We start from the raw sequence: 56,326 nt of genomic DNA, 5'->3' as shown, positions 1-56,326 counted from the left end.
AGCGAATTAACTCGGCAGCCGATGATGCGGCGGGTCTGGCGATTGCCGAGCGGTTTGCAGCCCAAATCCTTGGCAATAATCAGGCGGTACGCAATCTGAATGATGCGGTATCAGTGAGCCAAACTGCGGATGGCGCGCTCAGTAGCTTAAGCGACAACACCAGCCGCATTCGTGAGCTGACTGTCGCGGCTGGTAATAGCACACTGACGGCCAGCGATCGGCAAGCACTGCAGGCCGAAGTCGATCAGCTGCAGCAAAGCAATCAAGACATCATCCAAAACACCCAATTTAATGGCCAGCCACTGCTTCAAGGCAGTAGTTTTAATTTTCAGGCTGGGGCGAATGCCAACCAGAATCTGGGGCTGAATCTGGACAATTTGGGTAACAGCGCCAGCAATGTCGATTTGAGTAACGCCAGTAGCATCGGCGATGCGCTTGATCGCCTGGATAGCAGCTTGGCCAATATTAATGCTCAGCGCGGCAATCTGGGCGCGTTTCAAAGCCGGGTGGAGGCCAGTATTAATAATCTAACCACCAGCAGCATTAACCAAGCCGCCGCCAGAAGCCGCATTGCCGATACCGATTACGCCAGCGCCACAGCGCAACGCGCCCAGCAAGACATCCTCTCGCAAGCCAATCTGGCGATGCAGGCGCAGGCCAATGCCAGCGGTAAACAGGTGCTTAGCCTCTTGAAATAAACCAGCGCTGATCGGTAATTGAGCGCACTGTTGAAATCAAACCAAACCAATTAGCGACCGCCCAGCTCATACCCCCACCGGTATGGGCTGCTGCTTTTTGCTGCACATAAGTCGTAGGGCAATACCCCAGCCCAGCACAACAGGATTTCCGGCACTGCAAGTGCACGCCGTGGCTATGGCATAATGGCCGCTTGTTTAGGCATTTAATTTGGTATGCATAAATTCGCCGGCTGGCAAACTCCGTTGGTACTGGCGCCACGCGCCCTTCACCCCTGGCTGAATGAACGTGGCTCGCTCACGCAGCGTTTGAAAGCGCACTTTCCCGACTTTTCCGTCCAGGTTTTACGGCAAGATTTTGCGCGCCCGCACCGGGATGAACGCCGCCCGCTCGCTGCCGGAGTGGCCGAAGTGGCCACCCGCGAAGTGCTGCTGTGCAGTCGTGGGCAGGCCTTGGTCTTTGCCCATAGCGTGGTGAAACGCTCAGCCTTACGTAGTGGCTTTCATTTGCTTGGCCGCACCGGCAGTCGCCCACTGGGCGCCCTACTCTTTGCCGACCCCACAATCCGCCGTTCGGCGTTAAGCTTTGCCTGCCTTGATCGTCGCCACCCATTGTGGCAAAAAGCGAATCAGGCCTGCGGCCCTTTGCCTGCCCGCTTATGGGCCCGCCGCTCGTTTTTTTATGCCGGCCAAGATGCACTGCTAGTTACCGAAGTTTTTTTACCGCCTGCTTTTTAAAAACCACACCATGCCCACTGCCACAACCGTGAAGCAACGCCTTTCCGCCTATGCCCGCCTTGCTCGGCTGGATAAACCCATCGGTACCTTGCTGCTGTTGTGGCCGACGCTGTGGGGCTTGTGGCTGGCCGGTAACGGCCGGCCCGATTGGCACTTGGTGCTCATTTTTGGCCTGGGCACACTGCTGATGCGCTCGGCGGGCTGCGTGATCAATGATTGGGCGGATCGGGATTTTGATGGTCATGTCGAGCGCACCCAGGCCCGCCCACTGGCTGCGGGGGAAGTCGCCCCCCGTGAAGCATTGTGGCTTGCTGCCGGCTTGGCCCTTTTGGCGCTGTTGATTGCCTTGCCACTTAATCAGTTGGCTTTGCTGTTGTGTTTGCCGGCCGCTTTTTTGGCGGGCAGCTATCCATTCACCAAACGCTTCTTGGCCATCCCGCAGGCCTATTTGGGCATTGCTTTTAGTTTTGGCATCCCGATGGCTTTTGCCGCGCAAACCGGGCAAGTGCCACTGCTGGCGTGGGTGCTCATGTTCGCTAATTTACTATGGACGGTCGCCTACGACACCGAATACGCCATGGTAGACAAACCCGACGACTTAAAAATCGGTATCAAAACCTCGGCGATTACCTTTGGTCAGCATGACGTGACCGCGGTAATGCTCTGCCATGCTGGCTTTGTGCTTTTATTGGCTGTGTGCGGGCTATTAGCTGAAATGGGCTCGGTGTACTTCGCCGGCTTGCTGGCCGTAGCGCTACTCATTGCTCGGCAATATCCGCAAATTCGCGCGCGAGATCGGCAGCAGTGCTTTCAGGCGTTTTTAAGTAATAACCGGGTCGGTGCGCTGGTGTTTGCACTGATCATACTGGATTACGGACTACGCTAATGCGCGCTTGGGATCGCGGCGAAGCCGCCCAGCTCTTGCGGCAGCTTTCCGACCACGAAGCCGGCAACTGCCGCCAATGGTACTGGCTGGAAATTGCTGCGGCGCAAGGCAAGGCCAGCAGCAGCTGGCGCACGCGTTTAATGGGTATCTTACTCAAAGTATTGGGTATCAATGCCTGCGTAGCAATACTCCAGCAGGGTAATCTGCCAGGTTTGGCCCTTTATGCCCCCAATCTACAGCGCTGGCAGCAACACAGCCAGCAAATCATGCTGGATCAATTGCTGTTTCTGGGTTGCGCCCTCGGGCTAGGCTTTGGGCTGGGGCTCCTACCCGCCAGCTTGCAATTGCTGTGCTGGCTCTACCCGCTGATTTTCTTGCCGCTATATTGCTGGCGCCACTGGCCACGCGCCAAGGCAACAAATTCCACGCAGCCTGATGCGCCCAGCGACGAGGCCCTACCCGGCCCGGAAGCGGCGCTGGGCCTTCTCGGGATTGCCCTAGCGGCAGAAATCCAGCCAAGCCATGCCCAGCAGTTAATTCAGGGGCTCAAAGCCGGTAATGATGAATGCGGCCATCGACTTGGGGAGCTAATACCCGAGCTGCGCCCCGATGCGACGCTGGATCACTTCCAGCATGGCTGCACAGCCCTCGCTGCTGGCCTGATTCCCGCCGGCCTGGCGTGCTTGTGTTTGTCTGTGCTACCGAGTTACTGGGGCTTGCTGCTGACTGGTTTACTCTTTGCTGGCTGGATTTACTGGCAGCATTCGCGGCAAGTCTTACTCACCACCGCCGCCGCGTGGCTGGGCTGCGCCGCTTTGGGCAAGCTGCGCCATTGGCTGTGAAACAGCCACAGCTTGAGTCTAATTGGTGAGAATCGGATTGGTGATCGCTGGAATTAGTGTTGCGTTGCTGCTGGCGACTTGGGCAGGTAATAGACTTCGACTTCGTTGCCTAGGCCAATAAATTGTACCTTGAGCGACAGCGCACGCACCAGCGCAATGCCGCGGCCATGCGTGCCTGAGGGCAGACCACCTGTCGCTAATTTGGCATAAGAATTAGCCCAATCAAAACCATTCCCGCTGTCTTTAACCCGGATTTTGAGCACTTGCTGCTCTTTATAGCGCAAGCCTAATAGATCAATTTCGATCCGACCTTCCGGCAAAGCCGCTAGGCGCTCGGCGCGTTGCGATAGATATTGCTCCATCCCGTCAGGCTGGGTTTTCATCGACGATTCGAGCAACAGCAAGCCATGATCCACGGCATTGACAAACAGCTCAGTCAGGATCAGGAAAATATCCGACTGCACTTCGCTCAAGGCTTTGATTTCCTTCACAAACGACATCATGAAGGGAATGGTATTCAAATAGCGCAACTCTTCGGCACTAATCGCGAGCGAGTAGCGCCAGTTGCATTCGGCCAGCAGATTAAAATCGGCCGGAATCTCCTGCAAAGCCAACTCCGCCGCCCGCGGCACAGTATCGGCGGGCAGAGCGACTTCCATATTGTCTTGCCCAAAACTCGCAATCACTAAGGAAACATCATCATGGTGCTGTTCGCCGGCGAGAAAATCTGCCAGCGCGATTTTGGTTTGCGTCACCATCCGCGTTTGCTCGGCGGTTGTAGGCGGCAAGCCTGTTTCGTCGGCAGCAATCAAAGTCTGTAGCAGTGCGGGCAAACCAAACTCAGCCCCACTGGCGTTACGCGCTTCAACCAAGCCATCGGAATACGCCACAATAAAGCCAGGCTCTTTGAAGTAAATGCGCTCAGGGGAGAGATCCAGCGAATGCGAAGGGACAATCCCCAGTGGTAAATTACTAGAGCTACACACCCGCACCACTTGCTTATTGCGATCCAGAATTTGAATCGGAGGCATGCCGGCATTCCAGATTTCGACCGTGCCACCTACTTCATCGATAGAGATCAGCGATACACAGACGAAACGGCCAATCGGCAGCACCTGCCGCACTTTGGCGTTCATTTCAAACAGGATATCGGTAATCGAATAGCCCTTTTCAGTCATGCTGTAAAAGGGTTGCGTCAAAGGTAGGACATTGAGTGCGGCAGTCAACCCGTGGCCGATGCCATCAGCTAGCAAGATGTGCAGCGCCTGCCCCGGAGTGCGAGCGGCGGCGATAAGGTCACCAGACAGGCTTTCGGCTGCTGAGAGCCAATATTGAAACTGCGGATCGGCCAAACGTTCTGAGTTGACCATTTGATCCATCAAATGGCGCACAACGCGTTTTTCTTCTTCGGCGCGTTCGTAGTAATCAGCCAGGGTTTTGGATTGCTCGCGGACCTGACGATTCAGTTCCAGCGTGCGGCCTACGGCCTTGAGTTTGGCCTCCAGCACGCGGAAATTGACGGGCTTGTTGATATAGTCGTCGGCACCTCGCTCAATGGCATCAGCCAGCGCGTTCTCTTCCCCAACCCCGGTCACGAAGACGATGGGCACCCAAGTAGCGCCCGCTTCTGCCTTAATCACAACCGCGGCTTCTGGGCCCGACATGATGGGCATCATCACATCCATCAGCACCAGATCGGGGCGAGTTTGACGCCAGACTTCAATGGCCTCTTGGCCATTACGGGCCAGAATAGCCTGATGGCCTAGCGCTTCAACAAATCGGGAAATTAAAAGAAGAATAGCTTCGGTGTCGTCGACGACCAGAATTTTCATCTGCTTGGTCCGCAGTCTTTAGCGGATGGTAAAGATTTTACCAAAACATGCGATTTCGAGAACTTGCTTGACGGTATCGCGGCAGTTAACCAAGGCCAGCGTTTTGCTCGCAGCAGCAATTTTCTCTTTCAACAGCAAGAGCATCCCTAGCGCTGAACTATCCAGATAGTTGACGTTTTGAAAATCCACGAGGACTTCTTTGATGTCTGGATTGGCGATGATGGATTCACAGACCTGTCTAAATTCACGATGCGCACTGAAGTCGAATTGACCAGACAAGATCACACGACCGACATTGCCTTCAATTTGAACCGTAGGAGTCATTCTTACACCAACCTTTAGCAGATTTCATTCATCAAATCAGGCTACAGAATTACTATTCCGCAGTCATGCCTAATCAGTCTTGTTCTAACACATTAGTGCCGTCAGGCAATCGAGGCAAGCAAATCTTGAAGTTACTCCCCATTTTCGGGGCTGAGGTAACAGTCACTTCCCCACCATATGCCTTAACCATATTTCTTACAATCGCCAAGCCCAAACCCGTACCACCTTTCTTAGTCGTGAAAAAGGGCTCAAACAAGCGTGGTAAAACGTCAGCCGCGATCCCTTCCCCATAATCAACCACTTCCAACTGCCAGCTAGCATCAGAGCCTATCAAGCGACAAAGCACCTCGCCATCCACTACAGACGCCTGGCAGGCATTTTCCAAAAGATTCATGATTGCACCGCTTAGCTCTTTATGATTCGCCGCAACCATTGCAAATAATTGCGGCACATCTGTAGTCAAACGGACGCCCTTCGGCTCATAAATCGACCGAACTTCCGACACCGCCTCATGAATCACATCTACCAAATTGACTGTACTAATTTGCTGCGGCGTGCCCCTAACAAATTGCAGCATGTTTTGCACTAACACCTCAAGACGACCCAGCCGTTCATTGGTTTTGGCTGCAAATTTTAAGCGATCTTCGTCTCGCAGTTCTGGGCGTTGCAAATGGCCGGTATAGAGCAATGCCGCAGCCAATGGCGTTCTTAGTTGATGCGCAAGGCCTGCCGCCATTTGCCCCATGGCGGCTAAACGACCCTGACGCTCAAGCTCGACCCGCATCTGAATAGTGGTGGTGACATCATGCAACAGCACCAACTCAACGCCTTCCTCTGGCACCTGCACCTGCTCGATTCGCACATAGCCCGACTCACCGACCTCACCAAATTGCCAAACATCGGACTCAACCAATTTCAAGCGATCACTCAGTACGTTTTGCCATTTACTCCCAAGCGCCACTGCGCCCAACAGCTCGAATCCACGCTGATTGCAACTTACAATTTCACCAGCTGCATTCACTTCCAACACACCTGCCGGAAGCTTCTCTAGCAGCAAACTGAGCCTTCGTGACAACACTGCCTTTTCTTCATATTGTTTTTTTAGATGCCCATTCGCAACAGCTAACTGCTCAGTCAATGAAGCAACATCATGCTGGAGTTCAGCATAAGCATTTGATAATTGACGAGAAGCCTCAGTAAAAAGCGTGAAAGCTTCTTCCAGCTCCTTGGGATTCATTGTCTGTAGGCTTTGCTCCACCAGAAACCTTCCTTGTTGCTTTGGGATTTTTGCATTATAAATGGCTTAATTGCGACGGCCATGCTTACTGAGTTGATCAAATTCAGCATCGTGCAAAAGGGGTGAATTTAATCAGTTACCCTTCATTTTTTTGCCCATGCGCCGATACCTGCTAGCTAAATTCAACTTGCGAATTATGGAGCCTTGTCGTGTCAGACCTTCTCAAAAATATTGATGCCAGAACCAAGCTTGCCGGCACAAACAAACTGGAGATTCTGCTGTTCACACTGGGCTTAGATCAGCGATCAGGCCGGCGTGAAACCTTCGGGATCAATGTGTTCAAAGTACGCGAGGTGATGCGTACGCCTGATATCACTCAGGCCCCTGATATGCCATCTTCGGTTGAGGGCATGGTGAGCCTACGCGGCGCGCTCGTGCCCGTGATTGACCTGGCCCGTTACGCCGGCATCCAAACTGAAAGCCGCCCAGATATTATGATTGTGTCTGAATACAACGGCCACACGCAGGGTTTTTTGGTTGAAGCTGTGGACACTATTCTGCGGCTTGACTGGTCCGTGATGCGTGTACCCCCTGACATGCTTACCGTTCAAATGGGCGGGCTGGTTACAGCAGTAACCGAATTGGAAAGCGGCAAGCTCGTGATGATGTTGGATGTGGAAAAGGTGCTAGCTGAAACCACTCAAAACAGCAACCGCGTCGATACCACTACCGTTATCCAGAACCAAAAAATCGTGAATAAAACGGTCTTCTTCGCCGATGACTCACTGGTTGCTCGCAGCCAGATTGAGCAAACACTAGATGCCATGAACATTCACCACGCCCATGCCATCAACGGCAAGAGGGCTTGGGAAGAGTTGCTCCGGATTGCCCAAGCGGCAGAAATTCAGGGTGTTGCAGTGAAGGATCTGATCCACCTCGTACTCACTGACGTTGAAATGCCTGAAATGGATGGTTATATGTTAACCAAACAGATTAAGAGCGACCCACGTTTTGCAGGTATTCCAGTGCTAATGCACTCGTCACTATCGGGCCTTTCGAATCAAAAACTGGGGCAGTCAGTGGGTGTCGATGGTTATGTCGCCAAATTTGAACCACATAAACTGTCCCAAAGCATCGCCAACTTCCTGTTGCGTGATGTAGATAATTAAGCCGAATAACTGGAGCAAGCTATGAGCAAATCAGAACAAACCAATCTGCTTGAAACAGTTGACGCACGTACAAAATTAGCAGGCTCCAACAAAATGGAGATCCTCCTGTTTACTTTGGGTACGCGTGAAATATTCGGCATCAATGTATTCAAAGTACGTGAAGTATCACAAACCCCCAAAATCACCAAAACACCCAATATGCCCCATGGGGTTGAAGGCGTTCTTTCTCTGCGCGGAAATATCATTCCAGTCATTGCGCTGTCGCGGTTTGTTGCCACCCAAGAGAAACCAGTCGGCGATACCACTAGCACTATGATCGTGACTGAGTTCTCAAAACACACCCAGGCCTTCTTGGTTCATGATGTCGATCGCATTATTCGGGTCGACTGGGATAAGGTTCGAGCCCCTGAAAGCATGCTTGCGGGCAATCAGGCAATGATTACAGCTATTACTGAGCTTCCAGATGGCAAGCTGGTATCAATTTTGGACGTAGAGCAGATTCTCGCAACGGTAATCGGTGAACCGATTGTTCCCGATCTGCCTAAATCGCATATCAGCTCGGATACTTTCATGTTCTTTGTTGATGACTCACTGGTGGCTCGCAAAGAAATTGTTAGTGTCTTGGATAAGATTGGCGTTAAATATCACCAGGCTAATAACGGCAAAGAGGCATGGGACAAGCTGCAGAATTTAGCTAATCGTGCTGTTCACGATGGTGAGTATCTAAAAGACAAGCTGAAATTAATCCTTGTCGATGCAGAAATGCCCGAAATGGATGGCTATGTACTAACAAAACATATTAAATCAGATCACCGTTTCCAAGGCATTCCAGTAGTAATGCACTCATCACTTTCATCCAATGCCAATAGGGCAATGGGTGCCAGTGTAGGCGTTGATGCCTATGTGGCAAAATTTGACCCGATTATTCTGGCAGACACTTTGGTCCCATTGCTTGCCAGCTAAATAGAAATTCACCTCTCAGTTTTTTGAATGCGCCTACAACGCAGAATGGAGTAAGTTATGGCAGATCAGAACATGCGTTTTCTCGTGGTGGATGATTTTTCCACCATGCGTCGCATTGTGCGCAATCTCTTGAAAGAACTTGGTTTCACCAATGTGGATGAAGCTGAGGATGGTCAAGTTGCGTTACACAAACTGAAAAATGGCCAATTTGAATTTGTCGTAACTGATTGGAATATGCCCAATATGACTGGGATTGAATTGCTCAAAGCAATTCGTGCAGATGCACAGCTCAAGCATCTGCCAGTTTTAATGGTTACCGCAGAGGCAAAGAAAGAGAACATCATTGAAGCCGCAACAGCGGGAGCGAGTGGTTATGTTGTTAAGCCATTCACAGCAGCCACGCTGGATGAGAAGCTCAAGAAAATCTTTGCCAATATGGGCAAATAACATCCATCAGACAAAACAAATCGCAGGAGAACACTGTGAGTGATCCAGCAATCCAAGGCGGAGATTCCGCTGACCTTGAAGCGTTATTTGACAGCATTGTCTCAGCCAATCACACCGAGGCAGCACCTGTAAACGCTCCAGTCACAATCGCAGTAGCTGAAGAACAGCAGCAAACTGCATCAAACAATGCAGAAATGGTTGAGCCTGCGAAATCTATGTTTTCGCATATTGGTCACCTAACGCGCAAACTGCACGACACATTGCGCGAACTCGGCCTCGATAAATCCCTAGAAACTGCGGCGAGTTCGATTCCGGATGCACGTGACCGCTTGTCTTATGTCGCCACAATGACTGAACAAGCTGCAGAAAAAACACTCAACGCATTGGATGTGGCCAAACCGCTGCAAGATGCCATTCTTGAGCAGTCGCAACAATTGAGCCAAGAGTGGGATCGTTTTTTTGCTAAGCAACTCTCAGTTGATGAATTTAAGGCCTTGGTTGAAAAAACTCACCAGCACCTCAAAGACACCACACAAAAATCAGAGCAAGTCAGCAATCAGATGCTGGAAATTATGATGGCCCAAGACTTTCAGGATCTGACCGGCCAGGTGATTAAGAAAGTTCTGGTCATGGCCAAAGATATGGAGTCACAGCTGCTGGACTTCCTTTTAATGTTCAGCCCTAATGCAGGCAAACCCGATGAATCGAGCAGCCTACTCAACGGCCCGGTTGTGAAATCTGAAGGGCGAACCGACGTCGTTACCAACCAAGAACAGGTCGATGACCTGCTGGAAAGCCTCGGCTTCTAATTGAAGCATATAGAAGGAGAATATCATGAGTGATTTTGCCGGCATGGAAGACCTGCTACAGGATTTTCTGACTGAGTCGTCAGAACTCCTGTCCGAAGTGGATAATAAGCTTGTTGAACTGGAAAAACGTCCGGATGATCGAGCACTTTTGAATGATATTTTCCGAGGCTTTCACACCATCAAAGGTGGCGCAGGCTTTTTGAATGTCGATGCGATGGTCAGTCTTTGCCATCGTACGGAAAACCTGTTCGACAAACTCCGTAACGGTGAATTGCAGCTAACACCAGAAATCATGGATGAAATCCTGATGGCTACTGGTGCAGTACGTGACATGTTTGGTGCAATGGCGCAGTCACGTCTCCCAGCCCCGGTAGACCCATCCCTGCTAGAAAGATTGGATAATGTGCTTGAGGGCAAAGAGTTACATGCCACATCAGCAGCGGCGGCAACCCCAGCACCCTCAGTAGCGACACCCGCTTCGCAGGCCAGCAGCCCACAACCGAATGGTGAAGAGCATAATTGGCAGCAATTGTATGATGTACTGCTTGATCAAGTCCCTAGTACTTCAGCCAGTTCTGAACCACAAGTGATCGAATCAACCGCAACAGTAATTGAGACTAAGCCAGCAACACCTGTCGCCCAAGTTGCAGACCCAATGCTGAGTTTGAAACCTGCGGCAGCAGTGCCTGCTACGACGGCGCAGCGGGCACAATCCAATGCGGCATCACAGCAGCTTTCAACACAAGAGACAACCATCCGGATTGATACAGTTCGCCTTGACCAGGTGCTGAATCTGTCCGGTGAAATTGGATTAACCAAAAATCGCCTGACCACACTACGCTCTGACATCATGTCAGGAAAAATGGATACCGGTACACTAAAAGCCTTAGATGAGGCTATTGGCCAGCTCGATTTGCTGGTTGGCGATTTGCAAAACGCGGTAATGAAAACGCGCATGCAGCCAATCGGCCGCCTGTTCCAAAAATACCCTCGCCTTGCTCGTGATTTGGCACGGCAAATGGGCAAAGATGTAGAGCTCATTATCTCAGGTGAAGAAACCGAGCTTGATAAAACCATGCTGGAAGATCTGAATGATCCTCTGGTGCACTTGGTACGAAATGCGGTTGACCACGGTATCGAGACGACCGAAGAACGGATAGCTGCCGGCAAACCAGCCAAGGCTGTGGTTGAACTCTCTGCGACTCAGGTTGGGGATCATATTCGGATTGAAATTACCGATGATGGTCGCGGGATGCGGCCGGATGTTATTCGCCGCAAAGCCATTGAGAAAGGCCTAATTGATATCGAAACGGCAAACAGCCTTGATGACAAACAATCTCTGCAATTGATCTTCTTACCCGGGTTCTCTACCAAAGATCAGATTTCCAGTGTATCTGGCCGCGGCGTGGGTATGGATGTGGTGAAAACCAATATCCAAAAACTGAACGGTCGGGTGGATATTCAGTCCATCGTTGGTGATGGGTCACGTTTTACAATTTCCCTACCATTAACCTTGGCCATTTTGCCGGTGCTGGTGGTTAAAGTATGCGATCAACCATTCGCGGTGCCTTTGGCCATGGTGCGCGAGATCATCACTATTCGCCAAGAACAGGTGCAGGAAGTGTCAGGGCGCGCCACCATTGTCGTGCGTGATGAGATCCTCTCTGTACGTTCACTAGCGAACCTGATTGGTTGGGAAGAAGTTCAGGTGCCTCAGTTTGGCGTACTGATGCAATCAGCAGAGCACTCATTTATCTTGGCGGTAGATAGCTTCATTGGTCGTGATGACGTGGTGATTAAACCACTACAACATATCCGTCCAAAAGGTATCGCTGGCGCCACTTTATCCGGCGATGGTTCGATTGTCTTAGTGCTGGATATGGAAGATCTACTTGCATCGACCCATGCTGACCACTCAGCAATCAAAACATCACGTTTTGCACAGGATTTAGTCTAAGCAAGGCTTGTTGATTGCAAGCAAAAAAAACATTAGCATAGCCTAATAAACACAGGGGCATAGCCAGCAGGCTTTAACATGACGCAAGAACATGCATTTATTGGTCGCCAGCCGATCCTCAATCGTCAGCAGCAGATTATTGGCTACGAATTACTATTTCGTTTGAATCAGGATGCCCAAACGGCAGATTTTTCCAGTGATATGCAGGCGGGTACAAATGTATTGGTAAATACCATCTCCAATATGGGTACCGATTGGCTGGTAGGCGATAAGATTGCGTTTATCAATGTCGCGGAGTCGATGCTGGAAAGCAATTTCCTGGAGTTGCTGCAACCACAGCGCGTTGTCCTCGAAATTGTTGAAACCACACAGACCTCGCCTGAACTATTGAACCGGATTGCGGAGCTGCGTAACCAGGGTTTTGGCATCGCTCTTGATGATTTTGTGCTGACCCCACAAACAGCACCAATGATTGAGTTTGCAAACTACATCAAACTCGACATTCAGCAACTGGGGATGGCTCAGGTGCCTACCCTCTCGAAAGAGTTGCGCAAATATCCTCTACTGCAAGTGGCCGAGAAAGTAGAGACCAAAGAAGAATTTAAACAGTGCCTCGATATCGGTATGGATTGCTTCCAGGGTTACTACTTCGCTCATCCGGTGACCCTGTCGGCTAAGGTAATCAATCCGGGTTACGCCAATATTCTGAATTTGCTGAATATGCTGCGTAACAACGCAGAGATTCGCGATATTGAAAACGCCCTAAAACGCGACGTAGCGCTATCGTTTAAGCTGCTGCGTTATATTAATTCGGCGGGCTTTGGCTTGTCGTGTGAAATTCAGTCCTTCCGTCATGCCGTCACCATATTGGGCTATCAGAAGCTGTACCGCTGGCTCACGCTTTTATTGGTGACCGCCGGCGCAGAAACTGGCTCACCACCTGCATTGCTTAAAACTGCCGTCACTCGGGGGCGCTTGGTTGAGCTTCTCGGCTCGCACCTGCTTGATGGCCAGGACAAAGATAATCTCTTTATCGTGGGCATGTTCTCTTTGCTGGATGTCTTGCTAGACATGCCGATGGAAAACATTCTCGAAACCCTTATCTTGCCGGAAACAGTGAGCGACGCCTTGCTCACACGTACCGGCATTTACGGGCCATTCCTCGAACTGGCCGAGGCCTGTGAAGACCCATCCATGGCCGAAGTGCCGCGGCTATGCGAGCAGCTGCAAATTACGCCAGACATGCTTAATCGTGCACATGTGCAAGCGTTGCAATGGGTTGAAGAGCTCGGGGTTTAATTCACTTTTTGTTGATTTAAAAATAAAACCACGCTCCGCGTGGTTTTATTTTGCAGTGGAGAATGCACACATGTATGTCAGTCGCGATACAGAAGGGCGAATCATCTCGCTCCATCAGGAAGCCACTGCCGAAGCTCAAGAGGCTATCAGCCCCCGAGATCCCGAAGTAATGGCATTTATCGGCCAAGGCTCAGAGCTTGATCATTCCGACAGTTCCTTAATCCGGGTTATCGAAGACTTAGTCGATGTGTTAATTCAGAAAAATGTACTGCGGCTAACGGATCTGCCAAACGCGGCCCAGGCCAAGCTACTTTCACGCAAAAGCTTGCGCCAGCGGCTAAGTCACAGCCTTGATTTATTGAATGACAATGACAAAGGGCTGCTTTAAAGCAGCCCTTGCGTGATCCACTGGCTAAATCGCCTTACTTTTGTTGCGTTTCACGCAGAGTAAACCGATAACGTTCTTTCACAAGCGGCTCATTAATATCCGCTTCGCTGATTTTCAGGCCCAGCTTTTGCGCTCGCTCGGCCATGCCGGCGTAACACTTGCTCTTCACCTCATCAGGCGCAGCGTGCTCGCCAAACAGAAGCTTGCCGCAATCAGCGAGAATCTCATTAAACTGCGCAGGGTTGGCATTGAGCAAGGCGTTGGCATAACGCGGGTCATTAGCCTGTGCTTGGGCCGCAGGCTGAGCCGTGCCGCCTTGGTTTTCAGCCTGATCACCACAGGCCATCAACAAACACGATAAACCGGCAGCCAGTAAGTACTTCAGCATAAATCTCTCCTCCTATTCTTGTTGCTGAATGTACCGAAAAACCAGCCAAACTACAAAATTACTTGTGGATCGAAGGTATTACAGTGGTTTAGATCACCCGCTTGCATGCCGCGGCGAAACCAAGTCATCCGCTGCGCCGATGTCCCGTGGGTGAATGCATCTGGTACCACTGCCCGCCCAGCGCTGTGTTGCAGGGTATCGTCGCCAATCGCATTGGCGGCTTGTAGTGCTTCTTCTAAATCATTCGGGTCCAGCAAACCACGCTGTGCGGCTGAATAGCCCCATACCCCAGCCAAGCAATCAGCCTGTAACTCCAGGCGCACCGACAGTTGATTGGCGGCCGTTTTACTCAACTGCTGCTGCCGGGCGTGCACTTGCGCTGAAACGCCCAGCAGATTTTGCACATGGTGGCCCACCTCGTGGGCGATCACATAAGCTTGGGCGAAATCACCAGGTGCGGCATAGCGCTGGGATAGCTCTTGGAAAAAGGCGAGATCGATATACACCTTTTGATCAGCCGGGCAATAAAAAGGTCCCATCGCGGCACTGGCAGAGCCACACGCCGATTGCACCGCACCGCTGAAATACACCAGCTTTGGTTCTTGATATTGGCCACCGCGGGCCGCAAAGATCTGCTGCCAAGTGGCCTCGGTATCCCCCAGAATATGTCGCACCATCTGCTTGGCAGTGGGGTCTTGCGAGGCCGCATTAGGCGCTGCGGCTGGGGCGTGCACCTGCTGCTGCGCCACCATCCCCAAGATTTCGAGCGGGCTCTTGCCCAGCAGCAGCCCGATGACAACCACCACGGCTATCCCACCCAGACTCAGGCGCCCTAACCCGGCGCCAGAGCGCCCAGTTTGGTCTTCTACACTACTGCTTTCCCGCATTTGATCCCAGCGCATCAGCCCGCTCCTCTCGCCATCAGTTGCAACTTGTAAACCTTATGCCCAGCAGCTAGCTATAAGCATGCAGGCCATCCATCCACCACCCTCACGCTTGGCGCTACTAGCAAGCTATGCCGGGCTCATTTCGATTCCGCTCGGTATCAGTATTGCCCAATGGTCGGCACAGCTGCAGCCCGCCCGCTGGACTCTAGCCGCTCTAGTGTGTGCCATCGCTACCCTAATTTTTCGCCGGCGGCAACTGGGGCGCCTCTTGGCCATCATTATGCTGTTTTGCCTCGCCAGTGCCTACACACAATGGCGCGCACAACAGCGCTTGGCTTTAAATCTACCCACAGCGCTTTACAACCAAGTTGGCGAAGTCAAGCTGCAGATCAATAGCCTAGTGCAAACCTATGAATATGGCTGGCAAGTCAAAGCCAGCATGCTCGCCCCGCTCGCCAATCCGGCATGGCAGGCGCACACACTACAAATCAGTGGCTACCGCGGGCCACCACCACAAGCGAATCAATGCCTTCGGACCAAGCTGAAATTGCGACCGGTACATGCCAGTCTAAACCCAGGTGGGTTTGATCTGCTTGGCTGGTTTTTACAACAAGACATCAATGCACTAGCTATTTGGCAAGAAGCCGAAGTCATCACCTGCCCGCAACGCAGCTGGCTACTGGCCGGCCGCGCCCAATTGCAGCAACACATCCAGCATACGCTCGCCAATCACCCACTGCAGGGCATGGTGCAAGCGCTCACTATTGGCGAACAAAGCGCGATCAGCCGCGAACAATGGCTGCTGTTTCAACAAACAGGCATTGTGCATCTGGTTTCGATTTCGGGTCTGCACATCAGCATGCTCGCCATGCTGGCCGCCGCGCTCTGCCAAACAATCTGGCGCCAGGTTCCACGCGCCGTCAATCGCATACCTGCCCGTAAAGCCGCTTTAATTGCAGGGGTATTGGCCGCCGGGTCTTATTCTGCCTTGGCTGGATGGAGTATACCCACCCAGCGTACTTTTCTGATGTTGCTGTTTGTCGCCATAGGACTACTCAGTCGCCGACGCTGGCCGATTAGCATCATCTGGCTCTTGGCGCTGAATGCCGTGGTGCTGCTCGATCCTTTTGCGCCGCTGGCGATGGGTTTCTGGCTGTCCTTTCTCACAGTGGGCTTTTTGCTCTGGGCCGCCAGCCAAAGCCGCCCGGCGTGGTGGGTTGGCTTTTGGCATAGCCAATGGGCTGCCACCTTGGCTTCTTTACCCTTGTTACTGTTTATCTTTGGCCAGTTTCCACTGCTTTCTCCGCTGGCCAATGCGCTTGCGATTCCGATCGTGAGTGGCTTGATTACGCCGCTGGCCTTGCTGGGACTACTTGACCCCAGTGGCTTTTGCCTCAGGGCGGCAGCCGAATTAGCTCAATACCTGCTGCTGGTCTTAAGTTATGGTCAGCAACATTTACCAGCAGCGTGGTGGCGCAGCAGCCCCACTGCCCTGCAGATGCTACTGGCGGGGGCCGGGGTCTTACTTCTGCTATTGCCGCGCGGCTGGCCCGGCCGGCTGGTAGGTTGGGTCTTGCTACTCCCCGCTCTGCTAGCACGTCCGGCGATGCCAGCGCCTGGTGAGCTACGGCTGTGGGTGCTCGATGTCGGCCAAGGGCTGTCTGTCTTGGTACAAACCCAGCAGCACACGCTGCTGTTTGATACCGGTAAAGCCGCTAATGCCCAGCGTGCGCTACTGCCTGCCCTGCTCAGCGCGGGGGGCCCGGCCCTCGATACCCTCATTCTCTCGCACAACGATAATGACCACACCGGCGCGGCAGCAGCCTTGCTCGACCAATGGCCTGTTAAAGAAATTATCCACTCCTTGCCCAGCGACCATCCAGCCTTACGCCAAGCCCCTTTTGCCCTACAAACGCGCTGCAGCGCTGGCCACCACTGGCAATGGGATGGGGTGGAATTTAGCCTTGTTTGGCCCAGTGCCGACGCCGTGTTGCTCAATGACAACGCCCGCAGTTGCGTGCTCAGCATTCGCAGCGCACACCAACGTGTGCTGCTAACGGCCGACATCAGCCGCCAAGAAGAAGCGGCGCTAATGCGGCAAGACCTTGCCGCTCACGACATCCTGCTTGTGCCGCACCATGGCAGCAAATCGGCGTCCAGCGATGCATTTTTACAGCAGCAACGGCCCAGCATGGCACTCAACTCCGCCGGTAGGTTTAATCCATTTGGCCACCCCAAAGCTGAGGTGATTGCGCGTTATGAGGCTGTTGGTGCCACGTTCTGGAATACGGCCGAGCATGGCGCTTTACTGCTGAGCGTGGGGAAAACCATACAAATTCAAACCGAGCGCGAGCGGCGGCAACGCTATTGGTACAATGAGCCACCCCAATAAGCGGTTGTCATTGTGTTATCTCTAGCTGCGCTCTATCGCTACCCTCTCAAATCCGCCCAAGCTGAAGTCTTAACGCACTGCAGCATTGCGCCTATCGGGCTGCAATATGACCGCCACTGGATGCTCTGCACACCGGATGGGCAATTTCTTAGCGCCCGTACTCACCCGGCCTTGTTGCAATTGCGCTGTGAAACAACGGCCAGTGGCTTCGTGCTCCATGCTCCTGATCGGGCTAGCCAAGCCTTTCAGCTCAGTGATTTTTCAGCCGTAACGCAAGTCACGGTGTGGGAGAGCCAGTTTCCAGCCTGGCAAGCCAATGCTGTGCTTAATCAGTGGTGTAGCGATTATCTGGGTGAGCCCGTTTTACTGTGCTGGATTGGCCCTGAATCCGCGCGGCGCACCAAGCGCCGCCCCGAAGTGCCGGTGAGTTTCAGTGATGGCTATCCGCTACTGCTGATCGGTGAAGGCTCGTGGCATGAATTAAATGAACGCGCCGGGCAACAGTTCGACATTCTGCGTTTTCGGCCCAATCTACTGATCGCAGGCGCCGAGCCCTTCGCTGAAGATCGCTGGCAGCAAATTCGGATTGGCGAGGTGCTCATCGATCTGGTCAAACCCTGCGAGCGCTGCGTGATCACTACTCGCGATCCGGTGAGCGGGCAAATGCTGCCCAAGGGCGAGCCACTGCGCACCTTGGCCAAGTTTCGCCGCGCGGGCAGCGAGGTGTTGTTCGGGCAAAATGCCGTCCCGCTCAATCATGGCCAATTGCGGCTTGGCCAAAGTGTAGAAATTATTTCCTACAAGGAATAAGCCATGGATTTAGCCGTCTTCATCAAAGAAACCTTGCGCACCTTGCTGCTACCGCCGGGCAGTTTATTACTAATCATGGCGGTTTGCCTCGCCTTGCCTGCGCGCTGGGCCAGGCCCGCCCGGCTTGGCTTGATCAGCGCCGTGCTTGGGCTATATGCCTTGAGCACGCCCTTGGTCGCACAGAGTTTATTTCGCCTGGTTGAGCCGCCGGCACTAATCAAAAACCTAGCCGGCATGGATCAGGCGCAAGCGATTGTCATTCTGGGTGGGGGCAAACGCTTTGCCGCCCCCGACGTGGTGGAAGGCGAAACCATCAATAATGTCACGCTCGCCCGAGTACGCTATGGCGCCCGGATTGCGAAAGTCAGTGGTTTACCGGTGCTGGTGTCGGGTGGCGCGCCGCTTGGTGGCGCCAGCGAGGCGCACTATATGCGCCAAGCGCTGCATGAATATGGCGTGGATGTACGCTGGGTGGAAGGCGGCTCGGTCGATACCACGGAGAATGCTGCACTCAGTGCCCAATTACTCGGTCCGCAAATCCGGCAGATTATTCTGGTGACTTCCGCCGACCATATGCCACGTGCCGCGCGCAGCTTTCGGCAGCAGGGCTTTGAAGTGTTTACCGCCCCCACCGATTACCCGAATCGCGAACCCTTTAATCTGACGGCATTGCTCCCCAAAGCCAGCGCCTTGCAGCTCAGTAGCACCGCATTCCGGGAGCTATTAGGGCAACTGTGGTACGCACTGCGTGGGCAGTAAGGGTATACCCACAAATACATTGATTTAAAATGCCCCCGGAGGAATACCCTACCCGTGTATTTGTGCGGCACCCCATCGCTGCCCAGCTTAATCCAACGGAAAGTCAGGATTCCACGCCACTTCCCATAAATGCCCGTCCGGATCGGCAAAATAGCCCGCGTAGCCGCCCCAGCTGGTGGCTTGCCCGGGTTTGCTCAGCTGCCCACCGCCGGCGGCGGCTTGCGCCAGTAATGCATCCACTTCGGCTGGGCTGCGCACATTGTGAGCCAGCGCCACACCGCGAAACCCTTGCCCTGCCGCCGGCACGCCCGCATCGGCGGCCAAGAGCTCAGTTGGGTACAGCGCCAAACACACAGGGCCTAGCATAAAAAAAGCCACTTCAGGCAGTATGCGCTTGGGAGTCAAGCCCAAAGTATCGCGGTAAAAGGAAACCGCAATCGCCAAGTCGGCGACCCCCAGGGTGACAAAACTCAGCCTCGCTTCCATCAGCCGAATTTAGAAGCGGCCTGCCGGCGCGGCTGGCTTTTTGGCGAGTTCGTACACCGTTTTGCCCTGCAATTTGAAGAACTCGGCAGCGTGGTAGAGATTTTCCGAGTGCCCCACATACAGCAGACCTTCCGGTTTCAAGAGCGGCGCGAAGCGCTGCAGGATCTTAAACTGGGTGTCTTTGTCGAAATAAATCATCACATTCCGGCAGAAAATGGCATCCAATGGGCCGCGAATCGACCAATTGGGCTCGATCAGATTCAGGCGGCGGAAGGTGATCATTTCACGCAATTCCGGCTTGAGCTGAAAACGGCCATCGCTTAGCTGGGTAAAAAAGCGGCTAACGCGCGGCGCGCCCATTTTGCGCACTTCTTCCGCGGCATAAATACCCTGCCGCCCAACTTCCAGCACATTGGTATCCAGATCAGTGGCGAAAATTTTGACCGGTGGGCGCAAGCTATCGAAGGCTTCACAGGCAGTAATCGCCAGCGAATAGGGCTCTTCGCCGGTGCTGGAAGCAGAACACCAGATATTGAAGGTACCGCCGGGCTTTTGGCTTTTTAGGTAGCGATTCAAAATCTCAAAATGATGCGCCTCGCGGAAAAACGAGGTGAGATTGGTGGTCATGGAATTGGTAAACAGCTCCAATTCTTTCGGGTCACCCTTTTCCAGTACCTGCAGGTATTGCTGAAAGGTTTTCAGATTCAGCGCGCGCAACCGTTTGGCCAAGCGCCCATACACCATATCGTGCTTGGATTCGGAGAGCGCGATACCGGCATAGTTGTAAATTAATTTGCGCACCTTTTCGAAGTCGGCATGGGTAAATTCAAATTCTCGATGAAGTGGCAACATGGCAAGCCCTAGGTTCACGCAATGATTACAGAATAGACCAAACTCAAATGTCCAGCCCGCTTACAGCTTGAGATCACGCCAGATCGCATCAATCCGCGCCACGGCGGCCGGATCACGCTCAATCACCCGGCCCCACTCGCGACTGGTTTCACCCGGCAGCTTATTGGTCGCATCCAAGCCCATCTTGCCACCCAAGCCAGAAATGGGGCTGGCGAAATCCAGATAATCAATCGGTGTATGCTCCACTAGCGTAGTATCGCGCACCGGATCCATCCGCGTGGTAATCGCCCAGATCACTTCTTTCCAATCGCGGCAATCCACATCATCATCCACGATCACGATGTATTTGGTGTACATAAACTGGCGCAAGAACGACCACACACCAAACATCACCCGTTTGGCATGACCCGGATATTGTTTTTTGATCGACACAATCGCCATCCGATAGCTGCAACCTTCGGGCGGCAGATAAAAATCGACGATTTCGGGAAATTGCTTTTGCAAGATCGGCACAAACACTTCGTTCAGCGCCACGCCTAAAATCGCGGGCTCATCCGGTGGTTTGCCGGTGTAGGTGCTGTGGTAAATCGGATCGGGGCGGCTGGTGATGCGCTCCACCTCAAAGACCGGAAACCAATCCTGCTCGTTGTAGTAGCCGGTATGGTCGCCATACGGGCCTTCCAGCGCATGCAGAAAGCCATTCACTTCTTTTAGCGGCACGCCATGCTCAGACACACCGCTATAGCCTGTGTCGCAGGGTTTCAACATGCCTTCGAGCACAATTTCGGCCGTGGCTGGCACTTGCAGGTCTGAGCCAATACACTGCACCAACTCGGTCTTACTACCGCGCAACAAGCCGGCAAACTGATATTCACTGAGCGTATCGGGTACGGGCGTTACCGCGCCCAAGATCGTTGCTGGATCGCAGCCCAGCACTACGGCCACCGGATACGGCTTGCCCGGGTTTTGCTTGGCATGCTCGCGAAAATCCAGCGCACCGCCGCGATGCGCCAGCCAGCGCATAATCACTTGGTTTTTGGCTATCACCTGCTGGCGATAAATGCCCAGATTCTGCCGTTTTTTATTTGGCCCACGAGTGACCACCAAGCCCCAGGTAATCAGCGGCGCCACATCGCCCGGCCAGCAATGCTGGATCGGAATCTGCCCCAGATCGACATCGGGGCCTTCGATAATGACTTCTTGGCAAATGCCTTTGCGCACTTCTTTCGGCGCCATATTGAGCACTTGCTTCAACAGCGGCAGCTTCTCCCACGCATCTTTCAGACCTTTGGGTGGTTCAGGCTCTTTAAGATAAGCCAGCGTTTGGCCAATTTCGCGCAGCGCACTGGTGTCTTGCGCGCCCATGCCGAGTGCAACACGCCGTGGCGTGCCGAATAAATTGCCGAGCACCGGCATACGGTAGCCAGGTATATTCTCGAACAATAGCGCTGGCCCGCCTTGGCGCAAGATACGGTCACAAAGCTCGGTCATTTCTAATTTGGGCGAGACTGGCAGCTGCACCCGTTTCAATTCACCCTGCGCTTCCAGCTGCTGGATGAAATCACGTAAATCACGATATTTCATGAAATTTCCTGCAAAAAAAACGCCCGGACCAGCGGGCGTTGAGCGGCAAATGCGGCGGGTTTAGCGCACTTCGGCCAGCGTCATGGTACTGGTAAAGCGCGCGCCGGCAGCTATTTCAAGCGCATTATCAAAGACATCACCGCGTTCAACACAGACAAAGCCTTGCATATTGGCGCCCACATCGGCCATCTGCACCGCGTATTCACCCGGGTTCCACACCACGGCGCTATGCGCGCTGCTGGTAATTTGGATCGAACGGTCGCCATCAACAATCGTTTGCACCGCTGGCACATCCAGATACACCCGATCAGTACTACCACTCAGTTGCAAGACACCTTCTTGCTTAAGGCGGCGCACTTCACCAAGCGTATCGATGTAGGTCAGATTCTCCAGCCCATGAATCGGCGACTGGGTATAGTCCGCGACATTAAAGTAGGTATGGAAAGCGTAGGTAAACGGTGCCGGGGTATTGCTCAGGTTATCGACCCGCAAAGTCAGTGTGAGTTCAGTGCCTACATCCACTTGCAGCTCGAATTTAAATTCATGCGGCCATTGCTGCAGGGTTTCAGCAGTATGCGCCAGAGTCAGCACCACTCGGGTTGCACCGTTGGCCAGCTGTTCGGCACTGGCGAGAGTCCAATCCATGGTGCGGGCAAAGCCATGCGATGGCAAACCGGCCGGATGGCCACCAAACCAAGGCATACACAGCGGAATTCCCCCACGTACGGCTTTGTCGTCGGCGAATTTCGCCAGTGGCGACACCCACAGCAACTCTTTACCGCCAGCCGGGATAAACGACAGCAGATGCGCACCTTGCAGTGCCAAAGTAGCACGCCCCAGTTCGTTCTCAATGGTGACCAGCGGCAAACCATCGCCGTGATGATCAAATAGATCGGCAGAAGGGATAACGGCAACACCGGTTACATTGGCCAGCACAGCGGTGAAATCAGATGCATTCATGGGGCTACTTCCTCGTTAAGCTGGGCTTATTTTAAAGCAATCTAGGCTGGGCTTACAGCGGTTGCGGATAATTTACTGCGTCGGATCAAGGCTTAATGTGGCACCGGCAAATTGCGCGGCGGCACGCCCTCGATACTTCGTTCCGGATCAAACCAGCGCGAGAGCCATTTAAAGGTACGCCGCCAGGCATCGCTGGCCGCCTCAGGGTCGGCCAAGACATCTAGGGCTAAATGATTACGCGGCAGATTCAAGGCCTCACGGCTTGCCTGCTCGGGGTTAAGGTCAAAATCATGCCGCACGCCCGGGTAGGTCACCACGTGAAAGAGGCTTTGCCCTGAAGCTTGCGCCAGCTCGCTGCAATGGGCGCTCGGAGTAAGATTATCGTGTTCGCCGGCCAATAGCAGTGTTGGCGCCGCGACCCGATACTCCCTCCCCAGTAATGGCTTGCAGGCGGGATAAAATAAGGCGGCCGAGCGAATACCCGGCGATTTACGATTCAGCAGCGCCAGTGTCGCCGTGGCGCCCTGATCCCACGCCACCACGGCAATGCGCTTGGCATCGATCTGCGGACGTTTTTTTAGCCAGCTAATCGCGGCCGCCAACTCGTTAGCGCGCGCATTCATCGCCGCTTTCTGCCGGGCCAACTGCTGGGGCTGACAGCTAAGTTTGGCTTTTGCCTGCGGGATCAGCACCGCAAAATCCAGTTCCTGCAGCTGGCTCGCGATGCGCTCATAGCGCAGCCCAATATCACCTTCTTTATTCAGCAGACCACCACAGCCGTGCAAAATAATGACGGCCGGAGCACCATAGCGATTGGCAGCCTGAAATTCAGCTTTGAGTTTACCGTTACCATAAGGGATCGCTACGGACGCCGCTTGCGCAGCGCCACAGAGCAGGCCAAGGGCCAAACCAGCCAATTTCATCAGGAAATCAATCGCACAATAAAGGGAAAACGATGCTCAAGCCCTTTGCTGGCATTCATTGCCCCCAGCACGCAGCCCACCACGCCAAGCAGATAATAGGCGCCCACCGCCAGCCACAAGATCCCCATGAGCAGCCAGCCCAGAATCGGAATAAACAACAGCACGCCATTCAGCACCGAAATTGCCGCCGAGCCTAGCAGAAAACAAATCGACCAATTCAGTGTTTCACGCGCAGCACTCAGCACAAAACGATCATCTTTTTTCGCGATAAAACCCACCAAGCCGGGCAGTAAGGGGCAGAAAATGGTGAGGATATAAATCAACACAGCCAAATTACGTGAATCGCTGCTTGGCGCATCATGCGGGATGTACTCTTGCATGCAGAAGTCTCGGGAAGGAATGGCAAAGGCTTGCACAAGGGGCTCAATTCTACGCGCCTGAGCTGTCATGCTCAATCAGCCAGCGCTTTAATTTCACTTCATTCGCGCCAATCATCCGCAGCGCACTGGCAAAAACCAAGGATATGCACTAAACCGGCTATGCAAGCCATGGTTGCAATGCAACAAATGCCACAGATTACCAAGCGGGGATGGTCATGAGTGACACAATCGACTGTGCGATGGACGAATTCGGCGTAATTCGCCTGCAACTCAAACGGCCAGAAGTCTGTCATGCCATTAATGAAATTATGGTCGCCGAGCTCAGCGCCACCCTGACCGCGCTAGGGCAAAATGAACGAGCCCGGGTGCTGATCTTGAGCGGTGGCCCGCAGCATTTTTGCGCCGGAACCGATGAACACTGGATCGCCCAAGGGTGTAGCGCCAGTGCCGATCATAATTTTGAAGACGCCCTGAATATTGCCCGCCTGCTGCGCATCCTTGATCGCCTGCCCTTTCCGACTATAGCGCTGGTCGATGGGCCAGCCATTGGCCTCGGCTGCGGTCTGATCGCCTGTTGCGACCTGATCGTGGCCACAGCCCGCAGTCGTTTTGCGGTACCAGATGCCCGCCTAGGCTTAATCCCGGCCGTCTACGGGCCCTATCTGATCAACAAAATCGGCAGTAGCGCAGCACGACGGTTTTTTCTCACCGGTGAGCAGTTTGACGGCAAGGCAGCGCAGCGCATCGGATTAATCCATGAGGTACATCCTGATCATGCGACAGCACATCAGCAAGTAGAACAATGGTGTGCGCATATTTTGCGCAATAGTCCGCATGCCCTCACGGCTTGCAAGCGCTTGATAACGTCGGTGGAGCATCGCCCGATTGATGACGCCATGATTTCTGATACGGCACACCGTATGGCCCACATCCGCAGCCATGAAGAAGCGGTAGAGGGGATTCGCGCTTATCTTCAAGCCAGTACACCCGCTTGGGCAATAAAAAACCCGGCCTAGGCCGGGTTTTTTGTCAGCGGCCAATTACTCGGCGGCTTTGCTGAATTGCTTGCTGTATTTCACGCTGATTTCTTTCTTCAGCGCTTCCAAATACGCATTCATCTCAACCTGACCATACATACGGGCCAGATTTTCATCGAGCTGGAATTTGTTCTGCGGGCTGAGCTCAGGTGCAGCGATGGTTTTGCCCACTTTATACAGCACATAACCTTTACCCGGTACTGCCGCACCGACGAAGGCTGGCTTTTGATTGCCATCCACCTTAAAGATCGCCTTCAGATCAGCTTCCGCCACGCCAGGTGCTGCCAAGCGGCTAAACTGCTGCACCTCGCCCCAGGCCAGCGCCACCTCTTGGCCAGCTTGCAGCGCTTTGAGTTTGGCCTGACCATCAGCCGCCGCCAGTTTCAGCGCCTTTTCGTTTTTCAGTTGCGCAGCGATCTGGGCACTCACATCGGCCAAAGGCTGAGTTTGCGCAGGTTTGTGCTCGACCACCCGAGCCGAAATCAGCTTGCCATTGGCCAGTTCAATGGCTTCTGAATTGTGCTTTTTCTTCAGCACATCATCACTGAAAATCGCTTCCAGCAGTTTCGGGTTTTTCAAGCCTTCGTCTTTGCTCGCTTCACGGCTCAGCCAATCACTTTTCTCGATCTTGAGTTTGAGCTCATCGGCCACCGGCTCGAGGCTATCGGCTTGCTGGTAAACCAGTTCACCAAACTTCTCCGATTGCACTTGGAACGCGGCTTGGGCTTTGTCCATTTTCAGCTTGTTTTCGATCGTAGGCTTCAGATCAGCCAGCGTAGCGCCCTTGATATCATCCAGCTTCAAAATATGGAAGCCAAACTCGGTCTCAACCACGCCACTGAGTTGGCCCTTTTGCAGTTTGAAAGCCGCTTCTTCAAACGGTTTTACCATCGCACCGCGCGCAAAAAAGCCCAAATCACCACCATTCGCAGCCGAGCCTGGGTCTTGCGATTTGGCTTTGGCTAATTCAGCAAAGCGGGCTGGATTGGCTTTGAGTTCGGCCAAAATTTGTTCAGCCTGCTGGCGTACTTTGGCTTTTTCATCAGCCTTCATGTCCTTCGGGGCATTCAGCAGGATATGGCTGACTTTGCGCTCTTCTTTGGCCAATTCAGATTTGTGCGCCTCGAAGTATTTCTGGATTTCTTCTTCGCTCACGGCTTGCGTGGCCGCCAGATCACTCTGCGACAGAATCACGTACTCCAGCTTAACTTGCTCAGGGGCTTTAAACTTGGCCAGGTTGCTATCGTAGTATTGCTTGATCTCAGCGCCAGATGCTGTCGCCTGAGCCAGATATTGTGCGGGCGCCAAAACGACTTGGTTGACTTCACGCTTTTCGCCCATCAGCTGATTCAAGCGTTGCAGTTGGGCATTCGAGGCAAAGCCAGTCTGCATCAAGCCATCCATCAATTGGCGCAGTACCAGATCTTTTTTGACTTTCTCTTCAAACTGGGCTGGCGACATTTGCTGCGAGGCCAGCAATTCTTGATAGCGTTTGGCGTCAAACTTGCCATCGACCTGGAAAGCAGGAATTGCAGCAATCGCATCGCGCAATACCGCATCCGGCACAGTGAGGCGCAGCTTGTTGGCTTGCTCACTGAGCAAATGTTGGCGAACGAGTTGCTCAACGACCATAGGCTTCATTTCATTGGGAATCGCTTGATTACCAATGGCCTCGGCCAATTCACGCTGAGTAATCGGTGTTTTACCGACCTTCGCCAAGTAGTTATCGCCTTGGCTCATCGCTTCATAACCGCTAAAACCAATCCCAACCACCAAACCTACGGAGATCATCCCCAAGATCACCTGCACGGCGGTTTTATTATTGTGTACAAAATCAAACATGGAAGACCGACTCCTGCTTTACATGCGGCATATCATGCCAGATTGCTTGCAGCCTGTCTGTAAGAGAAGCAATGATTGGCAGGAAAACAAAAGGGCAAACACAGTGTGTTTGCCCTAAAGCTTTGGCGGAGTGGACGGGGCTCGAACCCGCGACCCCCGGCGTGACAGGCCGGTATTCTAACCAACTGAACTACCACTCCTTGGCGAGTCTGTCATTGTGACGACTGCAGACTACAAAATTACTGCACCGCGTCTTTCAGTGATTTACCAGCGCGGAATTTTGGCTGTTTCGCCGCAGCGATCTTGATTGATTCGCCAGTGCGTGGGTTACGACCAGTGCGCTCTTCGCGCTCTGATACATAGAAAGAACCAAAACCAACCAGCGTCACTTCTTGACCACTTTTGAGCGCGTTGGAGATCGCTTCTACGGTTGCATCCAGCGCTTTACCAGCTGCGGCTTTTGACAGGCCAGCTGATTCAGCGATTGCGTCGATGAGTTCCGATTTATTCACTTACATCCCCTTTCAATTTTGATTAGACCAATCCGGTTGGTAGATTGCTTAATGTTTATATCAAGACCGCAAAATCAGTGTCAATCAATGCTTGACGCTGTGTTGGTTTGTATCAACGCTTGCTACCGGCAAGGATTCTTCCCCGGCAGTACTGGCTGGCGCTGCTTCTGGCAGTCGCTCCAGCGCATAGCTGAGCACCTCATCAAACCACTTGACGGGGTGAATAGCAAGCCCTCGTTTCACGTTATCAGGGATTTCACTCAGGTCTTTGGCATTTCCATCCGGAATCAGCACGTGTTTGATGCCACCACGGTGCGCTGCCAGCAGTTTTTCCTTTAGGCCACCGATAGGCAATACCTCGCCGCGCAGCGTAATTTCACCGGTCATGGCCACATCACAACGCACGGGTATACCCGTCAACACCGATGTCAGCGCCGTCGCGATGGCTATACCCGCCGATGGGCCATCTTTTGGTGTAGCGCCTTCAGGCAAGTGGATATGCATATCATTTTTCTGGTAGAACTCGGGATCAATCCCCAAGCTTACCGCTCGTGAACGCACGACCGAGAGTGCAGCCTGGATCGATTCCTGCATCACATCACCGAGCTTACCGGTTTGGATCATCTTGCCTTTGCCCGGCAATTTCACCGTCTCGATCGTGAGCAATTCACCACCGACCTCAGTCCAGGCCAAGCCCGTCACCTGACCGATTTGGTTTTGCTGTTCGGCCATCCCAAAGTCAAAACGCCGCACGCCTAGGTATTTCTCCAGGTTTTTGGCATTCACCACGATCTTTTTGTCGCTTGGCTTCAGTAGCAAAGCCGTTACTACCTTACGACAAATCTTGGCTACTTCACGATCCAAGCTACGCACACCGGCTTCACGAGTGTAATAGCGGATAATGTCGCGCACGGCCGATTCACTAATCTGCAGTTCGCCCTCTTTCACGCCGTTATTCTTCATCTGCTTGGGCACCAGGTACTTCAGCGCGATGTTCACTTTTTCATCCTCGGTGTAACCCGAAAGACGGATGATTTCCATCCGATCCAGCAGCGGAGCCGGGATATTGAGCGAATTGGCGGTGGCAACAAACATCACATCCGAGAGGTCATAATCAACCTCGAGGTAGTGGTCGCTAAACGAATGGTTTTGCTCAGGGTCCAATACTTCCAATAGCGCCGCAGATGGGTCACCACGGAAATCACTACCCAGTTTGTCCACCTCATCCAGCAAGAACAGCGGGTTTTTCACGCCCACCTTGGTCATGCTTTGCAAAATTTTGCCGGGCATAGAGCCAATGTAAGTGCGACGATGCCCGCGGATTTCCGCTTCATCTCGTACCCCACCCAGCGCCATACGCACGAATTTACGGTTTGTCGAGCGCGCGATGCTCTCCCCCAGCGAGGTTTTCCCCACCCCTGGTGGCCCAACCAAGCACAGTATCGGACCTTTAAGCTTTTCAACGCGGGTCTGTACCGCCAGATACTCAACAATGCGCTCTTTTACTTTTTCCAGACCATAGTGATCTGCATCCAGCACGGTTTCAGCTTCGGTCAGGTCTTTGCTGATCTTGGTTTTTTTCTTCCAAGGCAATGCCAGAATGGTATCGATGTAATTGCGCACCACCGTCGCTTCAGCCGACATAGGCGACATCATGCGCAGTTTTTTCAACTCGCCTTCAGTCTTTTCGCGCGCTTCTTTGCTCATACCCGCGGCTTTGATGCGTTTTTCCAGCTCATCCAGATCCGCGCTCTCATCAAGCTCACCCAGCTCTTTCTGAATGGCCTTGACCTGCTCATTGAGGTAATACTCGCGCTGGCTTTTCTCCATCTGGCGTTTGACTCGCCCACGGATGCGTTTTTCCACCTGCAGAATATCCAGCTCAGCTTCGAGTTGCTTCAGCAGATGATCCATGCGTTCGGCAACATCTTCCATCTCCAGCACGGCTTGCTTTTGCTCCAGCCTAAGGGGCAAATGTGCAGCGACGGTATCGGCCAAACGGCCCGCGGTATCAATCCCAGCCAACGATGACAAAATCTCAGGCGGGATTTTTTTATTCAGTTTGACGTATTGATCGAATTGCCCCAGCAAGGTGCGGCGCATGGCCTCGGTTTCATTGCTGTCTTCTGCAGCTGGCTCTTGCGGAATCGCCACCACGCGGTAATAGCCGTCGTCGTCAACCAGCTCCAGCACTTTGGCACGCTGCACCCCTTCAACCAGCACTTTCACCGTACCATCTGGCAGCTTAAGCAATTGCAATACCGTGGCGACGGTACCAATCGGATAAACGTCCGCAAAGGTTGGCTCGTCTTTGGCGGCGTTTTTCTGTGCCACCAACAGAATATGCTTACCAGAATCCATGGCAGCTTCGAGTGCCTTGATCGATTTGGGGCGTCCCACAAACAGTGGAATCACCATATGCGGAAACACCACCACATCCCGCAAAGGCAACACAGGGAATGAAGTCGTTTCTGAAGGCAGTAATGAATGCTCGGACATGTTTTATGACCTAGTCAGGGATATAAGACTCAATATGTGGCTTCTTGGGCGTTTATTCAATCACCCGCCACAAAATAGATACACCCAGCCTGATGCATGCACAGGCTGGGTGTCTAGCTTAGGAATTAAACTGCAGCAGAATCAGCCGCAACCGGCACGTATTCAGGCTGGGCTTTTCCAGCAATCACTTCCGGGGTAACTACCACTTTAGCTACACCTTCCATCGCCGGCAGCTCAAACATGGTATCCAAGAGCGTTTGCTCGACAATCGAGCGCAAGCCGCGCGCTCCGGTTTTACGCTCCATCGCCTTGCGGGCAATGGCAAGCAAGGCTTCAGCGCCGATATCCAGCTCGACTTCTTCCATCGCGAACAGTTTTTGGTACTGTTTGATCAGGGCATTTTTCGGCTCAGTCAGAATTGAAATCAGTGCAGCTTCATCGAGCTCGGCCAAGGTGGCCACTACTGGCAGACGACCAACAAACTCAGGAATCAAACCAAAGCGAATCAGATCATCGGGCTCCACTTCGTGCAGCAGTGCACCAATTGATTTGCTATCGTCCTTGCTATTTACCTCAGCCCCAAAACCAATACCGCCCTTCACCGAGCGATTGCGAATGATCTTGTCCAGTCCTTCAAACGCACCGCCACAAATGAACAAGATATTGGTGGTATCCACCTTTGGCATATCCTGATTCGGATGCTTGCGGCCACCATGTGGCGGCACCGAAGCGACAGTACCTTCAACGAGCTTCAGCAAGGCCTGCTGCACGCCCTCACCAGATACATCGCGGGTGATCGATGGGTTTTCTGATTTGCGGGCAATTTTGTCGACTTCATCCAGATAAACGATGCCGCGCTGCGCTTTCTCAACGTCGTAATCGCATTGCGCCAACAGTTTGGCGATGATGTGCTCAACGTCCTCACCCACATAGCCCGCTTCGGTGAGCGTAGTGGCATCGGCAATCACAAACGGCACATCCAGCGTTTTAGCCAGGGTCTGCGCCAGCAGGGTTTTACCTGAGCCAGTTGGGCCAATCAGCAGAATATTGGATTTGGCCAGCTCCACTTCATCACCGGCAACCCCTTTGGTTGAAAGGCGTTTGTAGTGGTTATACACCGCCACGGCGAGGATTTTCTTGGCGCGCTCTTGGCCGACCACATACTGATCGAGCACATCGCGAATTTCGGTCGGCAGTGGCAAACGTTTGCCATTTGGCGTGGTTGGCTCAAGCTCGGTCACCTGCGCAGCTTCTTCGCGGATTACATCCGTGCAAAGCTCGATACACTCGTTGCAGATAAAAACTTGTGGGCCGGCGATCAGTTTTTGCACTTCATGCTGGCTTTTGCCGCAGAACGAGCAATACAGGAGTTTATCGTTGGATTTATCTGACATAGACAGCCAATTCCGCGTTAATTCATTCAGAGAAACAAAAGCCGCCAGGGGTGCTGGCGGCCTTTTAGGGTCTGACTTACTGGTTAACCTGCCAGCGCGGCTCGTGAAACCAGTACCTGATCCACGAGGCCGTAGGCTTTGGCTTCTTCAGCATTCATGAAGTTATCTCGATCCGTATCGCGCTCGATCGTTTCGAGATTCTGGCCGGTATGCTCAGCCAGCAATTCATTCAAAGTCCGTTTGGTCTTCAGCAATTCACGGGCATGAATCTCGATATCGGAAGCTTGCCCTGCCAAACCACCAATCAGTGGCTGGTGAATCATGATTCGAGAATTAGGCAGCGAGAAACGCTTACCCTTTGCACCACCCGACAGCAAGAATGCGCCCATCGAGGCCGCCATACCCACACACAAAGTCGAAACATCAGGCTTGATGAACTTCATGGTGTCGTAAATGGCCATCCCGGCGGTTACCGAGCCACCTGGCGAATTGATATAGAGCGAGATGTCCTTGTCTGGATTTTCTGACTCGAGGAACAGCAGCTGTGCCACGATCAGATTCGCCATCTGATCATTGACCGGGCCCACCAAAAAGATCACCCGCTCTTTGAGCAAACGCGAATAGATATCGTAGGCGCGCTCACCTCGGCCGCTTTGTTCCACGACCATCGGCACCAAGCCAATATTGTGCGGATCAAAATCCATCAATGACATCTCCACAGACTAGACAGAAAGATCAAGCTTATTGCTGACCCATCAACTCGTCAAATGCAATTGCTTGCTCTGTAACTTTGGCTTTTGAAAGCACGAAGTCAACTACGTTGTCTTCCAGCGCCATATTGGTTGGTGCAGCCAGACGCTCTGGGCTCGCGTAGTACCAAGCCACCACTTCAGATGGATCTTCGTAGTTTTGCGCCAGATCTTCAACGATGGCTTTCACTTGCTCTGGCTTAGCTTCCAGCTTTTCAGCTTTCACCAGCTCAGACAGAGTCAGGCCAAGATGCACGCGGCGTTTAGCTTGGGCTTCAAACAAAGCTGGGTTGAATGGCACCATTTTTGGATCGATGCCGCGCGCTTGCATATCCGCTTGCGCACCTTCAACCAGACGGCCGATCTCCATTGATACCAGTGATTTTGGCAATTCGATTGGCGTCGCATCAATCACGGCACTCAGCGCTGTTTCTTTCACGCGGGCTTTCAGACGGAAACGTACTTCACGCTCCAGATTGGCTTTCACTTCTTCGCGCATTTTAGCCACATCGCCATCAGCAATGCCCAGGCTCTTCGCAAATTCAGCATCTACTTCTGGCAGTTGGGCCGCAGCCACGTTTTTCACCGTGATGGCAAATACTGCTGTTTTACCAGCTACATCTTTACCGTGGTATTCCGCTGGGAAGTTCACAGTAACGTCTTTGCTCTCGCCTTCTTTCATGCCCACTACACCAGCTTCGAATTCTGGCAGCATCTGACCTTTACCGATCAGGAAGGCATAGTTTTCAGCGGCACCGCCAGCAAACTCAACGCCATCAATCGCGCCTTTGAAGTCGATGATTACGCGATCACCTTCAGCAGCAGCACGCTCTACGCGCTCGTAACGGGTACGTTGGCTACGCAGGATATCAACGGTTTTGTCGACTTCAGCATCGCTCACAGTCAGGGTTGGCTTTTGCAGCTCAACACCGCTCAAATCCCCCAGCTTCACTTCTGGATATACTTCGAAAGTCGCTACGAATTCGAAATCGCCGCCTTCAGTGCCCTCTTTAGGCTCGAAGCGTGGGTAGCCTGCTACTTGCAGGTTTTGCTCAACCACGGCTTGACCAAATGAACGCTCAACGGTTTCACCCAGCACTTCTTCCTGAATACGGAAACCGTAATTCTGGAAAACCACTTTCAGCGGTGCTTTGCCTGGACGGAAGCCGTCGATCTTGGCAGTTTTAGCAACGCGCTTGAGGCGGGCGTCAACTTGTTTGCTGATTTCGTCGCGTGGTACTGAAATAGACAGGCGACGCTCTAGCGTGCTCAGAGTTTCCAGTTGTGCTTGCATGACCAGTAATCCTCACAGGTGCTCCGGATGGAACCACCCGGCATAGACTTGGATGTAACTTTAATTTGAAAAGAATTCGATGGTGCGAGCGGAGAGACTCGAACTCTCACACCTTGCGGCGCTGGAACCTAAATCCAGTGCGTCTACCAATTTCGCCACGCTCGCTTTTTAAGCCGTTACAGATAATAACGACTGAAATGTCTAGGTGCGCACTATAGAGCATGCTTGGCAAAAAAACAATCAATAGCGTTAAAAATCTTTCCATGAGTCGCGGTAATGCTGCGCTTGACGCAAGTGCGCATGGCAAAGCGCGTCAGGCCTCGTTTATACTCGCGGATAACCCTAACCCGCTTGCAATGCATTGAGGCACGCCATGAAAAAGATTGAAGCCATCATCAAACCATTCAAACTCGATGAAGTGCGCGAAGCGCTGTCTGAGCTTGGCATCTCCGGCCTCACGGTCACCGAGGTCAAAGGTTTTGGCCGTCAAAAAGGCCACACCGAGCTGTATCGCGGCGCGGAATACGTAGTGGACTTCCTGCCCAAGGTAAAAATCGAAGTAGTGCTATCAGATGATCAAGTCGACACCGCGATCGAAGGCATCATCAAAGCCGCGCACACTGGCAAGATTGGCGATGGCAAAATTTTCGTGAGCCCGGTTGAACATGTAGTGCGGATTCGTACCGGCGAAACCAACGATCAAGCGGTGTAATCTCGCCGCTGGCTGGCAATAAAAAACGGCCTTAATGGCCGTTTTTTATTGCGCCTTGCTTGGCTTAATCTGCCAGCACCAAGCCGGCCTGCGCCACACGCGACCAATCAAGCGCGGCATCCAGCGCATCGGCCAGCCGGTCGATTTCTCGCTCGAGCAATACGTGGGCATTGGGCACTGCGCTGGGCGCCAGCTGGTAACCCGCCCACGCCAGCAGTGATTGCAGTGCGGCCGGCTCGTCAAAGAGGCCATGCAAATACGTGGCGATAATCTGCCCATCGGGCGACACCCAACCATCCTGGCGACCATCATCCAGCGCAGCAAAACGCGGCCATTCGGGCTGGCTTGCAGCACACCATGTCGAGTGGCCAACGTGGATTTCGTAGCCTTTGATGGGCGCCTGATTAGCCAGCAGCTGCCCCGCTACATTGAGCAACTGCTTTTCGGCCTCTAATTCGGTTGCTATAGGTATATGCCCCAAACCATTGGCGGACATAGCCCCCGACTCAATACCCTGTGGGTCAGCAATCGTCTCGCCCAAGATTTGCAGCCCACCGCACACACCAATCACCTTCCCGCCATAGCGCAAATGCCGCGCGATTTGCTTATCCCACCCTTGCGCGCACAAATGCGCCAAATCGCCCAGCGTGTTTTTGCTGCCGGGGATAATCAGCAAATCGCATTCGGGCAAGGGCTGATTCGGATTGGCGAACTCGCAGCGCACATTGGGTAAGCGGCGCAGCGGATCGAAATCGGTGTGGTTCGAGATATGCGGCAAGGTGGCGATGACGATACGAAACTCACCGTCGGCATTCGCTACGGTTTTAGGTAGCGCGTCTTCAGCGGCAATTTCAAGTCCATGCAAATACGGCACCACCGCCAGCACCGGCTTGCCGGTTTTTTCTTCCAGCCAATCGCAGCCCGGCTGCAGCAAACTAATATCGCCGCGAAAACGATTGATGATAAAGCCCTTAATCCGCACCTGCTCCGACTCGCTCAAGCAGGCCAGCGTGCCGACAAAATGCGCAAACACGCCGCCGCGATCAATATCCGCCACCAGCCACACCGGGCAATCGGCCTCTTCGGCAAAGCCCATATTGGCAATATCGCCTTGGCGCAGATTGACTTCGGCCGGGCTTCCCGCGCCTTCGACGATCACCCAGTCGTATTGCGCCGCCAAGCGGCCCCATGATTCAAACACCGCGCGTTTGGCCGTGGTTTTGTAATCGTGATAATCCACCGCATCCAGATTACCGATGGATTTACCTTGAATAATCACCTGCGCGCGGCAATCGCTCGATGGCTTGAGCAGCACCGGATTCATATCGGTATGCGCGGCCAAACCACACGCGACCGCTTGCACCGCCTGCGCCCGACCAATCTCGCCACCATCCTCGGTCACCGCCGAATTGAGCGCCATATTTTGCGGCTTGAACGGCGCAACTTTGACGCCACGGCGCACCAGCAAACGGCACAGCGCAGCGGTTAAGGTCGATTTACCTGCATCGGACGTGCAGCCTTGAATCATCAGCGTGGGCATGATTTTTCCAGAGGGTATCTGGCTGTAGACTATATCAATTAATAGCTACAGCCACATACCCTTATTGATTGTCGAGCAGGAATTGCTTTTGCGTGGCGACAAAGTCTGCCAAGTGCGACAGAAACGGCGCATGGGCGGCTTTGTGATGCAGCCGAAATTGCGCCTGAGGCAGGGCATTGGCCAGCCACATGCCCGCCGCCAGCGGCGTCAGCGTATCGCGATCGCCGTATTGCAGCAGCACCGGGCAATCGACTTTGACCACTTCGGCGCGCAAATCGGTATCGCGCAGGATATTCAGGCCATCAGCCAGATGCGCGAGTTTTGGCTCACCGTGTTTGAATAAATCGGCGAGCAATTCGCGCGTCACTTCGCGTGCGCTGGCGTCGCCCATTGCTTGCAGGCTGATAAAGCGTTTCAGCGTGCCCTGCCAGTCGGCTTGCAAACTCGCGGCAAATTGCTCGAGCACTTTTTGCGCCATCGCCGGTTGCCAATCTGGGCGTTGCATAAAGCAGGGGCTAGAGGCGACCAGCGTCAGCGAGCGCACTTTATCGCGTTGCTGCAGCGCCCATTGCGTTGCCACCGCGCCGCCGAGCGACCAGCCCACCACCTGCACCGGAAACGGAAACGCCGCATCGACGGCATCCACCATCGCTGGCAAAGTCAGCGTGGCGTCGTCGGCTAGTTTGCTGCCGCCATGCCCGGGCAAATCGACAATATGCAGACAAAAATCGTTTTCCAGCTCACGCGCCACCGCCTGCCACACCGAGCCATTCATCGCCCAACCGTGCAACAGCACCACATCGGGGCCGCGGCCCCGCGTTTCAATCTGCAAATCCATACTCTCAGCCATGAAAAATTAAGACGCCACCTGCAAAAGCTGCCGCAGCGCGGCGTGTTGCGCAGCACTTAAGCGCTCGCCCGCCAGCGCTACGGTCTGCAGCCCCAGCTCGCGATAGACCGGGTGCAAGGGCTGGGGCAAGACCGCGAGGTGCGCCGCCACGGTGCGGTGATCGCCCCGCACAATCGGGCCGGTTAGCGCCGCGGCAGGCCCCAAGGCGGCGATATTGTGGAGCGTTTGCTGCATCAGGCTGGCAATCAGCACCTGTGCCACAGGCTGATCTAGCCCGGCCTGAGTAGCGACCTGCTGCGCCAGCGCCGCTAACGTAACCTGAAAATTCGACGCCATACTGAGCGCGGCATGATACGCCTGTTTGCGCTGCGCGCCATCGGCGGCCGACAAGTAGATGCTCTGCCCGCCCAGCGCCTGCGTAAACATATCCAGCGCCGAGAGCGCCGCTGGCGCGCCCTCGAGCGTGCAAAAGCTACCTGCAAACGTGGCCACCGCGCGCGCGGGGTCGGCAAAAGAAAAAGCCGGGTGCCAGCTAGCACAATGCGCGCCTTGCGCCGCCAGCGGTGCAAGTTGATCGGCCGCCAGCGCACCGCTAGCGTGAAACACCACCGCCCCCGCATTCACCACGCCTGCTTGGGCCAACTCGGCGGCCACGCTGGCAATTGCGCCATCGGGCACGGCCAGTAGCCACAAATCAGCCGGTGGTAAAGCGCTCAGTTGCGCGGCCGCTTGACCTGCACCAATCCACTGGCAAGCGGCAGCACTGCTCACCAAGCTGCGTGAGTAAATGCCAGCCAGAGCATACCGCCCGCTTTGCTGGGCCAGCTGTGCAATACTTTTCCCTAAGCGGCCAGCACCAAGCAGATTGAGCGTCAGCATGCGGCCGCCTTTGGCTGCGCAAGTAGGACCCGCCCAATCTCGGTACACAGGAAAGCCACTTCTTCGGCCGTATGCGCGGCCGATAGCGTCACGCGCAGCCTTGGCGTGGGCACAGTGGGTGGGCGAATGGCTGCCACCAAAATCCCAGCCGCCAACAATGCCTGCGACAAAGCCAAGGCCGTCGTGTTATCGGCCACAATGATGGGCTGAATGGCGGTATCTGAGGGCAATAGCTCGCAGCCTGCCCCCGCTAATTCAGTCGCAAAAAACTGTTTGAAATAACGAATATGCGCCTGCAGCCGCTCGCGCCGGGCCTCGTCTTGCTCGATGACATCCAGACTGGCGTGTAATGCGCAAGCCAACAGCGGCGGCGCGGCGGTGGTATAAATATACGCCCGGGCGGTATTGATCAGATAATCAATCACCACCTGCTCTGCAGCGATATACGCCCCTGCCACCCCGGCGGCTTTACCCAGCGTGGCCATATAAATAATCCGCGGCGAGGCTAGCCCCAGCTCGGCCAAGCTGCCACGCCCCTGCCCCAGCACCCCAAAGCCGTGCGCGTCATCCACATACAGCACCGCATCGTAGCGTTCCGCCAAATCCAGATAGGCTGCCAGCGGAGCCAGATCGCCATCCATGCTAAACACCGCGTCCACGGCAATCAGCTTGCGCGCCGCGCTGGAGCTGGCCAACAGGCGCTCCAGCTGCGCCACATCATTGTGTGCAAAGCGCTTGAATTCTGCCCGTGCGAGCTGACAGGCATCATTGAGCGAAGCATGATTGAGCTTATCGGCAAATACCGCATCGCCGCGCCCCACCAGCGCCGAAATCACCGCCAGATTAGCCATAAATCCAGTCGAGACCAAAATCGCCGCGGGCTTGCCGCTGAACTCAGCCAAGCGTTTTTCCAAAGTATGCTGTGGCGTGAAATGCCCGGTGACCAAGTGCGCGGCGCCACTCCCCACCCCCCAAGCCAGCGCCCCCTGCTGGGCGGCCGCCACCACAGCCGGGTGGTTGGCCAAGCCCAGATAATCATTGCTGCAAAAATTGAGCACCGTGCGGCCATCGTGCAGGCGCACGTGCGCGCCTTGCGGGCTGGCCAGCTGGCGGCGTTCGCGCCACAAATGCTGGGCGCGGCGCTGCGCTAGCGTGTCTTCCAGCTCGGCAAATAGAGAAATCGTCGACATAGGCGGGCCATTCATTCAGGGTGTCGCATTATTTTAACGGAACCATCCAGTGGGTCGATAATCAATCTGCATAGCGGCAGCACAATTATTACCGTTGCAGCAGTGCGGGAAAAACATGATTTATTGTTTCTGGTCATACGATGAACCGCCCCAGTACCGGCTATTTAAGATATGATGCCACCTTCTGAAAAATAGCGATTTCATGCCCTGCATTTATAAACGTTCGTTTGAATTTGAATGCACTAAGTGATGGGCTGAAGCAGTGGATTGAGTTGAATGAAGTGTGTTGATGATTTTCGCCTGACATTTAAAAACCCTGCAGGCGGCGAGGAAAAATACGTACCGATCATGATCGGCGGCATGGGCGTGGATATTTCCACCGCCGATCTGGCTCTGGAAGCCTGCCGCCTAGGTGGGATTGGCCACATCTCCGATGCGATGATCAAAACGGTAACCGATCGCCGCTACAACACCAAATACGTCAAAGAAAAGCTCAAGAAATACAAATTCAACGTCAACAACAGCGATAAATCCGTAGTTCAGTTCGATCTGGATGAGCTGGCGGTAGCCACTCGCCTGCATGTCGAAGCGACCATGGAGCGCAAACAAGGCGATGGTCTGATTTTCATCAATTGCATGGAAAAGCTGACCATGAACGCGCCCAAAGAAACCCTGCGCGTGCGCATGGCCGCGGCGCTGGATGCCGGCATTGATGGCATCACCCTGGCCGCCGGTTTGCACCTGGGTTCATTCAGCCTGATTGAAGATCACCCACGTTTCCGCGAAGCCAAACTGGGCATCATCGTGTCTTCAGTACGTGCGCTGCAGCTGTTTATTAAAAAATCGGCCAAGACCAATCGCCTGCCCGATTACGTGGTGGTAGAAGGCCCGCTGGCGGGCGGCCACCTTGGCTTTGGCATGGATTGGGCCGAATTCAAACTCGAAGACATCGTGGCCGAAGTCGTGGCCTGGATCAAAGAGCAAGGCTTCGACATCCCGGTGATTGCCGCTGGTGGCGTTTTCACCGGCGCAGACGCCGTGCGTTTTCTGGAAATGGGCTGTGGCGGCGTGCAAGTGGCCACCCGCTTTACCGTAACCAAAGAATGTGGCCTGCCTGATGATGTGAAACAGGAATACTTCAAAGCCTCGGAAGAAATTATTGAAGTGAACCAGATTTCACCAACGGGCTACCCAATGCGGATGTTGAAAAACACCCCGGCCATTGGTTCCGGCATCCGCCCCAATTGCGAAGCTTATGGCTATTTGCTGGATGCCAACGGCAGCTGCTCGTATATTCAGGCCTATAACAAGGTACTGGAAGAAAATCCGGATGCGAAAAAAATCTCGGAAATCCACGTTTACGAGAAAACCTGCCTGTGCACCCACATGCGCAATTTCGATTGCTGGACATGCGGCCATTACACTTACCGCCTCAAAGACACCACTAACAAATTGCCAGACGGTCGCTACCAATTGCTAACCGCCGAGCATGTGTTTAAAGATTATCAATTCAGCAAAGGCAATACGATTGCCTTGCCAGAGCTAGACGAAAGTGCGGTTTAATCCACGCCAAAAAAGAAAAACCCGCTTTTGAGCGGGTTTTTTATTGCCAATAATCAGTACAAAGCCACGCGAGGCAATGACTAAAGTTTTAGCTTAAGCTCGCCCATCAACTACAGTGGCATGAACCTATGCTCACACTAGCACGGGCACCTTGCAAAGCACAGCATCGCGCTCAAGGCCTTCCAGCGCCAGCAAACGTACAATCGCGATCACACTCAAAATAGCCATCTCTAGGGGTATCAAGCTGCAACGCAATATCTACAAAAACTTCAGCCCAATACCCCCTAAAAAAACCGATCAAGCTACTGCAACGACTTCACGGTCTTTTGCCAACACCGGCTCCAATGAAGCCAAATCTGCCGCGCACAAAGGTAGGCGCAATTCATTGCTGGCGATCCGCCCTTGGCGATGCATAATCGCCTTCGCAGGGATTGGATTGGCGGCTAAGAATAGTGTTTCGGATGCAGTGCGCAGCAGATCCCCAATTGCTTCACCTGCCAAGCCCTGCTGCACCCAGTGCGCCACTTGCTGTGGCCACACATTGCTCGCCACCGACACCAGCCCGGCGGCGCCCAGTTTAGCGTGTTCGGCAAACAGCACATCGTCGCCTGAATACCAGGCAATGCTTGGGAAAGCAGTTTTAAGCTCAGCAAACCGCACTGCATTGCCGCCCGACTCTTTGACCGCCCAGCAATTGCGGTGGGCAACCAGGCCGGCAAGTGCAATATCCGACAGCGGCACACCCGCGCGCGATGGAATGTTGTAGAGCATACAGGGCTTGCTTACCGCATCCAGCAAGGCGCTAAACCAGCGGCGCTGGCCTTCGGCGCCCGGTTTGGCATAAATGGGCGTGACCAGCAAATACGCCTGTACCGGCAGCGTTTCGCAAAAGGCCAGCCATTCAAGCTGACTGGCCAGATCAAGCCCGCCCACACCCACCATGATCGGGACCTGTAAATTCAAGCTACAGGCATGAGTGAGCACGGCTTTACGCTCGGCCAAAGTCAGATTGGCACCTTCGCCGGTCGAACCCAACAGCAATACCCCGGCCCCTGCGGCTTCCTGCTCGCGCAATAAACCCGTGAGGGCATTTAAATCCAGTGAGGTATCGGCAGCAAACGGCGTAATCAGGGCGGTCCACAGCGCGGTGTGGCGCGGATCGAGAGCGGTCGTCATAGGAATCTCCAATTCAAGACACAACGATTGGAGAGAGGAAAAGTGCGGTAATGACAGATGCGCCCCTGCGCATCTAAAGGCAGATCATCACCAAGAGCACTCCAGCACCCCAATGCGCGGCAAGGCACACAGCGGGCTACTGACAGTCCAGGGGATTCAGCCCCTGCAACCAGCACCGGTAAATCGCATGTTCAACGGTACTTCGGCCTTGCACCCCCTGGTACTGCGTCGCGGAAACATGCGTTTCTCGGCAGTACGACCTGGGCAAGGCGCCTCTCTTGTCGTTCAGAGCCGATATTGTCGCGGCGAGCACGGCGCTTTGTCAAACGCTGGTCATGCCAGCTATCCTAAGCCAAGCCAGTACCGGCATCTTGATGCAGATCGAAACTAGACTCTATGGCCGCCCAAATACTCCCACTAGCCCTGCGCGCCCAGCTGCTGCAGCAATTAGCGGCCGGTGAGCGGGCCGGCTTAGCCCTAAGCCAGACACTGGCCAACCTACACCTCCCCCCACCTCTGCACGCGGGGCTAGCCCAAGTGCAGCGAGCGATTGCCCGCGGGGAAACCCTGAGTCGAGCAGGCACGCGTGCCGGCTGGTTTAGCCCACCCATCGCCAGCCAGATTGCCGCAGGCGAAACCGCTGGCCGCTTGGCCGCCGTGCTGCAGCGGCTGGCAGCGCAGGAAAACCACTGGCTACTGTGCTGGCGCGAATGCCGCGCCCGGCTGGCGCTGCCGCTGTTGTTATTTTTGCTCAGTAGCCTACTCGCCCCCTTACCTGCGCTGGCCGCGGGCACCCTCAGCTTAGGCTCCGTCTTAATGGGTATATTGATAAAAGCATTGTTGATTATTGCCTTACTGTATATACCTTGGCGGGTATATACAGCTATCCGCAATGAGCAGCCACACGGGCACTGGCTACTGGCGGGGCTAATGCATATTCCAATTATCCAGCGCTATTTGTGGGATTACGTGCTGTGTCGCTGGCTCAACCATTGGGCGGGCCTCATTCAAGCGGGCATCGACCCGGCCAGCGCCAGCACCCACAGCCGGGTAAGCATGCCCCTACCCCAGTTGCAACGCGAGTGCTTGCAACTGAGCCAATTGCTACAGCAAGGCATGGCGATCAGCGTGGCGCTATTGCAGCTGGGCTGGCCATGGCCTGCCAGCACCATCAGTCGCATTACCGTTGCGGAGGCCAGCGGCACTCTGGCCGATTTGCTGCTAAATTTGGCCGCAGAAATGCAGCACCAGCAAAGCGCTCGCTTGCGCAGGCTGAGCCGCCTTATTCCGCGAGTACTGTATGTCTTGATTGGGGTAGGTATCGTGCGCGGCTTGCTGTAACGCCGCCGCGATTAAGCGCGATCCAGCGGACGGCTGGCGGCGCCCTGATTACTGAGGCGGCCATCGGCGCTATAGCCAATATCCGGGTTGCGCGCAGCCGCAAGGCTAGCCATTAGATGGCGGTTAACTTCTTCGTGACTTTGAATCAATTGACCATTGCTGCGATTAAGCATATCGGCTTGGCGTGCTTGCAGCAATAACTCTTGCCACAGCGGCAAGGCCTCGCCTAAATGCGCCTCAATGGCATCGCTGCTCAGCCAGCCTTGTTCCTGGCAGTAAACGCTGCGTGCAGCTGTGGCTTGTTCGAGGGCTTGCAAGGCGCGCAGTTTGGCTTCGATCAACTTGGTAACGAGGTCAAACTGGCGTTGAATGAGAGCTTGTTGCTCTTGTTGCAAAATAGGCAACAGAAGCTGGACTTGGCTCAGCTCGGCAGCGAGCAAATCCGGTAGAACGTTTGACATTAGCGGGCCAGCAGCTCTTTCACGCTTGAGAGTAGGCCATCAGCAATGGCTTCAGGCTTGACCGCGAAGCGGCCTTCAGCGATGGCCGCACGGATTTGCGCCACTTTATCGGCATCGAATGTGGCTTCGTTGCTGGCGACGCCAGAGAGTTTGCTATTGACACTGCTGCTCACGGCAACCGTGCTGTCGGCTTTTTCGGCCGTACTGCTGCGCACTTCCGTGGGCTTGGCGCCCAGCCCGGCCAGTGGCTTACCCGAGTTGTCGATTTTCATGATGCTTCCCCTACCGTTAGCTACGGCGGCTTGAGTCGTCGTGATTGCTATTATGCCAATAATCGGCAGCAGCAGGAATTTCTTTAGCAATTCAACTGATTATCAGCCTATTCTAATACACTTTTTGTCCGCACAAAGGCAAAAAGATAGCCAGCACCGCGCGCATCCTTTAATGTAAACCGGATTATCTCATTCCACCCCGCTCTGGAGCTTGGTAAACCGATGAACGTTTTTCAAAGCCAGTTTGGTCCGATCGAAGTTGATCCCGACACCATTATTCATTTTCCAGCCGGCCTGCCCGGCTTTGAGCATTGCCATCAATTCAAATTGCTGCACGAAGAAAAACCCAATCCCAGCGTGTATTGGCTGCAATCGCTGGATGACGCTGAAGTCGCCTTCTCAATTGTGGGCGCCGAGCGCTTAGGTTTTAACTATGTGCTCAAGCTCAGCGACGAAGAATGCGCCCAGATCGAACTCACCGATGCCAGCGATGCCATGCTGTTTTTGATTCTTTCGCGCCCGGATGGTGAACCGATTCGCGCCAATACCCTCGCCCCGCTGGTGATCAATCTCAAAGCGCGCAAAGGCTTGCAAAAGCTCGATGTGAAAGCCGATATCGTCTTTAGCAACACCTGATTTGCCGCACCGCAACAGCTAAAACCCAGCCTGTCAGCTTGGTCACGGTGAGCTGTTGCTGTATGATTGCGCGAAATTTTAAGGCGGGATCGTGCCCGCCTGTCTGCGCTATCCGTGGCGCTTCTGGAGTTTTACAGCATGAAAACCACCTTCCTTGACTTCGAGCAATCGGTTGCCGAGCTTGAAAACAAGATCGAAGAGCTGCGCTACGTGCAGGACGATTCGGCCGTTGATATTTCGGTAGAAATCTCACACCTGGAAAAGAAAAGCCAGGAATTAACCAAGAACATCTACGCCAAGCTCACGCCATGGCAGATTTCGCAGGTTTCCCGTCATCCGCAACGGCCTTATACCTACGATTACATCGCAGGTCTGTTTACCGATTTTCAGGAATTGCACGGCGATCGCGCTTTTGCCGATGATCTGGCGATTGTAGGCGGCTTGGCCCGCTTTAATGGTCAGAGCGTGATGGTGATTGGCCATCAGAAAGGCCGCGATACCAAAGAAAAAATCGCCCGCAATTTCGGCATGCCCCGTCCGGAAGGCTATCGTAAAGCCTTGCGCCTGATGAAATTGGCCGAAAAATTCAACATCCCCGTCATTACCTTTGTTGACACCCCGGGTGCTTACCCCGGGATTGGCGCGGAAGAGCGTGGGCAATCGGAAGCGATTGGCCGTAATCTGTATGAGATGGCCAAACTGCGCGTGCCGGTGATTTGCACGGTGATTGGTGAGGGTGGCTCAGGCGGTGCCTTGGCGATTGCCGTGGGTGACGTGGTACAGATGTTGCAATACTCAACCTATTCGGTCATTTCGCCGGAAGGTTGCGCAACGATCTTGTGGAAAACTGCCGAGCGTGCCGCCGATGCGGCCGAAGCACTGGGCATTACCGCTAGCCGCCTCAAAACCTTGGGCCTGATCGATAAAGTGGTCACCGAGCCAGTGGGTGGCGCACATCGCAATCCGCAGGAAATGATGGCGACTTTGAAAAAATCGATTGCCGATTCGCTCAAAACCCTGAAAGCAAAAAGTGTCGACGAGCTCTTGGATGCCCGCTTCGATCGCCTGATGGAATATGGTAAGTTCAAAGAAGAAGCCAGCGCCTGAGTGGGCGCAGGCCAAGGCCTTCATCGCCGAGTTTTGTGAGCGTTCGCGCGCGCAAACAGAAACCAACAACGGGAGCTACGGCTCCCGTTGTGCCTTCCCGCGCCTGTGTGTGGGCTTTTCGGGCGGGCTCGATTCCACCGTGTTGCTGCACTGGCTGGCCGGCCTACAAGCCGAGCTAGGCTTTACGCTCAGCGCCGTGCATGTGCATCATGGCCTCTCGCCCAATGCCGGGCACTGGGCAGTGCACTCCCAGCAGGTGGCCAGCGCCCTGCACATCGAGTGCGTGGTCGTGCAGGTGAATGTCGCGCGCGACAACGGGCTAGGCCTGGAAGGCAGTGCGCGCCAGCAGCGTTATCAGGTGTACGCGCAGCAAGCCTGCGAAGCCATTGTGCTGGCCCATCACCTGAACGATCAGGCTGAAACCTTGCTACTGAATCTGCTGCGCGGCGCTGGCCCGGCGGGCCTAGCTGCCATGCCACGTGAACGGACCCTACAAGCCCCGCAGCATGACCAAACCACGACAGCCCTACTGCGCCCCTTCTTAGGCATCAGCCGGGCAGAGCTGGAAAGCTACGCGCAGGCGCAGCAACTGCGCTGGATTACCGACGAAAGCAATGCTGACCCGAGCTTTAAGCGCAACCACATTCGTCAAACGCTAATCCCGACCATTGAGGGTATCACGCCACAAGCCTTAACCTTATTGGCCCGCAGCGCCATACATCAGGCACAAGCCCACGAATTGCAGCAGGAAATCGCGCAGCAAGATCTCGCCCATTGCCTTGATGAAAGCGCCGCGCCGCTGGGCGCGCTTAATCTGGCGCAATGGCAAACACTGAGCACCGTGCGCCAACACAATGCCCTGCGCCACTGGCTGGCCCGCGCCGGCATGGTGCTGGAATTACGGGCATTTAATGAATTACTGCGCACAGCGCTCGAAGCCGAGGCCGACACGCATCCGGCGCTGGTCTGGCGCGGTGCGGCCGTGCGCCGCTATCGTGGGCAGCTGTATCTGTGCAGCGCGCGTGATCACGCTGGGCCAGCGCGGCAATTTGACCAGCCGCCGCAGGGCGGTGAGCGGATTGATCTGCCCGGTTGGCAAGGCGCACTGTATTGGCAAGCCGCGCAAGGCGCGGGGCTCAAGCCCGCTTTGCTGGTTCAAGGCTGGGCCGTGCGCGGCCGGCACGGCGGCGAAACGCTCAAGCTCGGGCCACAGCGCCCCACGCGTTCACTCAAAGCCCATTGCCAAACGCTGGGCATTGCGCCATGGTTGCGCGAAACGACCCCGCTAATCACCATTGCAGATGAGCTGGTAGCCATGCCCGGCGTCGGGTGTGCGGCGGCGTGGCAAGTGGCAGCCGATGAAATCGGTTTGCTGCCAATCTGGCAGCCCTACCCCGCCCATGTATCAGCCTAAAACCTAATATCAACAATACCTAGCAAGCTATACCCTATGGCCAAAAAGAACAGCAGCGAACAAAGTGCCCCTCAACATACGCCGATGATGGTTCAGTATCTGGCGCTGAAAGCCCAGCACCCCGATAAGCTGGTGTTTTACCGCATGGGCGACTTTTACGAACTGTTCTACGACGATGCGGTCAAAGCCGCCCGGCTGCTGGACATTACCCTCACCACCCGCGGCAGCAGCGCCGGCGAGCCCATTAAAATGGCCGGCGTGCCATTTCATTCGCTGGAGCCGTACCTCGCAAAATTGGTACGAATGGGCGAATCGGCGGCCATTTGCGAGCAAGTGGGCGACCCCGCTACCAGCAAGGGCCCGGTCGAGCGCAAAGTGATGCGGGTGATCACGCCCGGCACCCTCACCGATGCGGCGCTGCTGGATGACAAACAAGAAAACCGCGTGCTGGCCATTCGCATGCAGCGCGGCAAAATGGGCCTGGCCTGGCTCTCGCTGGCCTCAAGCGATTTTGCCCTCCTGGATACCGAGGCCGAAAAACTCGCCTCCGAGCTAGAACGCCTGCGCCCGGCGGAAATCTTGCTCAGCGACGAAGCCGAGCTATCGCTGTTTGATCAGCTGCGCGTGCCGGTGCGCCGGCTACCCATTTGGCAATTTGATGCGGCCAATGCCGAGCGCCTGCTCACGCGCCACTTTGCCGTGCATGATCTGGCCGGGTTTGGCGTGGGCGAGCCACTGCTGGCGCTGGGCGCTGCTGGCGCTTTGCTCGAATACGTACGCAGCACGCAGGGCGGCACACTGCCGCCACTGGCGGGTTTGCGGGTAGAAAGCCACAGCCAGTTTATCGAGCTGGATGCCGCCACCCGCCGCAATCTGGAGCTGACCGAAACCATTCGCGGTGAAGCAGCCCCCACGCTATTCTCGCTACTGGATCATTGCGCCACCGGCATGGGCTCGCGCCTCTTGGCCCAATGGCTGCACCATCCGCTGCGTCAACACACCCGGATTCTGGAGCGCCAAGCCGCCATTGGCACCCTGCTGGATCGCGGCGATGGCCCCAGCCTGCATGCGCAGCTGCGTGAAATAGCCGACATCGAGCGCATCGTGGCGCGCATTGCGCTTAAATCGGCCCGCCCGCGCGATCTGGCCAGCCTGCGTGACAGCTTGGCCGTATTACCCACGCTGGCAGCGCAATTACCCAATGAAGGGCTGTTTGCAGGCCTGAGCCAAGCGCTGGCGGCGGAGCCAGCGATTCATGCGCAACTGGCCGCGGCCATCCAGCCCGAGCCGGGCGTGGTGATTCGCGAAGGCGGGGTGATTGCGGATGGCTACTCGGCCGAGCTAGACGAGCTGCGCGGCATACAGAATAACTGCGGCGAATTTCTCACCCAGCTGGAAGCGCGCGAGCGTGAGCGCACCGGCATTGCCAATCTGCGGGTGGAATACAACCGTGTGGCCGGCTTCTTTATTGAAGTGACCAATTCCTACACCGGTCAGGTGCCTGATGACTATCGCCGCCGGCAAACCATGAAAAACGCCGAGCGCTATATCACGCCGGAGCTAAAGCAATTTGAAGAAAAAGCCCTTTCGGCCAACGAGCGGGCGCTGGCACTGGAAAAACAACTCTACGACGGCGTTTTAGAGGCCCTCCAAGCCCATTTAGCCGCGCTGCGGCTGGCCGCCAGCGCCGTTGCCACGCTGGATGTCTTGGTGTGTTTGGCCCAGCGGGCCGAGCATTCGGGCTATGTGGCGCCGGAGTTTTGCCAAGAACACGTGCTGCAGATCGACGCCGGCCGCCATCCGGTTGTCGAAGCCCAAATTGATGATTTCATTCCCAATAGCGTGGATTTTCACCTTGGGCGCAAATTACTGCTGATTACCGGCCCGAATATGGGCGGTAAATCGACCTATATGCGCCAAGTAGCCTTGATTGTGCTCCTAGCCCATGTGGGCGCCTATGTACCAGCCAGTAGCGCGCGGATCGGGCAAATTGACCGCATCTTTACCCGTATTGGCGCCAGCGATGATCTGGCCGGCGGGCGCTCAACCTTTATGGTGGAGATGACCGAAACCGCGAATATCCTGAATAACTCGGGTGAGCATAGCTTGGTGCTCATGGATGAAGTGGGCCGGGGCACCTCGACATTTGATGGCCTGGCACTGGCCTGGTCGATCGCGAAAGCGCTGATCGAGAAAAACCGCAGCTATACGCTATTTGCCACGCACTATTTTGAGCTGACGCGTCTGGCCCAAGATTACCAGCAAGTGGCCAATGTGCACCTAGACGCAGTGGAGCACAAAGACCGCATTGTGTTCCTGCATGCCGTGCAAGAAGGCCCAGCTTCGCAAAGCTATGGGGTGGCCGTCGCCAGCCTCGCGGGGGTGCCGCGCGAGGTGATTCGCCATGCTAAACGCAAATTACTTGAGCTAGAACAATCGAGCTTCACCCATAGCTTGCAGGCTGATCTATTTGCACCCACATTGGCAGCTGATTCCGAGCCGGAAGCCCATCCGGCCGTGGATGAATTAGCTAGGGTAAACCCTGATGAACTTAGCCCGCGCGAAGCGCTGGAGATCATCTATAAACTCAAGGGCATGGTCTAGCGCGGCAGGTAGAACTTCGGCAATATTTACCCTGCTTTGGGCGCTTGGCTTCACTAAGCTCAGTACATAGTCATCACCACTTGCAAGGATTTGTTATGAACTCGGTCTCTGATCTGGCAACACCTATTGTTGATCAACAAGGCACTACTTTGCTCGACCTCGCCCGCTTGCTAAAAGCCGGCGATCAGCAAAGCGGCATCGAGCTCAGCGACTTTAAAGCCCGTACCGCGCACGAGCTGCGCCGCTTTGGCGAAGACCTTGCCAGCCACCTCAGTATCCATGCTCATGTGCAGGTGCCCCCTGCCTATCAGCTGCGCAGCACCAGCGCCGGTGGCGTGATGGTGGTGGGAGATCATCCTAATAAAGCCGCCATCGAGCAGTATCTGAATCAAGATACCCGGCTACTGAAATGGTTTAAGGAAATCGAGGTGCTGTTTGAAATCCAGCGCCGGCTGGAGCTGGATCAGGGCGGCGAAGAAATGCGCGGCCAGGTCTTTAATCTGGGCATGACCAGCATCGGTAGCATCGCTTTCTTTACCAATGAAGCCTAAGCACTACCCGCTCCGCAGGCCGCCATGCGCGGCCTTTTTTCTTTTTTAGCGCCAAAGCCAGTATAATGGACTGTTATTCCACGGATTTGATTTGCCCATGAAAACCACCAAAGCCCGACGCCCGCAACCCGCCATTCGCGAAGCGCGCGCCAACGATCAACAGCGTGCTTCATTTGGCCAGCGTAAAACCGCCACCGCCAAGTCATCCACGCTGGCCGGGCCAAACATGGGCCGCTCAACCGGTAGTAAAAAAATCAGCACGGCCCGCCAGTCTCCTACTTCGGGCCTGAGCAAGATGGTCGCGCAAGCCATCGCCAAAACTGCGGCAGCGCGCGAAGTGCAAGGTCTGCCAGACGCCAGCACTACCCCGGAAACCACCAAAACCGTTATTCGCGATAGCAAAGTCAAAACTTCTGTAAAGCGCGCCAAGAAAATGCCACAACGGCAGGCGTCGCAACACGAAGTGGCTATCCGCAAACAACTGCGAGAAAAGCGCGTTACTACCGATCAGCTAGGCGACGATCGCCTGCAAAAAGTACTGGCCTTCTCAGGCGTGGGTTCGCGCCGCGAAATGGAAGAAGTCATCGAAGCTGGCCGTGTCAGTATCAATGGCAAAATCGCCGATCTGGGCAGCAAAGTCAGCCCTGGTGATGAAGTACGGATCGATGGCAAACGCGTACCGCTGAAATGGCCAGATCGCCTGCCTCGCATCATCATGTATCACAAACAAGAGGGCGAACTGGTAAGCCGCGATGACCCGGAAGGCCGTGTTACGGTGTTTGATCGCCTCAAGCGGATTTCTTCCAGCAAATGGGTAGCGATTGGCCGATTGGACTTTAATACCTCCGGCCTGCTGCTGTTCACCACCTCGGGTGAATTAGCCAACCGCATGATGCATCCGAGCTTTGAAGTCGAGCGCGAATACGCCGTACGGGTGCACGGGCAACTGACGCCAGAGCAAATGAAACAGCTGGTAAATGGGGTTGAGCTTGATGATGGCCCAGCCAACTTTAGCCGGATTGAAGATCGCGGCGGCGAAGGCAAAAACCATTGGTACCACGTGGTATTGAAGGAAGGTCGGAATCGTGAGGTACGCCGGATGTTCGAACATTTCGAACTGGTGGTTAGCCGACTAATGCGGATCCGCTTTGGTACTTTCCGCCTACCCGGGCGCCTGAAACGCGGTCAGTTTTATGAATTATCCGAGACTGAAGTACTCTCGATCATGAAATGGGCCAATCTCACCATTACCGGCACCGTGAAACCACGCTAAACCTTGCTGAAAGATCATGAGCAAAGCGTTTACCAAAGAAACCGAGCACGATGACGACGAGCTGCCGGCGGAGCTGAAAGTCCCGCAGGGCAGCAAAAACTACATGACCCCACCAGGCTGGCAGCGCATGAAAAATGAGCTGTACGAGCTGGTGCATAAAGAGCGGCCGCACGTTACCCAAGTGGTGAATTGGGCGGCCAGCAATGGGGATCGCTCGGAAAATGCTGATTATCAGTATGGTAAACGCCGCCTGCGCGAGATCGACCGTCGCATTCGCTTTCTGAGCAAGCGGCTAGAAAACGCCGAAGTCATCGACCCGGAAACCCGCGAAGCCACGGATCAGGTGTTTTTTAGCGCCACCGTGACGTATCTGCGTGAAGATGGCCGCGAGGAAACCGTCAGTATCGTCGGCATCGATGAAACCAATTTCCAAAAAAACCACATCAGCTGGACTTCGCCTGTGGCGCGGGCACTGCTCAAAGCCCGTGAAGGCGATGTGGTCACCCTGCGCACGCCACAAGGGCTGGAAGAGCTGGAAATCATCGCCGTCGAGTACTGCAAAATCGAAAGCTAAGCTTTTGCTTTGTAACGACAAGTTCGTGAGAAAATGTAAAGCTTTTTGCCAGCTTACCGCCTGAGCTGATATTGTGCTGGCATGAACTCGCACAATTACGCCACCAGCAGCCTGTTTCGCCGTGTTTTGCGCAGTATGGCACTGCGCATCGCCCTCGCCGCCTGCCTGATTTCAGCCCTCAGCTACTACTACAGCTATGTACGCCTGCAAGAAGAGGCGCTTGCCAATCTGGGTAAATACATCGAAACCCGCAGCCAGCTGGAAAGCGAACTTTTCCTCGGCGCCGAAGCCAATACCAAGCTGATTCGCGACGAATTTGTGCGCCGCTATGCGCTGCTGCAAAACACCGATGTCAGCAGCCAGTTTTACCATCTACTCAAGCAAGATCGCGATGGCATGTGGCGGGTCCGCCCTGAGCTGGATGATTTTGAACATCAGGCCACCGTAGCCATGCTGCCCACCACCAAACACACGCCCGAGCTGATGCGGCAAGTGGTGCTGGCGCAGCAGGTACTTAGCCAGTATGGCCCGGCCTATCGGGCCCGCAGTTACGATACCTTTATCGATCTGAATGTCTCCGACGTGAGCTTGATGTATCTGCCGAAGCTCAACTATGCGCGCAATGGCTCGGTCGATGATTTTGCCGAAGACCTCGACACCGAGCTTGGCGCCCTGCCCGAGCGTAATCCGTCGCGCAGCACGTTCTGGACCGGTATTTACTACGACAAACAAGCGCTGGAATGGATGATCTCAGTGGTGACCCCGCTGGATTATCTGGGCCAATATCTGGGCGGGATTGGGCAGGATATTCCCCTAGAGCAGCTCATCACCCGCACCAATACGGTCAATATTCCCGGCACCCACAATCTGATTTTCACCCGCAATGGCTATCTGATTGCCCACCCGGACTACATGGGTAAAATCCAGGAGCACCAGGGCAAGCTGGATATGCGCAAAATCAGCCCAGCAATGCATGATTTATACGAGGCCGTGAGCAAAGCCCCGCCCAAAGAGCGCTTTATTGAAAGCCCGGATGGCCGCAACTGGCTAGGGATTGTGCCAATCAAAGGCGCCAACTGGGTGTTTGTGACGGTGTATCCGAAGCGGCTACTGGAAGAAAAAGCCGCCTGGGCCGCCAGCATGGTGCTGATCTTGGGCATTATTGCGCTTGCCATCGAGTTGGGGTTATTGGCCATGGTGCTGCGTAAAGATGTCGCACTGCCACTGGATCGCCTGAAAAACGCCATTCGCAGCCTGGCGGCCGGCAAAACCAGCAATCAGCTTGACCTGCACCGCAGCGACGAAATTGGCGAGCTGGCGCGCACGTTTAACGATATGTCGCACACCGTGCAATCACATCGTCTGCATTTGGAAGAGCTGGTCACCGACCGCACCCAAGAGCTCGCCACGCGCAATCTGCAGCTGGAAGCGGCCAATGAGGCGTTGAAATATCTCAATCAAGAAAAGAACGAGCTTCTGGCCATTGCCGCGCATGACCTGAAAAACCCGGTCGCCAGCATTCAGGGCATGGCCAGCCTTTTGGGTGAACGCCTAGATAATTGGCCACCGGAAAAAATCAAAGATCGCCTTGATGGCATCCAGCTACTGGCCGGGCGCATGCAGCGTATTATCAGCAATCTGCTAGAACACGACGCCCTTGAAGCCGGCTCGGTACAAATGCAGATCGAAGTGGTGGATCTGGATGAGCTGATCCATGACGCCATCGCCGGCTGGCGCCCCCGGGTAGCCAGCAAACAGCAAACCCTGCATTACACGCCAACAGGGCTGCAAGTGCGCACCGATCGGCAAGCGCTGTGGCAAATCGTGGATAATCTACTCTCCAACGCCGTGAAGTATTCGCCCAATGAGCAGCGGATTGAAATCAGCGCCCAAGCCGTTGATCAGGATGTGGAAATCAGCGTCACCGACCATGGCCCGGGCATCGCGCCGCACGAAATGAATCTGCTGTTCAAGAAATTTAGCCGTCTCTCGGCCCGCCCAACCGGTGGCGAGCACACCACGGGGCTGGGCTTATCGATTACCAAAAAACTGGTGGAAGCCGTGTTTGGGCAAATCCGCTGCGAAAGCCAGTTTGGCCAGGGCGCCCGCTTTATCGTCACGCTGCCAGCCGCCGAGGTGGTCGCAGCCCACCTGCCGCAGGCGTAAAGCCGGGGATGCCCGCATCCCCAAAGCAGGCCTAGCACGGTACAATAGCCATAGATTGATTGGCGCCAGCGCTCAAAACCGCTGGCGCTTGTTTTCCTGCTCATTCAAAGGAATGCCCACCATGCGCCAATATCACGAACTCTTGCAACACGTCCTGGATCATGGCGTCGGGAAAGAAGATCGTACCGGCACTGGCACGGTGTCGGTGTTTGGCTACCAGATGCGCTTTAATCTGGCCGATGGCTTTCCGCTGGTGACCACCAAAAAAACGCACCTGAAATCGATCATCAACGAATTACTGTGGTTTTTGCGCGGCGACACCAATGTGCGCTGGCTGCAAGAACGCGGCGTAACCATTTGGGATGAATGGGCCTCCGAAACGGGCGAGCTGGGCCCCGTGTATGGCTACCAATGGCGCAGCTGGCCCACCCGCGATGGCCGGCATATCGACCAGATCAGCCAAGTGATCGACCAGCTCAAACACAACCCTGATTCGCGGCGCATAATTGTGTCGGCGTGGAATGTGGGCGAAATCGAGAATATGGCCCTGCCGCCTTGCCATGCCTTCTTCCAGTTTTATGTCGCCCCCGCGCAGCCAGGCGAGGCTGATCAGCGCGGCAAGCTCTCTTGCCAGCTGTATCAGCGCAGCGCAGATTTATTCTTAGGTGTGCCGTTTAATATCGCCTCGTATGCCACGCTGGTGCTGATGCTGGCGCAAGTGTGCGACTTGCAACCGGGCGAATTCATCTGGACGGGCGGCGATTGCCACATTTACCGCAATCATTTCGAGCAAGTACGCGAGCAGCTCAGCCGTACACCGCGCGCGCTACCGCAGCTCAAACTGAACCCGGCCAAAACCGATCTATTCAGTTTTGAATATGAAGACTTCACGCTGGAAGGGTACGACCCTTACCCGGCCATCAAAGCGCCCGTCGCAGTTTAATCTATCGGAGGTATTGGCAGGTCTTCATTATTCTGATTGGCCTGCAGACGTATACCCTGAATAGGTAAAGGCTGTGGGTAAACGCAGACATCGTATTCAACCCGATAATGGCAAGCCAGCCGCACCTGCTGCGGCGTATCTAAAATCGTGAGCGGTAAATTGAGCGGCATGCGTGCATGCCGCACCAGCACATTGCGCTCTTTGCCGCTCAGGCTGATCCAGCCGCCACTCGCCGCGTGGGCAATATAAATCTGGCAAGTGCCACAAGTACCCTGCCCACAGCGCCAAGCCAACGGCAAGTGGCCAGCGCGGGTTAGCTCCCGCGCCACCTCAATCAGCAGCGTGCCTGCCGGCACCTCGACGCTAAGCGGCGCGAGCTCCGGCCAGATAAATTGCACTTGCGGCATCACCCCTCCTGCGCCGTACAATACGCCTTTCCCAAGTCGCCCAGTCTAGCCCAGCCAGTGATGAAATCCAGCACGCTCGTTTATTCCACCGAACACGGCCGCATCTGCCCCAGCTGCCAGCAAGCCAGCAACGCCTGCCAATGCCGCGCGCAGGCCCAAAGTGCAGTACCGGCCGGTGATGGCATTGTGCGCATCAGCCGCGAAAGCAAAGGCCGCGGTGGCAAACAGGTGACGGTGATACGCGGCGTACCGCTCAATGCGCTCGAGCTCGCTACGCTGGCCAAAACGCTGAAAAACCAGTGTGGTACCGGCGGCACCGTGAAAGACGGTGTGATTGAAATTCAGGGCGATCATCGCGAGCTTTTGGCCAAATGTCTGGCCAGCCGGTTTACCGTAAAGCTGGCCGGTGGCTAGGGTATCGCCGCAAAGCCCTTTTAATTCTTTACCTGCAGCCAGATACCCTCAATCTGGCAGCGTTGGAAACAACACCTCGGTAAATCCAAAGCGCTGCAGATCCCGAATCCGCTGCGGGTACAGCACGCCCCACAGATGATCGCATTCATGCTGCACCACCCGGGCGTGAAAACCGCTCACCGTACGATCAATCGGCGCACCAAATTGATCAAAGCCCTGATAACGCAATTGCGTCCAGCGCGGCACCTCGCCGCGCAGGCCCGGCACCGATAAGCAGCCTTCCCAGCCCAGCACTTCCTCCTCACCCAGCTGCGTGAGCTGCGGATTAATCAGCACCGTAAACGGCACACTCTCTGCCTCCGGGTAGCGCTCGCTGCGCGTCAGCCCAAATATCACCACCTGCAAATCCACCCCGATTTGTGGCGCGGCAATCCCGACCCCGCCTTGCGCCTGCATGGTGTCTTGTAAATCGGCAATCAGCTCGCTCAGCGCCGCAGTGGCAAATTCAGTCACCGGCTGCGCCTGCCGCTGCAAGCGTGGATCCCCCATGCGCACAATTTCACGTACCGCCATGCTCAAGCTCCCAGATTATTTTGCGGTATGATGGCAGCTTTTCGCCGTTTTGTATTCGCATGCTCGATCCTTTTGACCCCGCCGCCGAGATGGACACCGACACCCAGCACGCGTGGGCACATTATCTGGCGCTAGCTGATGCCGCACTCGCTTGGCTCAGCGCCCAACCGCGCGATCGGGTACTGATATGCGCGCAAAGTGAAATCGCCTATTGGCGCTGGCAAGGCCCCACCGCCGAGCATCTGGCCTGGGCGCCGATTGCCGAGGGCATGATCTGCCTGGAAGCCGCCATCTTGCTGCACGAAACCCACGGTTTAAGCCAGCACGAGATCGAATACCGGCTGCA

Annotated in this window: 55 protein-coding genes, 2 tRNA genes and 1 riboswitch (2 of these 58 only partly in view); of the genes, 29 read left to right on the top strand and 28 right to left on the bottom strand. The window is 54.8% G+C overall.

Annotated elements, in window-relative coordinates; all coding sequences use genetic code 11:
• From G482_RS0103355 to G482_RS0103340, 4 genes are all read left to right on the top strand, one after another.
• Positions 1–698, top strand: partial view of a flagellin N-terminal helical domain-containing protein gene (locus G482_RS0103355; RefSeq protein ID WP_028448845.1) — the 3' portion only. It extends 106 nt beyond the left edge of the window; the window shows 698 of its 804 coding nt (coding positions 107–804); its start codon lies off the left edge, out of view; the stop codon is at positions 696–698.
• 213 nt (positions 699–911) lie between these two features.
• On the top strand, positions 912–1,433 hold the full coding sequence (locus G482_RS0103350) for a chorismate--pyruvate lyase family protein (RefSeq protein ID WP_028448844.1): 522 nt from the start codon (positions 912–914) through the stop codon (positions 1,431–1,433).
• A gap of 10 nt (positions 1,434–1,443) precedes the next feature.
• Positions 1,444–2,319: a 4-hydroxybenzoate octaprenyltransferase gene (gene ubiA, locus G482_RS0103345; RefSeq protein ID WP_028448843.1), complete on the top strand. Its 876-nt coding sequence runs from the start codon at positions 1,444–1,446 to the stop codon at positions 2,317–2,319.
• Entirely contained in the window at positions 2,319–3,161 is an 843-nt protein-coding gene (locus G482_RS0103340) for a hypothetical protein (RefSeq protein WP_028448842.1), read from the top strand. Before ubiA ends, G482_RS0103340 begins: the two co-directional genes overlap by 1 nt.
• A gap of 53 nt (positions 3,162–3,214) precedes the next feature.
• On the opposite strand, the gene G482_RS0103335 is transcribed toward G482_RS0103340, so the two are convergent.
• The 3 genes from G482_RS0103335 to G482_RS0103325 all read right to left on the bottom strand — a co-directional run bounded on the left by G482_RS0103335 (position 3,215) and on the right by G482_RS0103325 (position 6,575).
• Positions 3,215–4,993 carry an ATP-binding SpoIIE family protein phosphatase gene (locus G482_RS0103335; RefSeq protein ID WP_028448841.1) on the bottom strand — a complete coding sequence of 593 codons (1,779 nt, stop codon included), beginning with the start codon at positions 4,991–4,993 and terminating at the stop codon, positions 3,215–3,217.
• Positions 4,994–5,011: 18 nt separating this feature from the next.
• Entirely contained in the window at positions 5,012–5,317 is a 306-nt protein-coding gene (locus G482_RS0103330; RefSeq protein WP_028448840.1) for an STAS domain-containing protein, read from the bottom strand.
• Between the two features lie 73 nt (positions 5,318–5,390).
• Positions 5,391–6,575, bottom strand: coding sequence for a sensor histidine kinase (locus G482_RS0103325; RefSeq protein WP_028448839.1), 1,185 nt, complete (start codon positions 6,573–6,575; stop codon positions 5,391–5,393).
• A gap of 188 nt (positions 6,576–6,763) precedes the next feature.
• On the opposite strand from G482_RS0103325, the gene G482_RS0103320 reads away from it, so the two are divergent.
• The 7 genes from G482_RS0103320 to G482_RS0103290 all read left to right on the top strand — a co-directional run bounded on the left by G482_RS0103320 (position 6,764) and on the right by G482_RS0103290 (position 13,586).
• Positions 6,764–7,723 (top strand): chemotaxis protein, encoded by a 960-nt coding sequence (locus G482_RS0103320; RefSeq protein WP_028448838.1) that lies wholly within the window; start codon positions 6,764–6,766, stop codon positions 7,721–7,723.
• 21 nt (positions 7,724–7,744) lie between these two features.
• Entirely contained in the window at positions 7,745–8,686 is a 942-nt protein-coding gene (locus G482_RS0103315; protein ID WP_028448837.1) for a chemotaxis protein, read from the top strand.
• A gap of 57 nt (positions 8,687–8,743) precedes the next feature.
• Complete coding sequence (gene cheY / locus G482_RS0103310; RefSeq protein ID WP_028448836.1) at positions 8,744–9,133, top strand: chemotaxis response regulator CheY; 390 nt, start codon at positions 8,744–8,746, stop codon at positions 9,131–9,133.
• Positions 9,134–9,168: 35 nt separating this feature from the next.
• Positions 9,169–9,942 (top strand): protein phosphatase CheZ, encoded by a 774-nt coding sequence (gene cheZ, locus G482_RS0103305; protein ID WP_028448835.1) that lies wholly within the window; start codon positions 9,169–9,171, stop codon positions 9,940–9,942.
• 25 nt (positions 9,943–9,967) lie between these two features.
• Positions 9,968–11,899, top strand: a complete 1,932-nt coding sequence (locus G482_RS0103300; RefSeq protein WP_028448834.1) for a chemotaxis protein CheA — start codon at positions 9,968–9,970, stop codon at positions 11,897–11,899.
• Between the two features lie 78 nt (positions 11,900–11,977).
• Complete coding sequence (locus G482_RS0103295) at positions 11,978–13,198, top strand: EAL and HDOD domain-containing protein (protein WP_028448833.1); 1,221 nt, start codon at positions 11,978–11,980, stop codon at positions 13,196–13,198.
• Positions 13,199–13,268: 70 nt separating this feature from the next.
• Positions 13,269–13,586: a hypothetical protein gene (locus G482_RS0103290; protein WP_028448832.1), complete on the top strand. Its 318-nt coding sequence runs from the start codon at positions 13,269–13,271 to the stop codon at positions 13,584–13,586.
• 34 nt (positions 13,587–13,620) lie between these two features.
• Here G482_RS0103290 and G482_RS0103285 read toward each other — a convergent pair whose 3' ends face one another.
• Positions 13,621–13,974 (bottom strand): hypothetical protein, encoded by a 354-nt coding sequence (locus tag G482_RS0103285; RefSeq protein WP_028448831.1) that lies wholly within the window; start codon positions 13,972–13,974, stop codon positions 13,621–13,623.
• A 50-nt stretch (positions 13,975–14,024) separates the two neighbouring features.
• Positions 14,025–14,876 (bottom strand): KPN_02809 family neutral zinc metallopeptidase, encoded by an 852-nt coding sequence (gene ypfJ, locus G482_RS0103280; RefSeq protein WP_028448830.1) that lies wholly within the window; start codon positions 14,874–14,876, stop codon positions 14,025–14,027.
• 64 nt (positions 14,877–14,940) lie between these two features.
• Here ypfJ and G482_RS0103275 point away from each other — a divergent pair, with 64 nt between their 5' ends.
• The 3 genes from G482_RS0103275 to G482_RS0103265 are packed head-to-tail and all read left to right on the top strand — an operon-like array spanning position 14,941 to position 18,822.
• Complete coding sequence (locus G482_RS0103275; protein WP_051258680.1) at positions 14,941–17,253, top strand: DNA internalization-related competence protein ComEC/Rec2; 2,313 nt, start codon at positions 14,941–14,943, stop codon at positions 17,251–17,253.
• Between the two features lie 12 nt (positions 17,254–17,265).
• Positions 17,266–18,063: an MOSC domain-containing protein gene (locus G482_RS17095; protein ID WP_084414435.1), complete on the top strand. Its 798-nt coding sequence runs from the start codon at positions 17,266–17,268 to the stop codon at positions 18,061–18,063.
• Positions 18,064–18,066: 3 nt separating this feature from the next.
• Positions 18,067–18,822 (top strand): YdcF family protein, encoded by a 756-nt coding sequence (locus G482_RS0103265; protein WP_028448828.1) that lies wholly within the window; start codon positions 18,067–18,069, stop codon positions 18,820–18,822.
• 87 nt (positions 18,823–18,909) lie between these two features.
• Here G482_RS0103265 and G482_RS0103260 read toward each other — a convergent pair whose 3' ends face one another.
• From G482_RS0103260 to G482_RS0103235, 6 genes are all read right to left on the bottom strand, one after another.
• Entirely contained in the window at positions 18,910–19,308 is a 399-nt protein-coding gene (locus G482_RS0103260; RefSeq protein WP_028448827.1) for a VOC family protein, read from the bottom strand.
• Between the two features lie 9 nt (positions 19,309–19,317).
• Entirely contained in the window at positions 19,318–20,160 is an 843-nt protein-coding gene (locus G482_RS0103255; protein ID WP_034618666.1) for a CheR family methyltransferase, read from the bottom strand.
• Positions 20,161–20,220: 60 nt separating this feature from the next.
• On the bottom strand, positions 20,221–21,744 hold the full coding sequence (gene ubiD / locus G482_RS0103250; protein ID WP_028448825.1) for a 4-hydroxy-3-polyprenylbenzoate decarboxylase: 1,524 nt from the start codon (positions 21,742–21,744) through the stop codon (positions 20,221–20,223).
• Positions 21,745–21,804: 60 nt separating this feature from the next.
• On the bottom strand, positions 21,805–22,704 hold the full coding sequence (locus tag G482_RS0103245; protein WP_051258678.1) for a D-hexose-6-phosphate mutarotase: 900 nt from the start codon (positions 22,702–22,704) through the stop codon (positions 21,805–21,807).
• A 92-nt stretch (positions 22,705–22,796) separates the two neighbouring features.
• Positions 22,797–23,627: a dienelactone hydrolase family protein gene (locus G482_RS0103240; protein ID WP_028448823.1), complete on the bottom strand. Its 831-nt coding sequence runs from the start codon at positions 23,625–23,627 to the stop codon at positions 22,797–22,799.
• Entirely contained in the window at positions 23,627–24,007 is a 381-nt protein-coding gene (locus G482_RS0103235; protein ID WP_028448822.1) for a DUF4870 domain-containing protein, read from the bottom strand. Before G482_RS0103235 ends, G482_RS0103240 begins: the two co-directional genes overlap by 1 nt.
• A 215-nt stretch (positions 24,008–24,222) precedes the next feature.
• On the opposite strand from G482_RS0103235, the gene G482_RS0103225 reads away from it, so the two are divergent.
• Positions 24,223–25,023, top strand: coding sequence for an enoyl-CoA hydratase-related protein (locus G482_RS0103225; RefSeq protein ID WP_028448821.1), 801 nt, complete (start codon positions 24,223–24,225; stop codon positions 25,021–25,023).
• A gap of 24 nt (positions 25,024–25,047) precedes the next feature.
• Here G482_RS0103225 and G482_RS0103220 read toward each other — a convergent pair whose 3' ends face one another.
• From G482_RS0103220 to G482_RS0103185, 8 genes are all read right to left on the bottom strand, one after another.
• Positions 25,048–26,886 (bottom strand): SurA N-terminal domain-containing protein, encoded by a 1,839-nt coding sequence (locus G482_RS0103220; protein WP_028448820.1) that lies wholly within the window; start codon positions 26,884–26,886, stop codon positions 25,048–25,050.
• A 123-nt stretch (positions 26,887–27,009) separates the two neighbouring features.
• Positions 27,010–27,086 (bottom strand) — tRNA-Asp (locus G482_RS0103215).
• Between the two features lie 39 nt (positions 27,087–27,125).
• Positions 27,126–27,398, bottom strand: a complete 273-nt coding sequence (locus G482_RS0103210; RefSeq protein ID WP_028448819.1) for an HU family DNA-binding protein — start codon at positions 27,396–27,398, stop codon at positions 27,126–27,128.
• A gap of 84 nt (positions 27,399–27,482) precedes the next feature.
• The gene (gene lon, locus G482_RS0103205; RefSeq protein WP_028448818.1) at positions 27,483–29,897 is read right to left on the bottom strand and encodes an endopeptidase La; all 2,415 of its coding nucleotides are present in this window, start codon (positions 29,895–29,897) and stop codon (positions 27,483–27,485) included.
• Positions 29,898–30,022: 125 nt separating this feature from the next.
• Positions 30,023–31,291, bottom strand: coding sequence for an ATP-dependent Clp protease ATP-binding subunit ClpX (gene clpX, locus G482_RS0103200; RefSeq protein WP_028448817.1), 1,269 nt, complete (start codon positions 31,289–31,291; stop codon positions 30,023–30,025).
• Positions 31,292–31,374: 83 nt separating this feature from the next.
• A complete protein-coding gene (gene clpP, locus G482_RS0103195; RefSeq protein ID WP_034618664.1) occupies positions 31,375–32,004 on the bottom strand; it encodes an ATP-dependent Clp endopeptidase proteolytic subunit ClpP in 630 nt (209 codons plus the stop codon).
• A 28-nt stretch (positions 32,005–32,032) separates the two neighbouring features.
• Positions 32,033–33,334: a trigger factor gene (gene tig / locus G482_RS0103190; protein WP_028448815.1), complete on the bottom strand. Its 1,302-nt coding sequence runs from the start codon at positions 33,332–33,334 to the stop codon at positions 32,033–32,035.
• Between the two features lie 80 nt (positions 33,335–33,414).
• Positions 33,415–33,499: transfer RNA gene (locus tag G482_RS0103185), tRNA-Leu, on the bottom strand.
• Positions 33,500–33,707: 208 nt separating this feature from the next.
• Here G482_RS0103185 and G482_RS0103180 point away from each other — a divergent pair.
• Positions 33,708–34,046, top strand: a complete 339-nt coding sequence (locus G482_RS0103180) for a P-II family nitrogen regulator (protein ID WP_028448814.1) — start codon at positions 33,708–33,710, stop codon at positions 34,044–34,046.
• A 64-nt stretch (positions 34,047–34,110) separates the two neighbouring features.
• Here G482_RS0103180 and G482_RS0103175 read toward each other — a convergent pair whose 3' ends face one another.
• The 4 genes from G482_RS0103175 to bioF form a co-directional block, all read right to left on the bottom strand.
• Positions 34,111–35,586 (bottom strand): cobyric acid synthase, encoded by a 1,476-nt coding sequence (locus tag G482_RS0103175; RefSeq protein WP_028448813.1) that lies wholly within the window; start codon positions 35,584–35,586, stop codon positions 34,111–34,113.
• A 61-nt stretch (positions 35,587–35,647) separates the two neighbouring features.
• Positions 35,648–36,424, bottom strand: coding sequence for a pimeloyl-ACP methyl ester esterase BioH (gene bioH, locus G482_RS0103170; RefSeq protein ID WP_028448812.1), 777 nt, complete (start codon positions 36,422–36,424; stop codon positions 35,648–35,650).
• An 18-nt stretch (positions 36,425–36,442) separates the two neighbouring features.
• Positions 36,443–37,315, bottom strand: coding sequence for a Rossmann-like and DUF2520 domain-containing protein (locus G482_RS0103165; protein ID WP_028448811.1), 873 nt, complete (start codon positions 37,313–37,315; stop codon positions 36,443–36,445).
• Positions 37,309–38,505, bottom strand: a complete 1,197-nt coding sequence (bioF, locus tag G482_RS0103160) for an 8-amino-7-oxononanoate synthase (protein ID WP_028448810.1) — start codon at positions 38,503–38,505, stop codon at positions 37,309–37,311. The genes G482_RS0103165 and bioF overlap by 7 nt, the downstream gene beginning before the upstream one ends.
• Before the next feature lie 276 nt (positions 38,506–38,781).
• Between bioF and G482_RS0103155 the strand changes: the two genes are divergently transcribed.
• Positions 38,782–40,068 (top strand): nitronate monooxygenase, encoded by a 1,287-nt coding sequence (locus G482_RS0103155; RefSeq protein ID WP_028448809.1) that lies wholly within the window; start codon positions 38,782–38,784, stop codon positions 40,066–40,068.
• A gap of 297 nt (positions 40,069–40,365) precedes the next feature.
• Here the strand turns inward: G482_RS0103155 and dapA are convergent, their stop codons facing one another.
• Positions 40,366–41,244 (bottom strand): 4-hydroxy-tetrahydrodipicolinate synthase, encoded by an 879-nt coding sequence (dapA, locus tag G482_RS0103145; protein WP_028448808.1) that lies wholly within the window; start codon positions 41,242–41,244, stop codon positions 40,366–40,368.
• 86 nt (positions 41,245–41,330) lie between these two features.
• A riboswitch (Lysine riboswitch) is annotated at positions 41,331–41,530 on the bottom strand.
• A gap of 110 nt (positions 41,531–41,640) precedes the next feature.
• On the opposite strand from dapA, the gene G482_RS0103140 reads away from it, so the two are divergent.
• The gene (locus tag G482_RS0103140; RefSeq protein ID WP_028448807.1) at positions 41,641–42,585 is read left to right on the top strand and encodes a type II secretion system F family protein; all 945 of its coding nucleotides are present in this window, start codon (positions 41,641–41,643) and stop codon (positions 42,583–42,585) included.
• A gap of 11 nt (positions 42,586–42,596) precedes the next feature.
• Here G482_RS0103140 and G482_RS0103135 read toward each other — a convergent pair whose 3' ends face one another.
• Both G482_RS0103135 and flgM read right to left on the bottom strand, forming a co-directional pair.
• A complete protein-coding gene (locus G482_RS0103135) occupies positions 42,597–43,046 on the bottom strand; it encodes a flagella synthesis protein FlgN (protein ID WP_028448806.1) in 450 nt (149 codons plus the stop codon).
• Positions 43,046–43,318, bottom strand: a complete 273-nt coding sequence (gene flgM, locus G482_RS0103130; protein WP_028448805.1) for a flagellar biosynthesis anti-sigma factor FlgM — start codon at positions 43,316–43,318, stop codon at positions 43,046–43,048. The genes G482_RS0103135 and flgM overlap by 1 nt, the downstream gene beginning before the upstream one ends.
• Before the next feature lie 222 nt (positions 43,319–43,540).
• Here flgM and fliW point away from each other — a divergent pair, with 222 nt between their 5' ends.
• The 9 genes from fliW to G482_RS0103085 all read left to right on the top strand — a co-directional run bounded on the left by fliW (position 43,541) and on the right by G482_RS0103085 (position 54,586).
• Positions 43,541–43,954 carry a flagellar assembly protein FliW gene (gene fliW, locus G482_RS0103125; RefSeq protein WP_028448804.1) on the top strand — a complete coding sequence of 138 codons (414 nt, stop codon included), beginning with the start codon at positions 43,541–43,543 and terminating at the stop codon, positions 43,952–43,954.
• Positions 43,955–44,092: 138 nt separating this feature from the next.
• Complete coding sequence (locus tag G482_RS0103120) at positions 44,093–45,061, top strand: acetyl-CoA carboxylase carboxyltransferase subunit alpha (RefSeq protein WP_028448803.1); 969 nt, start codon at positions 44,093–44,095, stop codon at positions 45,059–45,061.
• Positions 45,030–46,475, top strand: coding sequence for a tRNA lysidine(34) synthetase TilS (gene tilS, locus G482_RS17090; protein WP_051258675.1), 1,446 nt, complete (start codon positions 45,030–45,032; stop codon positions 46,473–46,475). Before G482_RS0103120 ends, tilS begins: the two co-directional genes overlap by 32 nt.
• 84 nt (positions 46,476–46,559) lie before the next feature.
• Complete coding sequence (gene mutS / locus G482_RS0103110) at positions 46,560–49,079, top strand: DNA mismatch repair protein MutS (RefSeq protein WP_084414457.1); 2,520 nt, start codon at positions 46,560–46,562, stop codon at positions 49,077–49,079.
• 95 nt (positions 49,080–49,174) lie between these two features.
• Positions 49,175–49,630: a hypothetical protein gene (locus G482_RS0103105; RefSeq protein WP_028448801.1), complete on the top strand. Its 456-nt coding sequence runs from the start codon at positions 49,175–49,177 to the stop codon at positions 49,628–49,630.
• A 97-nt stretch (positions 49,631–49,727) separates the two neighbouring features.
• The gene (gene rluB, locus G482_RS17085; protein WP_034618662.1) at positions 49,728–50,903 is read left to right on the top strand and encodes a 23S rRNA pseudouridine(2605) synthase RluB; all 1,176 of its coding nucleotides are present in this window, start codon (positions 49,728–49,730) and stop codon (positions 50,901–50,903) included.
• A gap of 16 nt (positions 50,904–50,919) precedes the next feature.
• Positions 50,920–51,477, top strand: a complete 558-nt coding sequence (gene greB, locus G482_RS0103095; RefSeq protein WP_028448800.1) for a transcription elongation factor GreB — start codon at positions 50,920–50,922, stop codon at positions 51,475–51,477.
• 81 nt (positions 51,478–51,558) lie between these two features.
• The gene (locus G482_RS0103090; RefSeq protein ID WP_028448799.1) at positions 51,559–53,643 is read left to right on the top strand and encodes an ATP-binding response regulator; all 2,085 of its coding nucleotides are present in this window, start codon (positions 51,559–51,561) and stop codon (positions 53,641–53,643) included.
• Positions 53,644–53,764: 121 nt separating this feature from the next.
• The gene (locus G482_RS0103085; protein WP_028448798.1) at positions 53,765–54,586 is read left to right on the top strand and encodes a thymidylate synthase; all 822 of its coding nucleotides are present in this window, start codon (positions 53,765–53,767) and stop codon (positions 54,584–54,586) included.
• Here the strand turns inward: G482_RS0103085 and G482_RS19380 are convergent.
• Complete coding sequence (locus tag G482_RS19380; RefSeq protein ID WP_051258674.1) at positions 54,583–54,993, bottom strand: 2Fe-2S iron-sulfur cluster-binding protein; 411 nt, start codon at positions 54,991–54,993, stop codon at positions 54,583–54,585. The genes G482_RS0103085 and G482_RS19380 overlap by 4 nt on opposite strands.
• 60 nt (positions 54,994–55,053) lie before the next feature.
• Between G482_RS19380 and G482_RS0103075 the strand changes: the two genes are divergently transcribed.
• Positions 55,054–55,407: a translation initiation factor Sui1 gene (locus tag G482_RS0103075; RefSeq protein WP_028448797.1), complete on the top strand. Its 354-nt coding sequence runs from the start codon at positions 55,054–55,056 to the stop codon at positions 55,405–55,407.
• Positions 55,408–55,455: 48 nt separating this feature from the next.
• Here the strand turns inward: G482_RS0103075 and def are convergent, their stop codons facing one another.
• Positions 55,456–55,980 carry a peptide deformylase gene (gene def / locus G482_RS0103070; RefSeq protein WP_028448796.1) on the bottom strand — a complete coding sequence of 175 codons (525 nt, stop codon included), beginning with the start codon at positions 55,978–55,980 and terminating at the stop codon, positions 55,456–55,458.
• A gap of 59 nt (positions 55,981–56,039) precedes the next feature.
• Here def and G482_RS0103065 point away from each other — a divergent pair, with 59 nt between their 5' ends.
• Positions 56,040–56,326 carry the 5' portion of a hypothetical protein gene (locus tag G482_RS0103065; RefSeq protein WP_028448795.1) on the top strand. The gene runs 91 nt beyond the window's last position, so 287 of the gene's 378 nt are visible here — the first part of the coding sequence; the start codon lies at positions 56,040–56,042; the stop codon falls past the right edge of the window.

Source organism: Chitinibacter tainanensis DSM 15459, assembly GCF_000429785.1.
Taxonomy (GTDB): Bacteria; Pseudomonadota; Gammaproteobacteria; order Burkholderiales; family Chitinibacteraceae; genus Chitinibacter; species Chitinibacter tainanensis.
Note: the sequence above shows the minus strand (reverse complement) of the source record. Positions and strands in the feature narration are given on the sequence as shown.

What these genes read in the sequence shown, in the direction of transcription:
- G482_RS0103175 (WP_028448813.1), bottom strand. Translation starts at nt 35,586, where the DNA reads ATGCCCACGCTGATGATTCAAGGCTGCACGTCCGATGCAGGTAAATCG.
- G482_RS0103165 (WP_028448811.1), bottom strand. Translation starts at nt 37,315, where the DNA reads ATGCTGACGCTCAATCTGCTTGGTGCTGGCCGCTTAGGGAAAAGTATT.
- G482_RS0103245 (WP_051258678.1), bottom strand. Translation starts at nt 22,704, where the DNA reads ATGAATGCATCTGATTTCACCGCTGTGCTGGCCAATGTAACCGGTGTT.
- mutS (WP_084414457.1), top strand. Translation starts at nt 46,560, where the DNA reads ATGATGGTTCAGTATCTGGCGCTGAAAGCCCAGCACCCCGATAAGCTG.
- G482_RS0103330 (WP_028448840.1), bottom strand. Translation starts at nt 5,317, where the DNA reads ATGACTCCTACGGTTCAAATTGAAGGCAATGTCGGTCGTGTGATCTTG.
- G482_RS0103285 (WP_028448831.1), bottom strand. Translation starts at nt 13,974, where the DNA reads ATGCTGAAGTACTTACTGGCTGCCGGTTTATCGTGTTTGTTGATGGCC.
- G482_RS0103315 (WP_028448837.1), top strand. Translation starts at nt 7,745, where the DNA reads ATGAGCAAATCAGAACAAACCAATCTGCTTGAAACAGTTGACGCACGT.
- G482_RS0103235 (WP_028448822.1), bottom strand. Translation starts at nt 24,007, where the DNA reads ATGCAAGAGTACATCCCGCATGATGCGCCAAGCAGCGATTCACGTAAT.
- G482_RS0103340 (WP_028448842.1), top strand. Translation starts at nt 2,319, where the DNA reads ATGCGCGCTTGGGATCGCGGCGAAGCCGCCCAGCTCTTGCGGCAGCTT.
- G482_RS0103140 (WP_028448807.1), top strand. Translation starts at nt 41,641, where the DNA reads ATGGCCGCCCAAATACTCCCACTAGCCCTGCGCGCCCAGCTGCTGCAG.
- G482_RS0103155 (WP_028448809.1), top strand. Translation starts at nt 38,782, where the DNA reads ATGAAGTGTGTTGATGATTTTCGCCTGACATTTAAAAACCCTGCAGGC.
- G482_RS0103090 (WP_028448799.1), top strand. Translation starts at nt 51,559, where the DNA reads ATGAACTCGCACAATTACGCCACCAGCAGCCTGTTTCGCCGTGTTTTG.
- G482_RS0103085 (WP_028448798.1), top strand. Translation starts at nt 53,765, where the DNA reads ATGCGCCAATATCACGAACTCTTGCAACACGTCCTGGATCATGGCGTC.
- lon (WP_028448818.1), bottom strand. Translation starts at nt 29,897, where the DNA reads ATGTCCGAGCATTCATTACTGCCTTCAGAAACGACTTCATTCCCTGTG.
- G482_RS0103220 (WP_028448820.1), bottom strand. Translation starts at nt 26,886, where the DNA reads ATGTTTGATTTTGTACACAATAATAAAACCGCCGTGCAGGTGATCTTG.
- rluB (WP_034618662.1), top strand. Translation starts at nt 49,728, where the DNA reads ATGAAAACCACCAAAGCCCGACGCCCGCAACCCGCCATTCGCGAAGCG.
- G482_RS0103120 (WP_028448803.1), top strand. Translation starts at nt 44,093, where the DNA reads ATGAAAACCACCTTCCTTGACTTCGAGCAATCGGTTGCCGAGCTTGAA.
- G482_RS0103265 (WP_028448828.1), top strand. Translation starts at nt 18,067, where the DNA reads ATGGATTTAGCCGTCTTCATCAAAGAAACCTTGCGCACCTTGCTGCTA.
- flgM (WP_028448805.1), bottom strand. Translation starts at nt 43,318, where the DNA reads ATGAAAATCGACAACTCGGGTAAGCCACTGGCCGGGCTGGGCGCCAAG.
- dapA (WP_028448808.1), bottom strand. Translation starts at nt 41,244, where the DNA reads ATGACGACCGCTCTCGATCCGCGCCACACCGCGCTGTGGACCGCCCTG.
- G482_RS0103295 (WP_028448833.1), top strand. Translation starts at nt 11,978, where the DNA reads ATGACGCAAGAACATGCATTTATTGGTCGCCAGCCGATCCTCAATCGT.
- tig (WP_028448815.1), bottom strand. Translation starts at nt 33,334, where the DNA reads ATGCAAGCACAACTGGAAACTCTGAGCACGCTAGAGCGTCGCCTGTCT.
- greB (WP_028448800.1), top strand. Translation starts at nt 50,920, where the DNA reads ATGAGCAAAGCGTTTACCAAAGAAACCGAGCACGATGACGACGAGCTG.
- bioH (WP_028448812.1), bottom strand. Translation starts at nt 36,424, where the DNA reads ATGGATTTGCAGATTGAAACGCGGGGCCGCGGCCCCGATGTGGTGCTG.
- G482_RS0103240 (WP_028448823.1), bottom strand. Translation starts at nt 23,627, where the DNA reads ATGAAATTGGCTGGTTTGGCCCTTGGCCTGCTCTGTGGCGCTGCGCAA.
- G482_RS0103135 (WP_028448806.1), bottom strand. Translation starts at nt 43,046, where the DNA reads ATGTCAAACGTTCTACCGGATTTGCTCGCTGCCGAGCTGAGCCAAGTC.
- G482_RS0103255 (WP_034618666.1), bottom strand. Translation starts at nt 20,160, where the DNA reads ATGTTGCCACTTCATCGAGAATTTGAATTTACCCATGCCGACTTCGAA.
- bioF (WP_028448810.1), bottom strand. Translation starts at nt 38,505, where the DNA reads ATGTCGACGATTTCTCTATTTGCCGAGCTGGAAGACACGCTAGCGCAG.
- G482_RS0103260 (WP_028448827.1), bottom strand. Translation starts at nt 19,308, where the DNA reads ATGGAAGCGAGGCTGAGTTTTGTCACCCTGGGGGTCGCCGACTTGGCG.
- clpP (WP_034618664.1), bottom strand. Translation starts at nt 32,004, where the DNA reads ATGTCATTGATGGATTTTGATCCGCACAATATTGGCTTGGTGCCGATG.
- G482_RS0103290 (WP_028448832.1), top strand. Translation starts at nt 13,269, where the DNA reads ATGTATGTCAGTCGCGATACAGAAGGGCGAATCATCTCGCTCCATCAG.
- ypfJ (WP_028448830.1), bottom strand. Translation starts at nt 14,876, where the DNA reads ATGCGCTGGGATCAAATGCGGGAAAGCAGTAGTGTAGAAGACCAAACT.
- fliW (WP_028448804.1), top strand. Translation starts at nt 43,541, where the DNA reads ATGAACGTTTTTCAAAGCCAGTTTGGTCCGATCGAAGTTGATCCCGAC.
- G482_RS0103350 (WP_028448844.1), top strand. Translation starts at nt 912, where the DNA reads ATGCATAAATTCGCCGGCTGGCAAACTCCGTTGGTACTGGCGCCACGC.
- G482_RS0103300 (WP_028448834.1), top strand. Translation starts at nt 9,968, where the DNA reads ATGAGTGATTTTGCCGGCATGGAAGACCTGCTACAGGATTTTCTGACT.
- ubiD (WP_028448825.1), bottom strand. Translation starts at nt 21,744, where the DNA reads ATGAAATATCGTGATTTACGTGATTTCATCCAGCAGCTGGAAGCGCAG.
- G482_RS0103075 (WP_028448797.1), top strand. Translation starts at nt 55,054, where the DNA reads ATGAAATCCAGCACGCTCGTTTATTCCACCGAACACGGCCGCATCTGC.
- def (WP_028448796.1), bottom strand. Translation starts at nt 55,980, where the DNA reads ATGGCGGTACGTGAAATTGTGCGCATGGGGGATCCACGCTTGCAGCGG.
- G482_RS0103225 (WP_028448821.1), top strand. Translation starts at nt 24,223, where the DNA reads ATGAGTGACACAATCGACTGTGCGATGGACGAATTCGGCGTAATTCGC.
- clpX (WP_028448817.1), bottom strand. Translation starts at nt 31,291, where the DNA reads ATGTCAGATAAATCCAACGATAAACTCCTGTATTGCTCGTTCTGCGGC.
- G482_RS19380 (WP_051258674.1), bottom strand. Translation starts at nt 54,993, where the DNA reads ATGCCGCAAGTGCAATTTATCTGGCCGGAGCTCGCGCCGCTTAGCGTC.
- tilS (WP_051258675.1), top strand. Translation starts at nt 45,030, where the DNA reads ATGGTAAGTTCAAAGAAGAAGCCAGCGCCTGAGTGGGCGCAGGCCAAG.
- ubiA (WP_028448843.1), top strand. Translation starts at nt 1,444, where the DNA reads ATGCCCACTGCCACAACCGTGAAGCAACGCCTTTCCGCCTATGCCCGC.
- G482_RS0103275 (WP_051258680.1), top strand. Translation starts at nt 14,941, where the DNA reads ATGCAGGCCATCCATCCACCACCCTCACGCTTGGCGCTACTAGCAAGC.
- cheY (WP_028448836.1), top strand. Translation starts at nt 8,744, where the DNA reads ATGGCAGATCAGAACATGCGTTTTCTCGTGGTGGATGATTTTTCCACC.
- G482_RS0103105 (WP_028448801.1), top strand. Translation starts at nt 49,175, where the DNA reads ATGAACTCGGTCTCTGATCTGGCAACACCTATTGTTGATCAACAAGGC.
- G482_RS0103335 (WP_028448841.1), bottom strand. Translation starts at nt 4,993, where the DNA reads ATGAAAATTCTGGTCGTCGACGACACCGAAGCTATTCTTCTTTTAATT.
- G482_RS0103180 (WP_028448814.1), top strand. Translation starts at nt 33,708, where the DNA reads ATGAAAAAGATTGAAGCCATCATCAAACCATTCAAACTCGATGAAGTG.